The following is a 53,973-nucleotide window of genomic DNA, read 5'->3' on the forward strand; positions in this document are numbered from 1 at the left end:
AGATCCTGCGCGATCTTCGTCTTGGAGCTTTCGACGTGCTGGTCGGCATCAACCTGCTGCGCGAGGGCCTCGACATTCCCGAATGCGGCTTCGTCGCCATCCTCGACGCCGACAAGGAAGGATTTCTCCGCTCCGAAACCTCGCTGATCCAGACCATCGGCCGCGCCGCGCGCAACGTCGACGGCAAGGTCATCCTCTACGCCGACCAGATCACCGGCTCGATGGAACGTGCCATGGCGGAGACCAACCGTCGCCGCGAGAAGCAGCTCGAATACAACGAGGCCAACGGCATCACGCCGGAGAGCGTGAAGTCGCGCATCGCCGACATCCTCGACTCCGTCTACGAGAAGGACCACGTCCGCGCCGACATCTCGCAGTTCACCGACGATGCCGGCCAGATGATGGGCAACAACCTGAAAGTCCATCTGGAGCATTTGAACAAGAAGATGCGCGACGCCGCCGCCGACCTCAATTTCGAGGAAGCCGCAAGGCTGCGCGACGAGATCAAGCGGCTGACCGAGCTGGAGTTGCAGATCTCCGACGACCCGCTGGCGAAATACGCCGAGAGCGAAAGCCCGGTTTCCGGTCGCGAGAAAGGCAAGCACAACAAGGGCCGCGAGCGGCACCGGACGGTGGACGACAGCGCGACCGACGCCTCTCTTTTCCGCAAGCCGCAGCTAGACGAAATGGGCGCGGACGGCGCCAAGCCACTCGGCAAATCACTGTTCCAGAAGCCGCATATCGACCATATGGGACCTGGTACCGACATGCCGACGCCGGCCGGCGCCGTATCGCGCTCGCTGTTCAAGAAGCAGTCGGCACAGGAGGCGCATGGTTCGGACTACGGAGTGCCCGGCGAAAACAAACCCTCGCTGTTCCGCAAGAACTCGCTGGACGAAATGACCGTACGGCGCACCGAAAAGCCGGTCGAGGGCGTGAAGCCGGCCAAGCCGGAGGACGTCAAGCCGATCAAGCGCGAGCGCGCCGGCATCGGCTCCTACGAAGACGCCGGCGACCAGCGCCACCAGACGCGCCGGCCGAAGAAGAGCGGCCGGCCCGGCCATTAATCCGATACGCGGAAAGTCACCGTCCATGGCGCCTGTCAAGGTCGATCCATCCAGGATTCATGAATTTGCCGACGCTGCCGCGTTTTATGCCTGGCTCGGCAAGCACCATCACAGCGAGGGCGAAGTCTGGATCAAAATTCACAAGGTGAATTCGGGCCTCAAATCCATCACCCCTGTGGAAGCCATCGACGTCGTGCTGTGCTGGGGGTGGATCGACGCCATCCGCAAGGGGCATGACGAGAAAAGTTTCCTGCAGCGCTATACGCCGCGCGGCAAGAAGAGCACCTGGAGCAAGATCAACGTCGACAACGTCGCCCGTCTTATCGAAGAAGGCAGGATGACGGAGCACGGCTTGCGCCAGGTCGAAGCCGCCAAGGCTGACGGACGCTGGGATCGTGCCTACAGCAGCAAGACCATGACGATCCCTGACGATCTTCAGGCCGCGATCGACGCAGAGCCGGAAGCAAGCGCGATGCTCGCCACTTTGAGCGCACAGAACCGCTTCGCGCTTGCCTTCCGCATGCATCAGACAAAGACCGAAGCGGGCCGAAGCAAGAAGATTACCGCCTTCGTCGACATGCTGAAGCGCGGCGAGACGATCTATCCGCAGGGAAAGAAATAGCCGGATAGTCCTTGTGCAGTCGGATATTGCCTGCCGGATTCGGCTTTCGGCGGGGGCATCGACTCGAAAATTTTTCGGCCGCCTTGTCGGCATGCCGCTTCGTCGTTCGTCCTTTGCTCGCAACCGCGACAAGAGAGGAACAGACAATGACCGAACAGTCCCCCCAGGCCGCGCAGGTTCTCGGCGGCTTAACGCCCTATCTCGGCATCGACGGCGCGACGAAAGCAGCCGCCTTCTATGAAAAGGCTTTCGGCGCCAGGCAGGTCTTCGCCTATCCGCCGGATGAGCAGGGCCGCACCATGCACATCCACCTGCATGTCAACGGCTCCAGCCTGATGCTCGGCGATTTCTACCCCGAGCATGGCCATCCGGTGAAGGCCGTTCAGGCCTGCACCATGCAGCTTCACCTGACCGAGGAAAACATCGACGAATGGTGGCAGCGCGCCGTCGACGCCGGTTGCGAAGTCACCACACCGCTCCAGGTAATGTTCTGGGGCGACCGCTGGGGCGCGCTGCGCGATCCCTTCGGCGTCGAATGGGCCATGAACGCGCCCGTCAAGGCCAAGTGAGGAGAGGACAGATGTCCTATGTCGATGGATTCCTGATCGCGCTGCCCAAGGCGAATATTGAGGCTTACAGGAAGATGGCCGAGCTCGGTCGCGAGGTCTGGATGAGCCATGGCGCGCTCGCCTATGCCGAATGCCTTGCCGACGACGTCCCCTATGGGGAATTGACCTCGTTCCCGCGCGCCGTTCAGGCGAAAGAGGACGAGACCGTCGTGTTCTCGTGGATCGTCTATCGCGACCGCGCGCACCGGGGCGAAGTCAACAGCAAGGTGATGAACGACCCTCGTATGGCCGGGGCTATGAATGATGCGCCCTTCGACGGCAAGCGCATGATCTTTGGCGGTTTCGAGATGGTCGTGGAATCATAGGCCTTCGTCCTTTCCTGTGGGGAGGGAACCGAACCTACTTCAGCCGCCCGATCAGCGGCTGAAGGCTGTCGCCGTACTGCTTCCACAGGTCGACCGAGCCCTTGTACATCGGCTGGCGCACCTGCGCGGCGGAAGCCGTGCGCACCTGGCGGTCAGCCTTGTGGAAGGCAAGCACGGCATCGTCCCACGGCAGGCCGAGCCAGTCGATCAGCGCCCGCGACTGGCCTTCCTGGTCGGCGACGAAATCCTCGTAGCGGACGTCATGGACGACGCCGGGCAGCACCGTGCGCCAGTGCTCCATCAGGTCCACGTAGAGGTTGTGGAAGTCGGCCAGTTCGGCGAGATCGTAGCCGTAGCGATGCCCGTCGCCGCGGAAGTTGGTCTTGAAGATCGACAGACAGGTCGCCACCGCATTGCGGGCGCAGTGCACGATCTTCGCTTTCGGCAACATCATGTGCAGGAACCCGACCAGCAGGAAGTTGCCCGGCATCTTGTCGGTGACGTGGCGATAGCCCGGATAGCGTTTGGTCAGCATGTCGAGATAGTCGTGGCCGGCATCGGCGAAAGCCTTGTCCGGCATCGTGGCGATACCGGCCGGAAAGCCGCCCTTCATGTCGAGCGGAAAGCCCTTGCCCACCGCCGATCGCAGAATTGTCAGCTCGCCCGCACCGAAAACCTGCGGATGGCTGGCAATGATCTGCTCGATCAGCGTCGTGCCGGACCGCGGCATGCCAACGACGAAGATCGGCGTGTCGTCGGAAATGGCACTCGGCTTGCGCCGGTCGAAGAAATCCTTCGTGAAGGTCGCCTTCATGGCCGCGAATTCGGCCCGTGTCCGGTCACCGTCGTAAGCCATCTCCTTGCGGCGGATCGCATTGCCCTCGAGGAAGAACCCGAAAGCCCGGCCGTAATCCTTCAGGTCGTCATGCGCCTTGCCGAGGCCGAAGGAAAGCTGCATGCGCGCCTGGCTGTCGGCCGGCGCCTTGTCGTGCGCGGCCGTCATCGCGCTCAGCTCGCCGTCGCCTTCGCGCTGCGGCTTGACCTGCGCCAGCAATTGCCAGGACACCGCACGCGTGGCGTCGACGGCAAGCGCGGCGCGGAAATGCTCGGCGGCGCCGGCAAGGTCGCCCTTCTCCATCAGCGCGACGCCCATGCCGTGCAGCACTTCCGCATCCTTCGGCCGGATCGACAGCGCTTCGCGGAAAACCGCCAGCGCCTCGTCGATATGACCGGTTTCCTGCAACGTGTCGGCGAGACCGATCCGCGCCCGGATATGGAAAGGGTGGCGGCCGATCGTCGCCCGCAACACCTCCTTGGCGGCATCGAAGCGGCCAAGCTGTCTTTCGACCGAAGCGAGATTGTCGCGCGCCGCCAGGTTGTCCGGTTTGAGGGCGACCGCCTTGCGGAACTGGTCGGCGGCGGCCTTCGTATGGCCGAGGTCGCGTAGGACCGTGCCCAGATTGTTGAGGAAGTCGGCGTTGCCCGGCTGCACGCGCACCGAGCGCTGTATGAGCGCCAATCCATCGGCGCTGCGCCCGCTCTGATGCAGCAGCAAGCCGAGGAAATGCAGCGCCGGCGCATGGTCGGCGCGCGCATCGAGCACCTTACGGTACAGCGCCTCGGCTTCCGTCAGGCGGCCGGCCTGGTGCAGAGCCAGGGCCTGCCGCACGTGTTGGTCGAGATCGCCGCCGCGCGGCGGCTGCCCGCCCGCCCGCCCTGCTCCGCCCTGCCTTTGCGATATCCTGCTGATGGCACACCTGCCTGGACTTGTTTGCGCTGATGCGGCGTAAGACAAGGCGCGAGACGATGCAAGGCCGCAGACCGACCTCGCGCCCTTCGGCAAGGCCCACCGTGCGGGTAAAGCGCGCCCGGAAAGCAGGCCTGTACCTATCCTTGCCATGCCCGTGGCCGATGACCCGCGCCTCGGTCGGGCGTATCGCCCGGTATAGCGTTGGGCGGCGCTTGAATGCGCGTCTGCGAGTGTTGTCTTGCCACGCTCACATTTCCGTGCAATAAATTCAGTGTTCGGGCATTTGCGACCCGGAGACTGGAACGTTTGAACGCCCCTTTCCCCGATATGTGTGAATCTCTGACGGCCCCGTCTTTCGGCGGGGGGTTTGACCGTGCGCGAATGCATGACCGCCGAAGCCACCACCGGACCTGCCGCAAGCCAGGCGCCAGGACCACCAGACTGAACGGGTGAAGGAGTTCCCCCAGATGGCCCAGACCGGCACCGTAAAATTCTTCAACACCACCAAAGGCTTCGGCTTCATCACGCCGGACGATGGCGCGAAGGACGTGTTCGTCCACATCTCCGCCATCGAGGCTTCGGGCCTGCGCACCCTGATCGACGGCCAGAAGGTGACCTTCGACGTCGAGCCGGATCGCATGGGCAAGGGCCCCAAGGCGGTCAATCTGCGCGCGGCGTAATTCCGCCCAGGCCTGCATGAGTTTCGGAAAGGCGCGGCGGCTTCGTCGCGCCTTTTTGCTTGCGATGACCGGCAGCGTCGCCACCGCGCCGGATCGCCATGGGCGTCCGCCGTGTTCTGGCAACCCGCCCTGATCCGCGGTCGAGTTGGAGCGAATCGCAAAAGTTTTTCTTGCCGAGCCCGTCAAAATAAACGACAAATTTCCCCTTCGGGTTTTTCGGGACCCGGAAAGATGACTGATGGGATCAGAGGAGCTTCCCATGCCGCAGACCGGCACCGTCAAATTCTTCAATCATGCCAAGGGTTTCGGTTTCATCACGCCGGACGATGGAGCCAAGGACGTCTTCGTCCACATCTCGGCTGTACAGGCGTCAGGGCTTCCCGGTCTGGAAGATGGACAGAAGGTGACCTTCGACACCGAGCCGGACAAGCGCGGCAAAGGCCCCAAGGCGGTCAACCTGTCCGTCGGCTGACCGGCCGCTCCGAACAGCCGTCGAAAACGCCGCCGCCGGCGCAATCAACACCGGCGCCGGACACCGGCCCCCGTTTCGTTCAGCCACCGTTCAGCCACGGTCTCCTATTACATTCGCGTAGAAACCGGCCGCGACCTGCCTCCCCCATCAGGCATCGGCGAGCCGGCACGAAGGAGACTGTCATGAACGGATTTGCCAAAACCGCAGTGGTGTCCGTGGCCCTCGCGGCGACGGCCATGGCCACGCTTCCTGCACAAGCCGGCGACTGGCGCTGGCGTCATCATCACCACGGCGGCGGTGACGCGGTCGCTGCCGGCATCGTCGGCCTTGCCGCCGGCGCGCTGATCGGCGGCGCGCTCGCCTCGCAGCCGCCTCCGCCGCGCGACTATTACTATGACGACTATGGCGAACCGGCCTATGTGGTGCGCCGTCGGCCCGTCCTGCGCCCCGCCCCGGTCCGTAACTATCCGATCGTCACCTATCGTGGCGGCATCGAGCCGTGGACCCGCAGTTGGTACGAATACTGCTCGGATCGCTACCGCAGCTTCGACGCCCGCACCGGCACCTTCACCGGTTACGACGGCGAGCAGCATTTCTGCGTCGCCAACTGACGCGGCGCATCCACGCCGGAGGTTTCCTGCCTCAAGAAAAGCGCCGTCGCCGCGACGGCGCTTTTTCTTTTCGGCACCTGCGGTTTCGCCGAACCCTCACACCAGGAATGGATTGCCGCGCCGTTCCTCGCCGAAACGCCCGCCCGGCCCGTGCCCGCACAGGAAGCCGATATCGTCGCCGAGCGGCAGGAGCTTTTCCTTGATCGAGGCCATCAACGCCGCATGGTCGCCGCCCGGCAGGTCGGTGCGCCCGACCGATCCATGGAAAAGCACGTCGCCGACATGCGCGAAGCCGGCGGCGCGGTTGTAGAAGACGACATGGCCCGGCGCGTGACCAGGGCAGTGCAGCACCTCGAAGACATGGTCGCCGAAGGAAACCGTCTCGCCTTCCGAAAGGAACCGGTCGGGCACGCAATTGCGCACGCCCGCCATGCCGTAGCGGCTCGCCTGCGTCTCGAGGTTGTCGAGCAGGAACTTGTCGGCCTCGTGCGGGCCGACGATGTCGACGCCCAGCGCCTCCTTCAGCTCCATCGCCCCGCCCGCATGGTCGATATGACCATGGGTGATCCAGATCGCCTCGGCGGTGATGCCGTTGTCCTTGAGTGCGGCCAGGATGCGCTCGACATCCCCTCCCGGATCGACGACGACGCCGCGCTTGGTCTCGGCGTCGAACAGGATGGCGCAGTTCTGCTGGAATGGCGTGACCGGCACTATGCCGGCGTTGAGCTGACCCATGATGACCTTTCACCGTTTCCCCGGTGATGTAGCCGCGACTGCGGCCGGAAACCAGAGCCGAAACGAAAATGGGCGGCCGAAGCCGCCCATGCCGCATCGAGTTGCGATCGCTTACTTCTTCATGGAGTTCATGACCGCGCCGACGATGGCGGTCAGAATGGCACCGCCGCCGAGACCACCGACGATGTTCTCGACGTTGAACGAGCCGCCGCTGACCGCGCCGGCAACCGCAGCCGGGTCGATACCGGCGTTCATGAGCTTGCCGAGGATCGCGCCGCCGGCGACACCGCCGATCGCGCCGCTGAGAATCTTCGGAAGCTGGCTCATCGCCGCCTGCTTGATGGCCGCTCCGACGGCCTGGCCGCCGATGATGCCGGTGACGACCTGCACAATGATGGGAAGTAACGTTTCCATGATCGTAGTCCCTCCAAAGCCGCCAGCCTCCCTGGCGATGCGCACATGAGACGCCGAATTCGTCGAAAGTCAAATGTCGAAACGATGAAACAGGAAAGGCGGCCGAAGGGCCGCCTTATCCAACTGAAAAATCGAAGCTTTCTGCTATTCCGCGGCGATCGCGTGCTTCGGCTGCACCGCTGCCGTATAGTCGTTCATCAGCGTCTTGGCGATCTCACCGACCTCGAATCGATACGGCCCGATCTCCGACACCGGCGTGACCTCGGCCGCCGTGCCGGTCAGGAAGCACTGCTCGAAGCCTTCCAGTTCCTCCGGCATGATCGCCCGCTCGACCACGTCCAGGCCGCGCGCCTTCGCCAGGCCGATCACCGTGCGCCGCGTGATGCCGTCGAGGAAGCAGTCCGGCGTCGGCGTGTGCACCTTGCCGTCCTTGACGAAGAAGATGTTGGCGCCGGTCGCCTCGGCGACCTGGCCGCGCCAGTCCAGCATCATGGCATCCGCATAGCCCTTGGCCTCGGCGGCATGCTTGGAGATGGTGCAGATCATGTAGAGACCGGCGGCCTTCGACTTCGACGGCGCGGTGCGCGGGTCGGGCCGGCGGTACTCGGCGAGATCGAGCCGGATGCCCTTGAGCTTCTGCGCCGGGTCGAAATAGCTCGGCCACTGCCAGATGGCGATGGCGACGTTGATGCGGTTGTTCTGCGCCGAAACGCCCATCTGCTCGCTGCCGCGGAAGGCGATGGGGCGCACATAGGCGTCCTTGAAGCCCTGCTTCTTGAGCAATTCGCGGCAGGCGTCGTCGATTTCGGCGACCGAATAGGGAACGGTGAAACCGAGAATGCGCGCCGATTCATGCAAGCGTTCGGTGTGCTCGGTCAGCTTGAAGATCTCGCCGCCGTAAGCGCGCTCGCCCTCGAACACGGCGCTGGCATAGTGCAGGCCGTGCGTGAGCACATGAATCTTGGCGTCCGCCCATTTGACGAACGCGCCGTTCATCCAGATGAAACCTTCAAGCTGGTCGAAGGAAACTGCCATTTTAACCTCCCGCGGGAGCCGCCCGCTTGCCATGGTGTTACGTTCAGTCGCGTCGAGCGGCCGGAAAAGAGCGTAGGCCCGGATCGGCGGCGTGGCAAACTCAGGAAACGTCGAAAATCCCGCGCCGCCTTGCCTTTTCGTTCACAATCGGCCCTAAAGCTTGTCAAAAATTATCACCGTCGGCGAATTACGTCAATAGTGCTGACATAATTTGCCGTTCAAATGGAACGCCCATGACCGCCAGCATGTCAGAAGCCATAGAACCGATCCGGACCGCCGTCGTCGACGAGGACGGCATCGACTTCGCCCTGATCGAGCTTTTCTTCTTCGCCTATCGCGACTTCACCTCGGACCCCGACGAGATTCTGGCCGACTACGGCTTCGGCCGCGCCCATCACCGCGTGCTGCACTTCGTCAACCGGCGTCCCGGCCTGACGGTCGCCGAACTGCTGGACGTCCTCAAGATCACCAAGCAGTCGCTGGCGCGCGTGCTGAAGCAGCTCATCGACACCGGCCACATCGTCCAGGTGCAGGGGCCGCGCGACCGCCGCCAGCGCGAGCTCTACCCCACCGCCAAGGGCCGTTCGCTTGCCCTCGACCTCGCGCGGCCACAGTCGCGCCGCATCGCTCAGGCATTGCAGGATTCCGGACAGGGCTTCGACGTCTCCGAAAGGGCTTGCGTGGAGCGTTTCCTGAAAGCGATGGTCAATCCGGAACTAAGAGCGCAGATTGACATTCTGCCCCATGAATCACGATGAACGGCCGGGATACTGCCATGGAAAGCAATGAAAGCGCCGAGCGCTCGACCGCACCGGATGACGACGCCCCGCACCTTCTCGTGGTCGACGACGACACCCGCATCCGCAACCTCTTGAAGCAATACCTGACCGAGAACGGCTTCCGCGTCACCGTCGCCGGCAATTCCGACGAGGCGCGTCGCAAGCTTGTCGGACTGGATTTCGACATGCTGATCCTCGATGTCATGATGCCGGGCGAGAGCGGCGTCGAGTTGACGAAGGCGCTGCGGGCGCAGAAGGACGTGCCGATCCTCATGCTGACGGCCCTGTCGGAAACGGACAGTCGCGTCACCGGGCTGGAAGCGGGAGCCGACGACTACCTGCCCAAGCCTTTCGATCCGCGCGAACTGATCCTGCGCATCAACAACATCCTGCGCCGCGGCGGCCCGGCGGCGACGCCCAAGGTCGAGCAGCTCGTTTTCGGCCCCTATACCTTCCAGATCGCCAAGCGCGAACTGAAGCGCGGCGGCGAAGCGCTGAAGCTGACCGACCGCGAGCAGGAGATTCTTGCCATCTTTGCCGCCCGCGCCGGGGAGACCATCCCGCGCCACGAACTGGTGGGCGACGATTCGGAAGTCGGCGAACGCACTATCGACGTGCAGATCAACCGGCTGCGCCGCAAGATCGAGCGCGATCCGTCCAATCCGGTCTGGCTGCAGACCGTGCGCGGTATTGGGTATCGGCTGAGCGTGGAATAGAATGGGCGCCGGCGGCGGGACCGTTCCCGTCCGCATGAACGACACATTGATGGCAGCCACCGATTTGCAGCAGCCGAAATCGCCAAGCGTCGAGACACCGGGCGCGGTCGATACCATGCGGCACGCCTGGCGCCGCTTCTGGCGGCGGGTATCGCTTTACATGCCGAAGCGGCTCTACGCCCGCTCGCTGATCATCGTCATTGCGCCGATGTTCCTGCTGCAATCCGTCGTCGCCTTCGTTTTCATGGAGAGAAACTGGCAAACGGTCACGCTGCTCCTGTCGCAGTCGGTGGTGCGCGACATCGCCGCCATCATCGATGTGATGGAGACGTACCCGCACGACGCCGACTATGCCAACATCATCCGGATCGCGCAGGATCGCATGCAGCTGAAGGTCGACCTGCTGCCGCCCGATCCATTGCCGCCGCCCGGCCCGAAACCCTTCTTCTCGACGCTCGACGAACCGCTGTCGTCCGAGATCACCCGGCAGATCAACCGGCCGTTCTGGATCGATACGGTCGGCAACTCGAAGATCATCGAGGTCCGCATCCAGTTGGAAAACAAGGTCCTGCGCGTCTTCGTGCGCCGCAGCCAGGCCTATGCCTCGAACATGCAGGTGTTCCTGCTGTGGATGATCGGCACCTCCGTGGTGCTTCTGATGATCGCCATCCCGTTCCTGCGCAACCAGATCAAGCCGATCCTGACCTTGGCCGAGGCGGCGGAGAGCTTCGGCAAGGGGCGGCCGATGCCGCAGGATTTCCGCCCGCGCGGCGCCGAGGAAGTGCGGCGGGCCGGCTTCGCCTTCATCCAGATGCGCGAGCGCATCGAGCGTCAGATCGAGCAGCGCACGGCCATGCTGACCGGCGTCAGCCACGACCTCAGGACCATCCTCACCCGTTTCAAGCTGCAACTGGCGCTGACCGGCAAGAAGGGTGACATCGAAGCGATGAACCAGGACATCGACGACATGCAGTCGATGCTGGAAGGCTACATCGCCTTTGCCCGCGGCGAGGCCGCCGAGGACACCGGAAGGTTCGACCTGAACGCGTGCCTGAACAAGCTCACCGAAGAAGCGGCGCTGCGCAAACGCACCATCACCACCTCGCTGACCGGCGACAGCAACGTTCTGGTGCGGCCCAAGGCCTTCGCCCGCCTGCTGTCCAACATCGTCGGCAACGCCTTCCGCTACGCCAGGACGGTCGAGGTGAAAGCCGTCCATGGCAAAGGCTCGCTGGTCGTCACGGTGGATGACGACGGGCCGGGCATTGCGCCGGCCAAGCGCGAGGAGGTGTTCAAGCCGTTCGTCCGGCTCGACCAGGCGCGCAACCTCGATTCCAGCGGCACCGGCCTCGGCCTGGCCATCGCCCGCGACATCGCCCGCAGCCACGGCGGCGACATAACGCTGGAAGACAGCCCGCTGGGCGGCCTGCGCGCGGTGATCAGGATACCGGCCTGAACAGAGTTGGAAGCGCCTAGAGCATTTTGCAGCCAGACGGAATCGTCTGGCGTCGCACAAATGCGGCTAAAACAAAGAGGTAGATCGTTGCGCCGTTTCCGTGAAACGGTGAAACGCTCTAGAACAGCCTGCCGCCGTCCGGCACCTTGCGCTCGATGGCGCCGAGCACCACGTCGCCCTCTTCGTCCGGGAAGCCGAGCGTCAGCACTTCGGACATGAACGGGCCGATCTGGCGCGGCGGGAAATTCACCACCGCGAAGACCTGCCGGCCGACCAGCGTATCGGGCGCATAGTATTTGGTGATCTGCGCCGACGACTTCTTGACACCGATCTCCGGGCCGAAATCGATCCTGAGCTTGATCGCCGGCTTGCGCGCCTCCGGAAACGGTTCGGCGGCTACGATGGTGCCGGCCCTAATGTCGACCTTGTCGAAATCGGCGAAGCCGATCTCCGCTTTGCGCGCGCTGCCTGCACTCATGACCCGACCGCTCAGGCGTTGCCGTGGGTTTCGAACAGGACGCTGGACAGCGCGTCCTTGGCCGAAGTGCCGGACCAGACGACGAACTGGAACGCCTGGAAATAGCATTCGCAGGCTTCCAGCGCCGACGACAGCAGGACCTCGACCTGCTGGCTGGAAGGCTCGACGCCGCCGGCAAGCAGCAGCGACTGCCTGAACATGATGGCGCCTTCCTGCTCCCACAGGTCGAAATGGCCGAACAGCATCTGCTCGTTGATGAGCGACAGCAGCCGCATCACCTCCAGCGCGCGCGATTCCGGCACCTTGATGTCGAAAGCGCAGGCCAGGTGCAGCGCCTCGAAGTCCTCCATCCATGAGAAGGAGACGTGATAGTCCGTCCAGGTGCCAGCCACCGAGATCGAGATTTCATCGTCGCCGGCGCGCTCGAAGGACCAGTCGTTGTTGTGGGCCACCTGCTCGATGACATCCACGGGATGAATTTCGCGGGAAATGTCGAGTTCCAGAAGTTCCATGATGCTTCCTGTCGTTCGAAGGAGCGCCGCCACGCTCCGTGGGAGGCACGCAACGAACACGTTTTAAGAACCCGGACGGTCATGACTGCGCGACGCAACAACCCATGACCGGAACCACACCGCCCGGCTGCAGGACCCGCTCCGAATCATGCAGCAAATTCAGTCTATTGATCGGGAGTCGCGTGACCAGCCCAATTTTTCGCGCTGCGTCATACGGGTGTGGAAAGCGCTGTCGCGCAGATTCATGCAATGCCGTTAAGCGATTCACGGCAAAGCGCTTTTCCCGAATCTGGCGTTGTGGAAAAGTTTAGCGATTATTTCCGCGCGCGGGGCTTGGCGCCGGCGTCGGCGGGGGTTCCGGCATCGCCGGCGAGCTTCGCTTCCAGCGCTTCGATGCGTGCCGTCAGCCGCGCGTTTTCCTCGCGCGCCTTCGTCGCCATCTCGCGCACCGCCTCGAATTCCTCGCGCTGCACGATGTCCATCGTGCCGAGGATGCGTTCGGCCTGCGCCCGGAAGGCCGTCTCGACCTCGCGGCGCACGCCCTGCGCGGCGCCGGCCGCATCGGTCATCAGCTTGGCGAATTCGTCGAGAATGCGGTTCGGTCCGGTCGACATGGCAAAACCTCGCGTGGTCGATCTGACCTAGTGAGCATTGCTGCGGAATGCAAGCAGGCAAGCTGCTTTCAGGGCAGCGGCCGCCGCCTGCGGTCACATAAACCCGGGATTCCGGGGAAGGTATTGCGACCAGTTGCCGAAGGCTCGCGTCGACATCAGAACCATCGGAAAGGTGATGCGCATCCCATGCTCCATGGCCGTCGTCAGCGCCGGCTCGGCCACGCCCGGAACAAACGCCGAGACCTGGGGCGAACCGCCCTCTACGGCCAGCCGCAACGCGGTCCTGAAGGCGGCATCGAGATGATCGGGCCGCGTGACCGCCAGCGGCCCGATATGGCCGGTTTCGCTGATATAGGCGTAGCCGACGCAATCCTGCGCGGCGTAGAGGCCGAAGCCTCGGGTCGCGCTGTCGCCGATCAGATAGCGGTGATGCTTTAGTCGCGACACGCCCAGCGCCTCGATGTCGATCCGGGCAAGGTCGGGAAGATGCGTTTCCTCCAAAGGACGATAATCCAGTTGCGGGCCGCGCGGCCGGCTCGACACCTCTTCTCCGGCCGCGCTGACGATGTAGATCGGGAATCGCGGAAACATGCCGTGCCGCAGGTAAAGGCCTTGCGACACCGTGTTGAAGGTAAACGTGATCAAGGCCTTGCTGGCGGCACCCGACAGTCGTGCATGGTCCAGCGTCCTTTTCAGCAATTCGTTGCCGATGCCGCTGCCTTGCCGGCCCGGCGACACGAACAACTGCGCCAGAAACCACAGGTCGCCGCTGACCCAGCTCCAAGCGAAGCCGACGATATCGCCGGTTTCCTCCGCTACCCACAGCCCACCGGCATCGTCGTTCAGGGAAAAAAGCTGGAAACTGGGCGGCCGGGGCACCGCCATCGGACCGAAGCCATGGCGGCCCGTAAGATCGTTGATGCTGGCGACGACAAGAGCGTCGGCGCGCTCCAGATCTTGCGCACGGGCAGGTCGATAGAGGACTGGCATGGTGCCCTCCGCACAACGCCTCAAGGAGAGGATATGCCTGCGACAGGTGAAGTCAAATGATGTCGTCCGAGGCTGACGCCTCGCCTTGACCCTGCCAAAACCCTGCCGCATGGTCCGCCGCACGCTCCGGCCGCAATGCCGGACCTACCCCGTTCGAGAGACCGACCTTGCCGCTTGCAATCCTGCCCTTCCCGAACATCGACCCGATCATCGTGCAGATCGGGCCGCTGGCGATCCACTGGTACGGCGTCGGCTACATCGTCGGCATCCTGTTCGCCTGGTGGTACGCCAAGCGTCTCGCCTCGAACCCCCGCCTATGGCCTGATGGCACCCTGCCGATGAAACCGCAGGATCTCGACGACTTCATCGTCTGGGCGGCGGTTGGCGTGGTCCTCGGCGGCCGTACCGGCTATGTGCTGTTCTACGACCTGCCGCGCTACCTCGCGCATCCGCTCGACATCTTCGCCGTCTGGCAGGGCGGCATGTCCTTCCATGGCGGCTTCCTCGGCGTCGTCGTCGCCATGATCCTGTTCGCGCGCTCGCGCGGCATCCGCGCCTGGACCCTGTTCGATGTCGTCGCCGCCGGCGTCCCGGTGGGGCTCGGCCTCGTGCGCGTCGCCAACTTCATCAATTCGGAGCTGTGGGGCCGGCTCACCGACGTGCCATGGGCGATCGAATTTCCCAATGGCGGCCCCTTTCCGCGCCATCCGAGCCAGCTTTACGAGGCCCTGCTGGAAGGGCTGGTGCTGTTCCTTGTGCTCCGCTTCCTCACCCATTCGCGGCTGAAGCTGGCGCGCCCCGGCTTCATCGCCGGCGCCTTCGTCTGCGGCTACGGCCTGTCGCGCATCTTCGTCGAGTTCTTCCGCGAACCGGACCAGCAGCTCGGCTATCTGCTCGGCACCGGCTGGCTGACCATGGGCATGGTGCTGTCCACGCCGATGGTGCTGGCCGGCATCTGGGCGATGGCGAGGGCGAAACGGACTGCTGCGCCCCAGCCAGCGGACGCGCCGCCCGCATGACACCGCTCGGCAAACGCATCGCCGAGCTGATCGAGGCGCTCGGGCCGATTTCCGTCAGCGAATACATGGCGCTGTGCCTGTCCGATCCCGACTACGGTTATTACACGACGCGCCAGCCCTTCGGACGCGACGGCGATTTCACCACAGCGCCGGAAATCAGCCAGATGTTCGGCGAACTGGTAGGTGTCTGGCTGGCATCCGCCTGGCAGGCGCTCGACAGTCCGGCAGGCGCCATGGTGGTCGAGATCGGCCCCGGCCGCGGCACGCTGATGAAGGACATCGCCCGCACGCTTGCCCGCGCGGCACCCGCCCTGCGTGACGGCGCGACTTTCCACCTGATCGAAACCAGCCCTGGCCTGCGCGATGTGCAGGCGGCGACGCTGGCCGACAGCGGCAGCTTCACCTGGCATGCCGATATCGCGGAACTGCCCGACCGCCCCCTCTTCATCGTCGGCAACGAACTGTTCGATGCCCTGCCCGTCCACCAGTATGTGCGCGCCGCCAACGGCTGGCGCGAACGGGTCGTCGGCCTGGACGACGACGATGCGCTGCGCTTCTACGCCGGCGCAGGCTCCGTCGATCCATCGCTCCTGCCCCGCGATGCCGATGCCGCCCCGGAAGGCGCCATCATCGAAATTTCCCCTGCCCGCGCCGCCCTCATGCACAAAATCGCCGGGCGCATCGCCGCCCGCTCCGGCGCAGGCCTGTTCATCGACTACGGCTATGCCGTGCCGGCCGTCGGCGACACGCTGCAAGCCATGCTGAAGCACGCCTACGACGATCCGCTCGTTCACCCTGGCGAAGCGGACCTCACCGCGCATGTCGATTTCTCCGCACTGGCGCAAACCGCCCGGCAAACCGGCCTCGATGCCCATCTCCTGACGCAGGGCGAATTCCTGCTCGGCATGGGGCTTCTGGAACGTGCCGGCCAGCTCGGCGCCCGTGCCGACGCAGCGACGCGCGAGCGCATTTCCGGCGAGGTCGAACGTCTCGCCGGCCCCGAGGCGATGGGGACCCTCTTCAAGGCGCTGGCCGTGCTGCCGCCGGGCGTCGCTGTGGAATCGTTCCGCCGCTGATCCGGAAAGCCGGCAAAGCACGGCAGCTATCCGCGCTTGACGAAACCGCCTCCGGGAGAGGACAAAGCGGCAATGCTGAATCAAGTCACTTTGGACCCCATCCGGTCCCCCGAGCTCGACGCGGCGCGCGCCAGGGGCGTCCGCCACGGCTATTTCACCCGCGTCGGCGGCGTCTCGACGGGCATCTATGAAGGCCTCAACACCGGCCCGGGCTCGGCCGACGACCCGGCGCATATCGGCGAGAACCGCCGCCGCGTCGCCGCCTGGATGGGCGTGGCGCCGAGTCATCTGCTCAATGTCCACCAGATTCATTCGCCGGACGTCATCGTCGCCCGCGAGCCGTTCGCCGGCTCGCGTCCCAAGGCGGACGCCATCGTCACCGACAGGCCCGGCATCGCCGTCGCCGCCTCGAGCGCCGATTGCGGCCCCGTCCTGTTCGCCGATGTGGAGGCGCGCGTCATCGGTGCCGCGCACGCCGGCTGGAAGGGCGCCTTCACCGGCATTCTGGAAAACACCGTCGCCACCATGGAGACGCTCGGCGCCCGCCGCGACCGCATTGTCGCCGTGCTCGGCCCCTCCATCGGCCCGAAGAATTATGAGGTCGGCCCGGAATTCGTCGCCCGCTTCGTCGAGGCCGACGCCGGCAACGCCGCCTATTTCGCGCCGTCCACCAAGGAAGGCCACGCCATGTTCGACCTGAACCGCTACACGGTGGACCGCCTGGCAAGGGCCGGCGTCGAGGCGCACTGCCTCGGCCGCTGCACCTACGCGGAGGGCGACCTGTTCTTTTCCTACCGCCGCTCAACCCATCGCAACGAGCCCGACTATGGCCGGCAGGTGTCGGCGATCGTGCTGGAGGACAACTGATGGCCCTGCATTTCGAGCGCTCCGAGTTCGATGCCCGCCGCGACCGGCTGATGATCGAGATGGCCGAGAAGAAGCTGGACGCTGTCCTCCTGTTCGCGCAGGAGAGCATGTACTGGCTGACCGGCTACGACACGTTCGGCTTCTGCTTCTTCCAGTGCCTTATCGTGAAGGCCGACGGCTCGATGGTGCTGCTCACCCGCTCGGCCGACCTGCGCCAGGCCCGCCAGACCTCGACCATCGAGAACATCGTCGTGTGGACCGACCGCGCCGACGCCAATCCGGCGATCGATCTGCGCAATCTCCTGAACGACCTGGACCTTCTCGGCGCCCGCATCGGCGTCGAATACGACACGCATGGACTGACCGCCTATAACGGCCGCCGGCTGGACGAGCAGTTGCAGACCTTCGGCCAGATCGCCGACGCGTCGGGCATCGTCGGGCGGCTGCGCCTGTTCAAGAGCCCGGCCGAGATCGCCAAGGCCGAGAAGGCGGCAAGCCTGTCGGACGACGCACTGGACGCCGCCCTTCCGCTCATCAAGCAGGGCGGCGACGAGGCCGCCATCCTCGCCGCCATGCAGGGCACGATCTTCGCCGGCGGCGGCGACTATCCGGCCAACGAGTTCATCATCGGCTCCGGCGCCGACGCGCTCCTGTGCCGCTATCACGCCGGCCGCCGCAAACTGACCAAGAACGACCAGCTGACGCTGGAATGGGCGGGCGTGTTCCATCACTACCACGCGCCGATGATGCGCACGATCCTCACCGGCAAGGCCTCCAAGCGCCATCAGGAACTGTTCGAGGCCTCGCGCGACGCGCTGCTCGCCGTCGAGAAGGCGATGACCCCCGGCAACACCTTCGGCGACGTCTTCGATGCGCATGCCCGCACCATGGAAGCACACGGCCTGACTCGCCACCGCCTCAACGCCTGCGGCTATTCCGTCGGTGCCCGCTTCACGCCGTCCTGGATGGACATGCCGATGTTCTATCAGGCCAATCCCGAGCCGATCGCGCCTAATATGACGCTGTTCGCGCACATGATCATCATGGATTCCGAGACGGAAACCGCCATGACGCTCGGCCGCACCTATCTCACCACCGAAACCGCGCCCAAGGCGCTCTCGCGCCATGATCTCGACTTGATCGTGCGGTGATTTCGATGCGAGGGGGCGTTCGCCGACGAAGAGTTTCCGGACCGATGAAGCGCCTCCATGCCACGGCCGTATCGCTGCTCGCCGCAGCCGCCCTGTCGGCCTGCAACACCAGCGACGTGCTCCAGCCGACCGCACCCCCGCAGCCTGCCGCCTCGGCCGCTGCCGGCCCGGCGACCGCGACCCAGCCGGCGCTGGCTCCCGCGCAGCTCTCGGCGGAGGCCAAGGCGGCGATCGCCAGGATGCGCCTCCAGATCGCGCCGATGGTCGGCACCACGGTGGAAGCGGCCGGCCCCCTGACCGAGCAGCTCAATCTGCGCGCCCGCGAGCGCGGCATCCAGCTCGCCGGCAGCACCGACAGCAACGCAACCCATGTGCTGAAAGGTTATTTCTCGCTGCTGAGCGAAGGCAAGGACACCACAGTCATCTATGTCTGGGACGTCTACGATCCCGCCGGGAACCGGCTGCACCGGATCAACGGCCAGCAGAAGGTGGAGCAGCCCGGCAGCGGCGAGGGCTGGGCGGCGGTGCCGCCGCAAACCATGCAGGCGATCGCTGACGCTACAATGAACCAGCTCGTCGCCTGGCTGGCCGGCACTCCCGGCTAAACGACGCCTTTGTTGGGATTATCCGGCCAAATCGCGTTTGCAGCGCTTGCAATACGGGAAATGACCGTTAAAAGCCCGGGTGACTTCTCCTTCAGGTACAGCGCATGAAACTCTTCGCGGGCAATTCCAATCGGGTGCTGGCTGAAGCGGTCGCCCGCTATCTCAACATTCCGCTCGGCAAGGCCAGCGTCCGGCGCTTCGCCGACCAGGAAATCTTCGTCGAAATCCAGGAAAACGTGCGCGGCGAGGACGTCTTCGTTCTCCAGTCCACTTCCTTCCCGACCAACGATCACCTGATGGAACTGCTCATCATGATCGACGCCTTCATGCGCTCCTCGGCGCGGCGCATCACGGCGGTCATTCCCTATTTCGGCTATGCGAGGCAGGATCGCCGCGCGTCCGGCCGCACGCCGATCTCGGCCAAGCTGGTCGCCAACATGATCGCCCGCGCCGGCGCCAGCCGCGTCCTGACGCTCGACCTGCACGCTGGCCAGATCCAGGGCTTTTTCGACATTCCGACCGACAACCTGTTCTCCGTGCCGGTCATGGCGCGCGACGTGAAGGCCAAGTACAAGCAGATCGGCAACGTCATGGTGGTGTCGCCCGACACCGGCGGCGTGGTGCGCGCCCGCGCGCTCGCCAAGCGCATCGACGGCCAGCTTGCCATCGTCGACAAGCGCCGCGAGCGGCCCGGCGAATCCGAAGTCATGAACGTCATCGGCGACGTCGCCGGCAAGGACTGCCTGCTGTTCGACGACATCGTCGATTCCGGCGGCACGCTGTGCAACGCCGCCGACGCGCTGCTGGCCAAGGGCGCCACCAGCGTCACCGCCTACATCACCCACGGCGTGCTGTCGGGCGGGGCGATTGCCCGCATCACTGGCTCCCAGCTTCAGGAACTGGTCATCACCGATTCCATCCAGCCGACCCAGGCCGTCATCGACGCGCCGAACATTCGTGTCGTCTCCATCGGCGACCTGATCGGCGAGGCGATCTCGCGCACCGCGACGGAAGAATCCGTTTCCAGCCTGTTCGACTAACCTTAAGCTGAAATCTTTTCGGATTCGCGCGCGCCGCGCAGGTAACCGCGCGGCGCGGTTCCCAGCATGCGCTTGAACATGGTGGTGAAGGCCGGCACGCTGTCGTAGCCAAGATCGAGCGCCACGCGCGTGATCGGCTCGCCGTCCGTCAGCCGTGGCAGGGCGGCGAACAGCAACGCCTGCTGGCGCCATGTCGACAGCGACAGTCCCGTCTGCCGCTGGAAGGTGCGCGTGAAGGTGCGGCGGCTCATGCCGGCCAGCGCCGCCCATTCGTCGATCGTGGCGCGCGGTGAGGGCTGCGCGAGAAAGCGGCGGCAAACCGCTGCGATCTTCGCGTCCGTGGGAAAGGGCAGGCCCAGCGGCCGCTCCGGCATCGCCGGTATCTCGTGCAGGAGCAGCGCGAGCACGAGCCTGGCGCGCGGCGAAGGCTCCGCCTCGTCCGGCAGCGACACCGCCTCGACGATCAGGCTGCGCATCAGGTCGCTGACGCCGACGACCCGCAGCCTTGCCGGCAGGCCGGCGATGGCGTCGGGCACTACATAGAGCGAGCGCATCGAGACGTTGCCCAGCATGTCGACCGAGTGCTCGATGCCGGCCGGGATCCACATGGCGTGGTCCGGCGGCACCATCCAGCGGCCGGATTGCGTGCTGACCAGCACGACCCCGGTCAGCGCATGGAGAAGCTGGCTGCGGCTGTGGCGGTGGCCGGGCACATGATAACTGTCGGGATATTCCGACGGCAGCGCCACGATCGACCCGGCGGCTTTTTCCAGCCAGTCCAGCCGCTCGCGATGCAACCGGAACAGCTCGGTGGCCGGCGCATGCAGATAGGAAACCGAATTCGGCACGAAACTTGGCCCACTTGCGAAGATAATGGATCAAACCACGAAAGAAGTCGTTGCACAACCGGACTATAAGCGCTGCCGCGATCCGGGACCGACTCGCAATGACGATTGGCCCGGGACGGCAAGCATGAAGACGGAGCAGATCGTGACCGACACCACCACAACAGCCCCCTCCCCGCACGCGCCGGTCAGCGCCACGGCGACGGCGTTTACGGTCATCCTGGCGGTAAGCCTCTGCCACGGCATCAACGACATCATGCAGTCGCTTCTGGCCGCCATCTATCCGCTGTTGAAGGACAACTACCATCTCGATTTCTGGCAGATCGGCCTGCTGACCTTCACCTTCCAGCTCACCGCCTCGCTGCTCCAGCCGGTCGTCGGCCTTGTCACCGACAAGCGACCGATGCCCTATTCCCTGCCCTGGGGCATGGCCTCCTCGCTGGTCGGCCTGATCGTGCTCGCCTATGCTGGGCACTACTGGATCCTGCTTGCCGGCGCCTCGCTGATCGGCATCGGCTCGGCCGTGTTCCACCCCGAATCCTCGCGCATCGCCCGTCTGGCGTCCGGCGGCAGGCACGGGCTCGCCCAGTCCCTGTTCCAGGTCGGCGGCAACGCCGGCCAGGCCGTCGGCCCGCTGCTGGCGGCGTTCATCGTCGTGCCGTTCGGCCAGTCCAGCATCGCCTGGTTCGCGGTCGCTTCGCTGATCGGCATCGTCGTTCTGTGGAAGGTGGGCAACTGGTACAACAGCGTCCGCGCCAACACGGCACGCAAGACGACAGCATTCGTCTCGCCGTTCACGCAGCGCCGCGTGTTCTGGGCGCTGGTCGTACTGGCGCTGCTGACCTTCTCCAAGAACGCCTATATGGCGAGCCTCTCCAGCTACTACACCTTCTACACCATCGAGAAGTTCGGCGTTTCGGTGTCGGTCTCGCAGGTGCTGCTGTTCGTCTTCCTCGGCGCCAACGCGCTCGGCATCCTGCTCGGCGGCCCCTTCGGCGACCGCTACGGCCAGAAGGCGATGATCTGGTTCTCCATCGTCGGCGTGCTGCCCTTCACGCTCGCTTTGCCCTACGCCAACCTCGAATGGACGATCGTCTTGACCATCGTGATCGGCCTGATCCTGTCTTCCGCCTTCTCCAACATCGTCGTTCTGGCGCAGGAACTGGTGCCCGGCCGTGTCGGCATGGTCGCCGGCATCTTCTTCGGCTTCGCCTTCGGCATGGGCGGCATCGCCGCGGCGGCTTTGGGCGTCGTCGCCGACGCCAAGGGCATCGACTATGTCTACAAGCTCTGCTCGTACCTGCCGCTGGTCGGATTGCTGACCGTCTTCCTGCCCAACATGCGCAAGGGCAGGCAGGCGATCGCCCACTGAACCGGCGCCTTGCGCCGGGCGACGGCATCGGTTATAGCACCGCCACCCGCGTAGACACCCTTGGAGGCAACGCGGGCGAGGGCCGCCAGGCTCGCATGACCCCAAAAAGTGGATTCCGGTTTTTGGGCAAGGTCATGCGCAAAAGATGGCGGCTTTCGACGTTTCCGGACCCGGCTCCGCCGGTCCGCAGACGCTCCACAACACGAAAGGAAAAGCCATGAGCCAAGCTTCTTACGAGCTCAAGGCCGAAGCGCGCGAACAGGTCGGTAAGGGGTCCGCCCGTGCAGTCCGCCGCAACGGTAAAGTACCCGCCGTCATCTACGGCGAAAAGCAGCCTCCCCTGGCGATCGCCCTGTCCTACAAGGAAATCTTCTACAAGATCCACGGCGGCGGTTTCCTGACCACCGTGGCGACGATCGACGTCGACGGCAAGAAGATCCAGGTCCTGCCGAAGGATTACCAACTCGACCCGGTCAAGGACTTCCCCCTCCATGTCGACTTCCTGCGCGTCGGCAAGGACACCGTCGTCAACGTCAACGTGCCGGTCCACTTCATCAACGAAGAGAAGTCGCCCGGCATCAAGCGTGGCGGCGTGCTGAACGTCGTGCGCCATGAGGTGGAATTCCACTGCCCGGCCAATGCCATTCCGGACTCCATCACCGTTGACCTGTCGGGCGCCGAGATCGGCGATTCCATCCACATCTCGGCGGTGACGCTGCCGGCCGGCGTCAAGCCGGTCATTTCGGACCGCGACTTCACCATCGCCACCATCGCCGGCACCGCTGCCGCCAAGCCCGAGACGGACGAAGCCGCCGCGCCGGCCGCCGCTGCCGAGGACGAAGCGGAAGAGAAGTAATTTTGTCGCCCGGAGGACAGGAGCCATGCAGATTCTTGCAGGTCTTGGCAATCCGGGCGCGAAATACGCCAACAACCGGCACAATGTCGGCTTCATGGCGGCGGACGCTATCGCCCGCCGCCATTCCTTTTCGCCCTGGTCGAAAAAATTCCAGGCCGAGATCGCCGAAGGCAGACTCGGCGGCGACAAGGTGCTGCTCATAAAACCGCAGACCTTCATGAACCTGTCCGGCCAGGCGGTCGGCGAGGCGCTGCGTTTCTACAAGCTCGATCCTTCCACCGTCACCGTCCTCTACGACGAGATCGACCTCGCCCCCGGCAAGATCAGGGTCAAGGTCGGCGGCGGCTCGGGCGGCCACAACGGCATCCGCTCGCTCGACCAGCATATCGGCCAGAACTATCGCCGCGTGCGCATCGGCGTCGGCCACCCCGGCGCCAGGGAGATGGTGCACGGCCATGTGCTGGGCGATTTCTCCAAGGCCGACCGCGAATGGCTCGACGTGCTCCTGGACTCCATCGCCGGCGCCGCCGACATGCTCGCCAGGGGCGACGACAGCGGCTTCATGAACCGCGTGACGCTGGACCTGCGCGAAAAGCTCCAGCCGACCGGCGAGGACGACGCGCCGCCACCTAAAAAAAAAGCGCCTAAGGCCCAGAGCCACATCCGCCAGGCGCGTCCGCAGCAACCGATGGCCAAGCTGCCGGAAACCGGCCCCATGGCCGCCATGCTGAAGAAGCTGCTCGGTAAGGATTGAGCCTATCCGACGGCACCTTGATGCCGGAAGCATTGGGTATTAAATTACACGAACTTCGTGTTTTCGTGAGATTGCAACCATGAAAAACGTGACGATTTCAATGGACGACGACTTGGCGCATTTGACCCGCATTGCGGCGGCAAAGGCGGGCAAGAGCGTTTCCAGATATCTGGCGGAAGCGGCCCGCGAAAAGCTCATGGCGGACGATGCCGGTATCGCACCGCCACGCAATCGACAGAAAGAGGCGCTGGAGCGCATTCTGGCCGGGCCGAAATGGGACGTAATGGAAAACGGCCGGATGCCGACATCGGAAGAGCGTAATGCGCGTCGGTGAGGTTTTCATCGACACCAATATCCTGCTTTACATCCATGATCGCGACGGCGCTGCAAAAGGCGAGCAGGCTCTCGCATGGCTGAGCCTCCTGACCGACAGGCAGCTTGCACGCACGAACCTCCAAGTGCTGAACGAAGTTGCCCATGTCTTTCTGCGAAAGAAGTGGTTCACCTCGGCAGAGGAGGCTTTCTCGATCTTGGACCGGCTTTCCGTGTTCGGAGACCGCCCCCTCACGCGAGCTGAAATCGACCGGGCACGTCGCCTCCATCTCCGCTACGGCTACTCCTGGTGGGACTGCCTGTTGCTCGCCTCCGGGCTCGAACTCGGCTGCACGCATTTTCTGTCCGAGGACCTGCAGGACGGCCAGATCATAGACGATCGCGACGGCAAGAGCTTGACGATCCTCTCCCCTTTCGCCCATAGCCCTGAGCAATTCTTCTCTTCCTTGTAGGACCGTATCATCATGGGTTTCAAATGCGGCATCGTCGGCCTGCCGAATGTCGGCAAGTCGACGCTCTTCAATGCCTTGACGCGCACCGCCGCCGCACAGGCCGCCAACTATCCCTTCTGCACCATCGAGCCGAACACCGGCGAGGTCGCCGTGCCCGACCCGCGCCTGCGCAAGATCGCGGCGGTCGCCAAGTCCAAGGAGATCATCCCCACCCGCATCTCCTTCGTCGACATCGCCGGCCTGGTGCGCGGCGCCTCGAAAGGCGAGGGCCTCGGCAACCAGTTCCTCGCCAACATCCGCGAGGTCGACGCCATCGTGCATGTGCTGCGCTGTTTCGAGGACGACGACATCACCCATGTCGAGGGCCGCATCGATCCCGTCGCCGATGCCGAGACGGTCGAGACCGAACTGATGCTGGCCGACCTCGAAAGCCTCGACCGCCGCATCGTCCAGATCCGTAAGCGCGCGCAGGGCAAGGACAAGGAAGCGACGGCCGCCCTGCCGATGATGGAGAAGGCCCTGGCGCTGCTGCAGGAAGGCAAGCCGACCCGCGTGCTCCTGAACGGCATCGATCCCGAGGACCTGAAGGCGCTGCAAGGGCTGAACCTGCTCACCTCGCATCCCGTCCTTTATGTCTGCAACGTCGCCGAGGCGGACGCCGCCACCGGCAACGCCCACACCGAGGCGGTGGAGAAGATGGCGGCAGCGCAGGGCGCCCGCACGGTCGTCATCTCGGCCGCCATCGAGGCGGAAGTCGCCCAGCTTCCCGACGATGAGGAACACGAATTCCTCGCCGCCATGGGGCTGGAGGAACCGGGCCTGGACAGGCTGATCCGTGCCGGCTACGAGCTGCTGCACCTCATCACCTATTTCACCGCCGGGCCGAAGGAGACGCGCGCCTGGACGATCGAGAAGGGCACCAAGGCGCCGCAGGCGGCCGGCGTCATCCATTCCGATTTCGAGCGCGGCTTCATCCGCGCCCAGACCATCGCCTATGACGACTTCGTCACGCTGGGCGGCGAAGTGGCGGCCAAGGAAGCCGGCAAGGCGCGCGACGAAGGCAAGGAATATGTCGTGCAGGACGGCGACGTGCTGCTATTCAAGTTCAACACCTGATTTCGACGCACGCCTGCTCGCGGCAAGGACGGCGATCGAATTTACCGCTGCTCAACGATTGCCGGCGATCTTGCCGCGTATGGCAAAAGTGATTCCTTTCCCGATCCGCGCACGGCAAGACCTGATCCGATCAATGGTCGACGGACTGGAGTGCATCCATGGCGCAGCCGCCAACGCGTTCTGGCGGCAGCGGATCGGTGAAATCGTCTCTGACATGAAGGCCAAGGGGGTCGAGGTGGACGCCATCGGCCGGGCGATCCACGAGTTGCAGCATGGCATCCACGCGGAACTGCAAAAACGCGCCCTCGCCCAAGGCGCGACGGGATAGTGCCAACCGGTCGATAGCCGGACGCTGGCCCGCTGCGGCCTGTCCGGCGACGGCGCTGCCGCCCCGGCGTTTTCAGCCGCGCCCATCTTCCGCCGTAATGGCGCTGCAATTGACCGCTCAAGGGACATCAAAGGAGAGGATCCGAGATATGAAAGCCAATCGATTGATCGTCGCGGCCCTCGCCGCCCTGACGCTGGCGGGCTGCCAGACGGAATCGCAGCAGCGGGCCGGCACCGGCGCGCTGATCGGTGGCGCCGGCGGCGCGCTGGTCGGCCAGGCCATCGGCGGCAACACCGAAAGCACGCTGATCGGCGCCGCCGGCGGCGCGCTGCTGGGTGCCGTGGTCGGCTCGTCCACCGCCCCGAAGCGGCGCGGCGAGGAAATGTGCCGCTACCGCGACCGCCGCGGCCGCGAATACGTCGCGCCCTGCGACGATCGCTACTACAACGGCGACTACTGACCTGAACGCGCCGGAGGCACCCCGCCTCCGGCGCTCCTCGTCTCGGCCACCAAACTTTTGGACCAGCCCCGGCATCGTCTTGTTCCGGGCGCCGCCAGGGTTCATGGTGATCGTACAGTCTTGAACAGGATTGCACGGCATGCCGAAGACATGGAGCTATGACGATTTCGTCGAGGGCGCCTGCCTCGACCTCGGCTCGAAGCGCGTGACGGCCGAGGAGATCGTCGCCTTCGCCTCCGAATTCGATCCGCAGCCGATGCATCTGGACGAGGAGGCCGGGCGCGCCAGCATTCTCGGCGGCCTTTCGGCGTCCGGCTGGCACACCTGCGCCATGTTCATGCGCATGCTGTGCGACGCTTTCCTGCTGGATTCGACCTCGCAGGGATCGCCGGGCATCGATTCCGTCAAATGGAAAAATCCCGTGCTGGCCGGCGATACGCTGAGCGGCCGGGTCACCATACGCGCCAAGCGCATGTCGAAATCCCGGCCCGGCCTCGGCTTCGTCAGCATGCGCAGCGAACTGACCAACCAGCGCGGCGAAACCGTGTTCGAACTGGAGAACAGCGGCATGTTCCTGACACGGGAGGCGGCGGGTCGATGAGCCTGGACGACTTCTTCCGCATCGGCGTCACCGTGCCGATCGGCTCCCACAGGTTCGAACCTGAAGCGATCGTCGCCTTTGCCGGCAAATACGACCCGCAGCCGTTCCACCTCAGCGAGGAAACGGCAAAGGGCAGCGTGTTCGGCAGGCTTTGCGCCTCCGGCTGGCATACGGCCGCCGCCTGGATGAAATGCAATCTTGCCGCCCGCATCGGGATGGGGCCGTGGGACGGCACCGGACCGGCGCCGGAATTCGGCCCCTCGCCCGGTTTCAGCAACCTGAAATGGCTGAAGCCGGTCTATGCCGGCGAAACGGTCTCCTACACCCGCACCGCCATCGGTCACCGAGCCCTCGCCTCGCGCCCCGGCTGGCGCATACTGACGCTGCACGGCGAAGGTTTCGATTCCACCGGCGACAAGGTGATCGAGTTCGACAGCGCCGTGCTGGTGAAAACCGGATAGCCGCTCCGGCACGCTTCATCGCTGCCACGCTGCCTTTCGGCCCTGGCCATTGTCAAAGAACGGACCTCGTTGGGTCGAGGTCGGGAAGCGGGCGCGGGTGCCTGCTAAGTTAAATAGTGGCGCGGCATCCCGCGCCCGCCGGTGTCTTGCCTCCTCGAGGGGTGAGGAGCAGTCCGCAAGGCGGACGAAAAGCCCCCGAATGGGCTTTTCGAGCGACGAACACCCCGAGCCGTAGCGAGGGGCCGCCACAGCCAGGGACCCGTTGCCTGCGGCAACTCCCTGGCGTTCGAAACCTTTGAAAGGCCCACCGGACCTTTCAATTTGCTGCGCAAACCGGCTTCTCACCCCGGTTCGCGACCCGCGTTCCCGCACAGGAGATGGCGGCAAGTATGGAGCGGGTGGAAAGGACGGGATAGATTTTCTTCGCAAAAAAGCGATGGCGCCCCCGCGCCGCTGCATAAGGGTCATTGTCCTGACGCCATGATGTCAGTAGCGATGGGATATCGGGTGGCGCGGAACTGCGGTGCAAGGCATTCCGCCACCAGGAACCATCCGACAGGATTATCGATGTACGCCGCAGCCCTCTGGCTCTATTTCGTCCTGCTGGTCGGCATCATCGTCGTGCCGGGCATGGACATGTTCTTCGTGCTGGCCAATGCGCTGACGGGCGGCCGCCAGGCGGGACTGGCCGCAACCGCCGGCATCATGCTCGGCGGCGTCTGCCACACGCTGTTCGGCACAGTCTTCGTCGTCGGCCTGTCCAATGTCGTGCCTGTCCTTTCTAAGGCTATGCTGGTCGTCGGCTCGCTCTATATGGCCTGGATCGGCGTTTCGCTGCTGCGCTCCACCATCGAGGTTCACTCGGTCGGAACCGCGGCGCGTCGCCCGCCGGCTACGGTTTTCCTGCAAGGCCTGCTGACCTGCATCCTCAACCCGAAGGCTTGGCTGTTCGTGCTTGCCGTCTTCCCTCAGTTCATGAAGCCGGAATACGGCCCCATCGGACTCCAGGCCCTTGTCATGGGAACCATGACCGTCACGGTGCAGTTGGCGGTCTATGGCGGATTGGCGCTGGCGGCGGGACAAAGCCGTGAGGCACTGACCGGCCATCCGGCGGCGACGGTCCTGCTCGGCCGCGGCGCCGGCGCCCTTCTGGTCGCGGCCGCAGGCTTCGCCCTTTGGGAGGCGTTGCGGGCGGCCTGATACGCTGGGCCGGTTTCAGTGTCCCTCGAAGCCGATCAGCACGTGCACCGGCACGCCGAGCGCTTCCAGCTTGGCACGGCCGCCGAGATCCGGCAGGTCGATGACGAAGCAGGCGGCGATGATGTCGGCGCCGATCTGCCTGAGCAGCTTCACCGCCGCCTCCGCCGTGCCGCCGGTGGCGATCAGGTCGTCGATGAGGATCACCTTCTCGCCCGGAGCCACGCCGTCCTTGTGCATCTCCATCTCGTCCAACCCGTATTCCAGGCTGTAGGCGACGCGCACGGTCTCGTGCGGCAGCTTGCCCTTCTTGCGGATCGGCACGAAGCCGGCGGACAGCTGATGCGCCACCGCGCCGCCGAGGATGAAGCCGCGCGCCTCGATACCGGCGATCTTGTCCACCTTCTGCCCGGCATAGGGATGCACCAGCTCGTCGACGGCGCGGCGGAAGGCACGCGCATTGCCGAGCAGCGTGGTGATGTCGCGAAACAGGATGCCGGGCTTCGGATAGTCCGGGATCGTGCGGATCGCGGCAAGCAGCGTGTCTTCGAGCGTGGATTTCATCAGCGGCGTCTCGTTGCCCGACAGTTTTGCCGGCTCCATCGGTAAAAGAAAAGGGCGAAGTTCGGGTTCATCAAGGTGAATTGAAGGGCACGGCCGATCGTTCAGGTGGGTAGGGCATCCGAGGCCGTAGCCGAGAGCCGAACATCAAAAAGGGCGCCGGAGGCGCCCTTTGTCGAAGCGATCCGCGCCGCTCAGTGTGCGACGTCGGCCCAGACCTTGCGCTTGGTCAGGTACATCAGCCCGCCGAACAGCAGCATGAAGATGACCACGCGGAAGCCGGTCTTCTTGCGGTCTTCCATGTGCGGCTCGGCCGCCCACATCAGGAAGGCCGAAACGTCGCGCGAATACTGCTCGACCGTCTGCGGCGAGCCGTCGCTGTAGGTCACCTGATCGTCCGACAGGGGCTTGGGCATCTTCAAGGATACGCCCGCATTGAAATACGGGTTGTAGTGCGTGCCCTCGGGGATGACCATGCCGGCCGGCGGCTGCTCATCGTAACCGGTGAGCAGCGAATGGATGTAGTCCGGGCCGCTCTCGGCATACTGGGTGAAGATGTCGAAGATGAACTGCGGGAAGCCGCGCTCGATGCCGCGCGCCTTGGCCAGCAGCGACATGTCCGGCGGCGCCGCGCCCCCGTTGCCGGCCGCCGCGGCCTGCTCGTTCGGGAACGGTGAAGGGAAGTAATCGGACGGCTTGCCCGGCCGGTCGAACATGTCGCCGTCGTCGTTGGGGCCGTCATGGATGGTGTATTCGGCGGCCAGCGACTTGATCTGCGCCTCGTTGTAGCCGAGGTCTTCAAGGGTGCGGAAGGCCACCATGTGCATCGAATGGCAGGCCGAGCACACTTCCTTGTAGACCTGGAAGCCGCGCTGCAGCTGCGCCTTGTCGTAGGTGCCGAACGGCCCGGCGAAGGACCACGACATCTCCTTCGGTTCCTTGATCGGGAAGTGCGTCGGGTTGGCCTCGCTGTGACCTTCGGTCTTGGCGGGCTCCTGCTCCTGCGCGATCACGGCTGCGGCGCCGGCCAGGACAAGGCCGGCCGCGGCGAGCGAGACGAGTATCTTTTTCATGCGAAGTCCCCTGCTCTCTCGCTCAGCCCTTGGTTTCCGGCGCCGCCGTGGCGCCCGCCGGATGCCCGCTGCCCGAGCCCTTGTTCTTCTCCAGCACCGCCTCGGTGATCGAATTGGGCAGGCGCCGCGGCGTCTCGATGAGACCCAGCACCGGCATGACGATCAGGAAGAAGGCGAAGTAGAACAGCGTGGCAAGCTGCGCCATCAGCACGTAGGAGCCTTCCGCCGGACGGGAGCCCAGCCAGCCGAGCAGGATGGCGTCGGCCGCGAACAGCCAGAAGAACAGCTTGTACCAGGGCCGGTAGACGGCCGAGCGCACCTTGGACGTGTCGAGCCACGGCACCACGAACAGCACCGCGATGGCACCGAACATGGCCAGCACGCCGCCGAGCTTGGAGTTGATCGGCCCGATGTTGAAGGTGATGGCACGCAGGATGGCGTAGAACGGCAGGAAGTACCATTCCGGCACGATGTGCGCGGGCGTCTTCAGCGGGTTGGCGATCGTGTAGTTGTCCGGGTGGCCGAGATAGTTCGGCAGGTAGAAGACGAAATAGGCGTAGACCAGCAGGAACACCACCATGCCCATCGCGTCCTTGATGGTCGCATAGGGCGTGAAGGGAACGGTGTCGGTCTTCGACTTCACCTCGATGCCGGTCGGGTTGTTCTGGCCGGTGACGTGCAGCGCCCAGACGTGCAGCACCACGACGCCGGCGATCATGAACGGCAGCAGGTAGTGCAGCGCGAAGAAACGGTTCAGCGTCGGGTTATCGACGGCGAAGCCGCCGAGCAGGAGCTGCTGGATCCAGTCGCCGACCAGCGGAATGGCGGTGAAGAAGCCGGTGATGACGGTGGCGCCCCAGAAGGACATCTGGCCCCACGGCAGCACGTAGCCCATGAAGCCGGTCGCCATCATCAACAGGTAGATGATGCAGCCGAGGATCCACAGAAGCTCGCGCGGCGCCTTGTAGGAGCCGTAATAGAGGCCGCGGAAGATATGGATATAGACGGCAACGAAGAAGAACGACGCGCCGTTGGAGTGCAGGTAGCGCAGCAACCAGCCGTGGTTGACGTCGCGCATGATCTTCTCGACCGAATCGAAGGCGAGCCCCGTATCGTCGGTATAGTGCATGGCGAGCACGATACCCGTGAGGATCTGCGCCACCAGCATGACCGACAGGATGCCGCCGAACGCCCAGAAGTAGTTCAGGTTACGCGGCACCGGATAGGCGATGAAGCTGTTGTAGACGAGCCTCGGCAGCGGCATGCGGGCGTCGACCCAGCGGCCGATGCCGGTCTTCGGCGTGTAGGTGGAGTGTCCCTCGTGCATCATGTCCCCCTGCCTCAGCCGATGCGGATCTTGGTATCGGAGATGAATGAAAAGACCGGCACGGCCATATTCTCCGGCGCAGGCCCGTGGCGGATGCGCCCGGCGGTATCGTAGACCGAACCGTGGCACGGGCAGAACCAGCCGCCGTACTCGCCTTGCTGGCCGAGTGGGATGCAGCCGAGATGCGTGCACACGCCCACCATCACCAGCCAGTTTTCCTTGTCCTTGCCCGCCGAGCGGTCGATGTCGGCGGCGGTGGCGTCGGCGGGAAGGTTGGCGTTGCGGGCCAGCGGGTCCTTCAGCTCTTCCAGCTTGACGTCCTGTGCCGCCTTGACCTCTTCGGGCGTGCGGTTGCGCACGAAAACGGGCTTGCCGCGCCACTTCACCGTCAGCGACATGCCCGGCGTCAGCGACGAGACGTCGACCTCGACGGTCGACAGCGCCAGCGTCGAGGCGTCCGGGCGCATCTGGTCGATGAACGGCCAGGCGACGCTGGCCGCGCCCACCACGCCGGCCATGCCGGTGGCGATGTAAAGAAAATCACGGCGATTGGGATCGTGTGTGTCGTCGGTTGCGCTCACGGGTGCCTGGTCCTTTCGCCTCTTCCGTGCCGCAGGGCGAGTCCTTGTCCCCACTCGCATGCCAGCCCGACAGCGCATGGCAACAGGCTAGCGAATTCCTCCGGCATTTGGATTTCGGTTTATGCGTGACGACTGTTTTTGTCCAGACGGGTGAAGCAACCATGGCAGATTGTCGCAAGGCTTTTGCGCCCTGGCCCATTCTGCCGGGCATGGCAACGCCTTTTCCACGGTTTTGACGGGTGCAAAGGCAGCCGCGGCGCTATTTCGCGCCGAGCCTCACCAGCACCTCGCGCGGAATGCCGAGTTCGCGGATCACTGCATCGTGGCGGCGCAGGCCGCACAGTTCGCGCTGGATGAAGAAGGCGTAGACGGCTTCGGCCGCATCCTTGAGCAGTTCCCTGCGCCGCGAATCGGTTGCGGGCGTTTGCCCGTCCGCACCGTCATGCTCACGCAGGCGAGCCAGGCATGTCGCGGCTCGCTCGCCCGCGCGACCGAGCGCCGACGCCTTCTCCGCCAGGATCTCGTGGCCGAGCGCGTCGAACAGGACTTCCGAGACGGAAGCGTTGCCGAAGTTGGAGGGCGGCCTGACCGACATCGCACCTATTCCGCCGGACGCGTCTCTTCCAGCGCGCTTTCCTCGTTGAACAGGAAGCCGCCCGACTGGCGCTTCCACAGCCTTGCATAGAGCCCGTCCAGCGCCACCAGTTCCTCGTGCGTGCCTTCTTCCACGATGCGCCCCTCGTCCAGCACCACCAGCCTATCGAGCATGGCGATGGTGGAAAGCCTGTGCGCGATGGCGATGACGGTCTTGTCCTGCATCAGCGCGTGCAGGTTTTCCTGGATCGCCGCCTCGACGTCGGAATCGAGTGCCGAAGTCGCCTCGTCGAGCACCAGGATCGGCGCGTCCTTCAAGAAGACGCGGGCGATCGCCACGCGCTGTCGCTGGCCGCCGGAAAGCTTGACGCCGCGCTCGCCGACATAGGCGTCGTAGCCGGCACGGTCCTTGTTGTCGCGCAGGCCGAGGATGAACTCGTGCGCTTCGGCCCGGCGCGCCGCCGCCATCACTTCGCGGTCGGTGGCGTCGGGCTTGCCCAACCGGATATTGTCGCGCAGCGAGCGGTGGAAAAGGGCGGTGTCCTGGCTGACCACTCCGATGGCGCCGCGCAGCGACGTCTGCGTGACCTTGGCCACGTCCTGCCCGTCGATGCGGATTTCACCGCCCTCGAGGTCGTAGAGGCGAAGGATCAGGTTCACCAGCGTCGTCTTGCCGGCGCCGGAGGGACCGACCAGCCCGACCTTTTCGCCCGGCCGGATGGTCAGGTCGATGCCGTCCAGCACGCCGCCGCCCTTGCCGTAGTGGAAGACGACGCCGTCCATGTCGATCCGCCCGCCACTTACGGCCAGGTCCTTCGCATCCGGCGCGTCGGTCAGGCCGAGCGGCTGCGAGATCAGCGCCTTGGAGTTTTCCAGCACGCCGAGATTGCGCAGGATGCCGTTCAACTGCATCATCAGCCGGCCGAGCAGCATGTTGAGGCGCAGCACCAGCGACAGCGTGAAGGCCACCGCGCCGACGGTGATCGCGCCTTCCACCCACAGGTCCACGGCAAAGCAGGCGATGACGGTGATCATGACGCCCGACAGTGCCGTCAGCGCGATCCGCACGCCGGTCAGCCGCCGGGTGAAGGGCCTGAGCGCGCCGAGATAGATGTCGAAGCCCGAGCGGATGTAGCGGTCGTCGCCGTCGGCCGAGAACAGCTTCAGCGTCTGGATGTTGGAATAGGAATCGACGATGCGGCCGTTGATCATCGAGCCCGCCTCGGCGGTCGCCTCCGCGTGCTTGCGGATCGACGGCAGGTAGAATTTCGCCAGCCAGCCGAAGGCCGCGATCCAGATCACCACCAGCGCCGCCAGCCGCCAGTCCAGCCCAGCCACCAGCGCCAGCGTGGTGACGGTGTAGACGATCATGAACCAGACGACCTCGATGAAGCTTTCCATCAGGTCGCCGGTCGCCTGCCCTGCCTGCCACACCTTGGTGGCGATGCGGCCGGCGAAATCGTTCTGGAAGAAGGCGTAGGACTGCCGCGACACATGCCGGTGCGCCTGCCAGCGCACAAGGTTGAAGAAGCCCGGCACGATGGTCTGCTCGTCCACCAGCGCCGACAGGCCGACGATAATCGTGCGGACGACGAGCACGACCACGATCATGAAGACCAGTTCCCGGCCGGCCGCGTTCCACAGCGCCTCCCAGTTCCGCTCGCCGGCGGGCAACTGGTCGAGGATATCGACCAGCCGGCCGACGAAATAGAACAGCCCCGCCTCCACCAGCGGCGCGATGCCGCCGATGACCAGCATGGCGAAGAAAGCGAGCCGCGCCTGCCCGACATAATGCCAGATGAAGCCGGCGACGCTGGACGGCGGACGCAGGTTCGCCGGTTCGCGGAACGGCGAAACCCAGTCCTCGAAGCGGCGATAGAGGGGATCGAGCAGGCTCACGGGCTCAGCGCTTGCGCACGAACTCGGTGCGCAGGACCAGTCCCTTGATCGCTTCGTGCCGGCAATCGATCTCATCGGGATCGTCGGTCAGGCGGATGGACTTGATGACGGTGCCCTGCTTGAGCGTCTGCGTGGTCCCCTTCACCTTGAGATCCTTGATGAGCGTGACGGAATCGCCGTCGGCCAGCACGTTGCCGGCCGAATCCCGCACGGTCGCCGGAGCGGCATCTTGCGCTCCCGCAAGATCCGATGCGGGAAGCCATTCGCCGCTGGCCTCGTCATACACGTACTCGTCGCCGGTCATACGAACTCCTGAATCTTGCGGTTCTGCCGTCTTCTTCGGTAGCACAAATGCGGCCGGAACAAGGACATAGCGGTCCGGTTGCGCCGAACAAGGGCCGATCCCTCACTCCGCCGCTTCCTCCGCCACCTCCAGCTTCATTCGCGCCGCCGGCTCGTGCGGGTCGTCGTGCAGCAGGAAGCCGCCGGACTGGCGTTGCCAGAGCTGTGCGTAGAGGCCGCCCAGCGCGATCAGCTCATCGTGCGTGCCCTCCTCGATGATGCGGCCTCGGTCCATGACGATCAGCCGGTCCATCGCCGCAATCGTTGAGAGCCGGTGGGCGATGGCGATGACGGTCTTGCCCTGCATCAGCCTGTAGAGGTTCTCCTGGATCGCCGCCTCGACCTCCGAATCGAGCGCCGAGGTCGCTTCGTCGAGGATGAGGATCGGCGCGTCCTTCAGCATGACGCGGGCGATGGCGATGCGCTGCCGCTGGCCGCCCGACAGCTTGACGCCGCGTTCGCCGACATGCGCGTCGAAGCCCGTTCGGCCCTTGGCGTCGGCCAGCCCGTCGATGAAGCCGGAAGCTTCCGCCCGCCGCACCGCCTCGACCATGGCATCCTCGCCGGCGTCGGGGCGGCCGTAGAGCACGTTGTCGCGCACCGAGCGGTGCAGCAGCGAGGTGTCCTGCGTGACCATGCCGATCGCCGCGCGCAGCGAATCCTGCGTGACGCCGGCGATGTCCTGCCCGTCGATCAGGATGCGCCCGCCCTCCACGTCGTAGAAGCGGAGCAGAAGGTTGACCAGCGTCGACTTGCCGGCTCCCGAGCGGCCGACGATGCCGACCTTCTCGCCCGGACGAATGGTCAACGCCAGGTCGTCCAGCACGCCCTTGCCCTTGCCGTAGTGGAAGCGCACGGCGTCGAAGCGGATCTCGCCCTTGTCGACGGCGATGGGACGCGCGTCGGGCCGGTCCTCGACCAGACGCGGCAGCGAGATCGAGGCAATGCCATCCTGCACCGTGCCGATGTTCTCGAACAGGGCCGACACCTCCCACATGATCCATTGCGACATGCCGTAGAGGCGCAGCACAAGGCCGACGGCCACCGCCACCGCCCCGACCGTCACCGCTTCCTCCAGCCACAGGCCGATCGCCAGCGCGCCGACGCCGAGAAGAAGAGCCGAATTCAGCGCATAGACGACGATGTAGAACTGGCTGATCAGCCGCCCCTGCGCATAGGCCGTCCGCATGAAGTCGGCCATGCCCTCGCGGGCATAGTGGGATTCGCGCCGGCCATGCGAGAACAGCTTGACGGTCTGGATGTTGGTGTAGCTGTCGACGATGCGTCCCGTCATCACCGAGCGCGCGTCGGCCTGCGCCTGCGAAACCGAGCCCAGCCGCGGGACGAAGTAGCGCAAGGCCACCAGATAGCCGACGAGCCACAGCGCCATCGGCGCCGCCAGCCGCCAGTCGGACGAGCCGACGATGACGAGGATGCCGATGAAATAGACGATGACGTAGTTCAGCACCTCGGCGAACTTGATCACCGTCTCGCGCACGGCGAGCGCGGTCTGCATCAGCTTCGTGGCGATGCGGCCGGCGAACTCGTCCTGGTAGAAGGCCATCGACTGCTTGATCAGGTAGCGGTGCACCTGCCAGCGGATGCGCATCGGATAGTTGCCGAACAGCGTCTGATAGGTGTTGAGCGACGACAGCAGCACCGCGCCCGGCAGGAAGACGGCGACCACCAGCACCATGCCGGCCAGCTTCCACCATTCCGTTTGCAGGAACGTCTCGCGGTTCTGCGCCGACAGCCAGTCGACGATGTGGCCGAGGAAGCCGAACATCCACACTTCCATGATGGCGATCAGCGCCATCAGCACGGCTGCCAGAAGCACGAACGGCCAGGCCGGCCTGGTGAAATGCCAGCAGAAGGCCAGAAGCGTGCGCGGCGGCTCGACCGGCTCCGCGGCCGGAAACGGGTCGAGTCGCTTTTCAAACCAAGAAAACATCGTCCTGCTCATTGTGTCCGCGCCGGCGCCCGCTCAGGCCGCCCGCGCATGAATTACGTCACGACCAGCCGCCCCGGACGAATCGTCCGGGGCGGCTGGTCTGTCCCGGCCAATATAGGAGACCGGCGGCGTTTCGCCGACCTCTGGCCCAAGCGCTTCGGCGCCGTTGCCGCCGCGCCGGATCAGCCGCACGAGCCGCCTGACCAGCGAGGGCCGGCTGTAGTCCGGCACGGCGCGGGAAAAATCGACGTCCGGCAGCATGCCGCGATGCGGCCGGCGGCGGGCTTCGGCATGCGCGGCGGACGAGTGCGTTTCGCCGATCAGCAGCGCCCAGGTCGCCAGTTTGCGTTCGTGCAGGCTCCGCGAGCCTGGTATTTTACAGGGATCGAACATCGGTCCGTCCTCCAGTGAAAAAGATGAATGAAACGGTGGCTGCGCATGCCCGGCGCCAGGGAAAGCGCAGGACGATGGCCGCAACGGAAACGCTTTGGACGGGGCACGGCGCCCCTTGGACAGATAGAAAAACATGGCAGGAATCCTTCGAAACCGGGATCAGGTCTCGGCGGAATCCGCGTCGCGCGTGCTCAGGAACTCAAAAAGAAAGCGTCGAACCGGTTTCCGCCGTCTAGGCGGCGAGCCCAAATCTTGGACGGAGCCAAGCGGAAGGGCGGTGGATATCTACGGTCATCATGTGTTCCATGCCGTCCTCCTTCGGTTCGAGTTGACAATGGGCGCCTCATACACGCATTCGCGGGTGATGACCATACGGAAGCCCGCCACTCCTGACAGCCACCGACGCCCTGTGGCCGATCTGCCACGCCAGAGCACGCGGACATGAAGCGCGATATCCGCATCGCCCTCTACCAGCCCGATATCGCCGGCAACACCGGCACCATCCTGCGTTTCGCCGCCTGCATGGGACTGGCCGTCGATATCGTCGAGCCCGCCGGCTTCGACCTCTCTGACCGCAACCTGAGGCGCGCCGGCATGGACTATCTCGAAATGGCGGCCCTGACCCGGCACGTCGACTGGGACGGCTTCGAGCAATGGCGGCTCGACGCGGGTCACAGGCTGGTGCTTCTTACCACCGCGGCCACCCTGCCCTATACGGCCTTCGCCTTCGCCGAAGGCGACGCGCTGCTGTTCGGCCGCGAATCCGCAGGCGCGCCGGACAAGGTCCATGAAGCGGCGGATGCGCGATTGCTGATCCCGATGCCCGGCGGCGGGCGCAGCCTCAACGTCGCGCTGTCGGTCGCCATGGTCGCCGGCGAAGCGATGCGGCAGGTCGGCTAAAGCATTTTGCAGCCAGACGGAATCGTCTGGCGTCGCACAAATGCGACTAAAACAAAGAGATAGATCGTTGCGCCGTTTCCGTGAAACGGTGAAACGATCTAGCTCCGCCGCCTCACATACGAAGAAGCCAAACCCTTCCAGCCTCGCGAAGGCGGGTCCGTATTCTTGATGGCGGTCGTGTCGCGGCATGGCGCCCTCCCCGGTTGTCGAGTGAAGGCTTCTTCGATAAAACCTCAACTTACATTGAGGTCAAGCGGAAATCCGGAAGGCGAAAACCATTGGCAATCGCGAAGGAACTGACGGTCGGACAGGTGGCGATGCGCGCCGGCGTCGCGGTCTCGGCCCTGCACTTCTACGAGGCGCGCGGCCTGATCCGCTCGCATCGCACTGCCGGCAACCAGCGCCGCTACGGCCGCGATGTGCTGCGCCGCGTCGCCATCATCCGCATCGCGCAGGAGGTCGGCATCTCGCTGGCCGACATCGCTGCTGCCCTCGATTCGCTGCCTGAAGGCCGCACGCCGACGCGGGCCGATTGGAATCTGCTTTCAAGCGCCTGGCGCGACGACCTCGACCGTCGCATCAACCAGTTGAAGAAGCTGCGCGACGGGCTGACCGACTGCATCGGCTGCGGCTGCATGTCGATCGACCGCTGCCCGCTCAGGAACCGCGAGGACCGGCTGGCGAAACAGGGAGCCGGCGCAAGACGCCTGCTCGTCAAGCCGGCAAGCTGACCGGAGGCTTTGCCTGCCGCCTCGCCTGCTCGGAAAGGAACCGCAGCGCCACAGCCTGTTGCATTCGCGCCACAGCGCCGAACTTTGGCCGCTTCCGGCGCCGGTTGAACACACGCCGGCCCGGATTGAGGCTATGAGCGGCCTGACCGGCGGCTTGCCGCTTCAACTCTCGCTTTCACAGTATCCGTTCTCAAAAATGACGTTCCAGTTTTCCCGCCGCTCGATCCTGATCGGCACATCCCTCGTCGGGGCCTCCGCATTGGCGGGCTGCACCAGCGTTCCGGCCCCCTCCCTGCAAGCCGAGGCAGCGCCGCGCTTCCCGCCGCCGCCCGCCCTGCCCGAACCTCCTCCGCCGAGCGACCACGCAGCGATGTACGCGGCGGTGGAAGACGGCGGCTACGCGCTGCCGGCGATCCCTTACACCAAGGTGGACGCCCGTTTCCTGCGCCAGACGGTGCCGAACCCGACCGGCGAGCCGGCAGGCACACTGGTCGTCAACACCACCGAAAAATTCCTCTATTTCGTGCAGAAGGACGGGACGGCGCGGCGCTACGGCGTCGGCCTCGGCCGCCAGGGCTATTCCTGGAAGGGCCGCGCCGTGGTGCAGTGGAAGCGCAAATGGCCGACATGGACCCCGCCGGACGCCATGATCAAGCGCGACCCCAAGCTTGAGAAATGGCGACAGGGCATGCCGCCCGGACTGGACAACCCGCTCGGTTCGCGCGCGCTCTATATCTTCAAGGACGGGCAGGACACGCTCTACCGCATCCATGGATCGCCCCAATGGCGCACCATCGGCAAGTCGGCATCGTCCGGCTGCGTGCGCATGTTCAACCAGGATGTGATGGATCTCTACGAGCGCGTGCCAAGCAAGACGCCCTTGCTCGTCATCTGAGCGCGGCGGCCTTCGCCGCGCTCAATCCGCCGCCGGCAGCCGCCGTATGGTGAACTCGATGACGTCGCCCGGCCGTTCGAACCAGCTCTCGATCTCGGTCCAGTAGGCCTGCTTCGGCCAGCGCTCGAACCATTCCCTGGCTTTCCGCCGCGCGTCGGTGCGCGGCAGCACGAAGGTCTCGCGCAGGAAGCCGTCGCGCGGCATGCGCGCCTTCTCGGCGCGGCTGCGATCGAGCCGCTTCTTCAGGTCGTTCAGCGGTGGACGTGCCGGAGTACGCACGAAAGAACTCCTTGACCTGTCTCAAAGACAGACTAGGGATCGCGCCCGCAAAAGACGAGTCATTTGTCGGGCATGGGGTCCGAGCGCGGAGAACCTGTTTTGGAACGACCGGACATTGAGGCGGGCTTGCCCGCCGACATCGAAAGCAAGAAGGCGACGGCGAAAGCCTGGTTCGAGGCCCTGCGCGACCGCATATGCGCGGCGTTCGAAGAGACCGAGGACGCATTGTCCGGGCCGCAGGCTTCGTGGGAACCCGGCCGCTTCGACAAAACCCCCTGGCTGCGCGACGAGGGCACCGGCGGTGGCGGCACCATGTCGGTCATGCACGGCCGCGTGTTCGAAAAGGTCGGCGTGCATACGTCCACCGTCCATGGCGAGTTCTCGCCCGAATTCCGCAAGCAGATCCCCGGCGCCGAGGAAGACCCGCGTTTCTGGGCCAGCGGCATCTCGCTGATCGCTCATCCGTGGAATCCGAACGTGCCGGCCGTGCACATGAACACCCGCATGGTGGCCACCACGCGCCACTGGTTCGGCGGCGGCGCCGATCTGACGCCGGTGCTCGACCGGCGCCGCACGCAGGACGATCCCGACAGCCTCGCCTTCCATCGCGCCATGCGCTTCGCTTGCGAGAAGAACGCGGCCGTCGCCGACTACGACCGCTTCAAGACCTGGTGCGACGAGTATTTCTTCCTGCCCCACCGCAACGAGCCGCGCGGCATCGGCGGCATCTTCTTCGACTGGCAGCATTCGCCCGACGACAGGGGCGGCTGGGATGCCGACTTCGCCTTCGTGCAGGATGTCGGCCGCGCCTTCCTGGTCGTCTACCAGCATCTTCTGCGCGCCAACCTCGACACCAACTGGACCGACGCCGACCGCGAGGAGCAGTTGGTGCGGCGCGGCCGCTACGCCGAGTTCAACCTGCTCTACGACCGAGGCACAATTTTCGGCCTGAAGACCGGCGGCAACGTCGCCTCCATCCTGTCGTCGCTGCCCCCGGCGGCGAAATGGCCGTGACGATCACGATTCGCCCTTCGGCGATTTCCGATGCAACCTCGTCCGCCCTTTCGTGTTAAGCTGGGCCAGAACGAGGAAAGGAGGAAAGCCATGAAGGAATTTTACTGTGGCTCGCTCGTCCCCGGCTGCGAGTGGCATACGCGCGCGGAGGACGAGGCCGAGGTCATGCGCCGTGCCGTGGAGCACATGCGCGAGACCCATGGCGAAACCATCATCCGCGAGACGATGATCGAAGCGATCCGCTCGCGCATCGAGAAAGCGCGCGACGCGGCGTAAGCGTCACAAACCCTTTCCTTCTCCCCGTTAACGGGGAGAAGGCGGCGCACGCCCCACAAATAAATAGAAAATTACTTCAATGATTTAGGCGAAAAACCGGAATCAGTTTCCGATCTCGCTTCGTGCGCGTTCCAGCAACACTTCCCGGCCGAGCGCAAAACCCGATTCGATCCACACAGTCTCCAGCGCCTTGAGCATTTCGCCGAGTTTCGGCCCCGACGCCATGCCGAGCGCGGCAAGGTCCGCGCCCTTCAGCGGAAACACCGGCCGCTGCCATTTTCCAGCGAAGGCGAGCAGCCGCGACAGCCCGCCGGCCTCCATCATCGCGGCGTCGTCTCCGGCGGCGCGTGCCCGCGCGGCGGCGAGCGACAGGCGCAGGCGGTCCTCGATGCCGCGCGGATCGCCGCGATAGAGCGCCTTGGCCAGCACCGTTTCCGTCGTCGTGGCGGCGACGGGCTCGGTCAACGCCCAGCGCTGCAGGCGGTTCGATTCGGCCGTGGACAATTTCAGGCGCTCGGCCAGCGCCTTCATGCGTGCCGCGTCCGGCGGCACCGTCGCTTCGAGCCTGAGCAACGCGTCCGGCATCCAGCCGAGATCATGCTCCGTCCTGATCAGGCCGTGAATGGCGTCAATGCCCCACTTCTCGCTTTCCGGCAGGATGCGCGAGAGCACGCCGGCCTGCCGCGCCCACAACAGCGCGCGCGACGGGTCGGGCGCTGACAGCAGTTTCTTCAATTCCATCCAGACGCGTTCGGCCGACAGCCGGTCGAGCCCGTCCTTCAGCCGCGCGCAGGCCTTCAGGCCCTCGGCGTCGGGCCGGCCGTCGCCGTACCAGGCGAAGAAGCGGAAGAAACGCAGGATGCGCAGGAAATCTTCGCGAATGCGTGCCTCCGCATCGCCGATGAAGCGCAGTCGCCTTGCTTCCAGGTCTGCCACGCCACCGACGAGGTCGATCACCGTGCCGTCGGCCTCGGCATAGAGCGCGTTGATGGTGAAGTCGCGGCGCTCGGCATCCGCCGTCCAGTCGCGCCCGAAGGACACTTTCGCGTGCCGCCCGTCCGTTTCGACATCGGCGCGCAGCGTCGTTATCTCGAACGGGTGCCCTCCGGCCACCACCGTCACCGTGCCGTGCTCGATGCCGGTCGGCACCACCTTGAACCCCGCCGCCTCCGCGCGCCGCACGGTTTCCTCGGGCAAGGTCGTGGTGGCGATGTCGACATCCGCCACCTTCTGGCCGAGCAGCGCGTTGCGCACCGCGCCGCCGGCGATGCGCGCCTGTTCGCCGCCTTCGCACAGCACCGCCAGCAGGTGTTGCAGGTGCCTGTCCCGCAGCCAGTCGGCCTTGCCGGCGATCGAGATCGGCGCGCTCACGCGTAAAGCCTTTCATACAGCGTGCGGATGATGCCGGCCGTCACGCCCCAGATGCGGTTGCCGCCATAGGGCATCTCGTAGAAGAACCATTCGAGATCGTTCCAGAACCGGCTGTCGCGGCGATGGTTGGCAGGGTCCATGAGAAAGGAAAGCGGCACCTCGAAGGCGGTGTCCACCTCGTCGGGATTGAGATGAAGATGGAAGCCGGGCCTGACCACCGACAGCACCGGGGCGATGCGGTAGCCGGTGCCCGAAACGTAATCCGGCATACGGCCGATCACGTCGACGAATCCCGATTCCAGCCCGACCTCCTCGTCGGCCTCGCGCAAAGCCGCCGCTGCCGGCGAGACATCCGTGGCGTCGATCCGCCCGCCCGGAAAAGCCACCTGGCCGGTATGGCTGCGCAGCGTCTCGGCGCGTTTCGTCAACAGAAGCGTCGCCTCGGCGCCGCGATCGACCACCGGGATCAGCACGGCCGCATCGACCAGCGGCCCGTCGCGCAGGTAAAGCCGCGGATGGCCGGGGTTGAAACGATGGTCACCGTAGAGCTCGGACATGTCGAACGCCTGCTCGCGCGCCGCGCGGGCGCGGAAATCCTCAGCCGAGAACGGCGTGGCGGCCTTCTGGTCCATCACGCGCTCAGCCTCGCCAGCCGCTCGGCCGGCATGATCGGAAAGACCGCGCCGCGCGAGCGCACGGCAAACATCGCCGTTCCGTCCACGTCGATCTCCTCGCCGTGGCCGACCAGCTCGTACATCACCGGCCGCGCCACCAGCGCCTCCAGCCGGCCGCGCACCAGGACATACGGCTTCAGGCCGCCCGTCTCGGCCTCGTCGACGAAGCGCAGCGGATGGTCCGGCCCCGCCTCGACCACGTCGCCGACATTGGTGCGGAAGGTGACGACCTGCTCGTCGCCCTGGCCGGAGACGTTGACTTCCACCGCGACGAACGGCGCGTCGACGACGCGGATGCCGACCCGCTCCACCGGCGTCACCAGATAGGTGTTGCCGTCCTCGTCCTTGCGCAGCACGGTGGAGAAAAGCTGCACCAGCGGCGCCCGGCCGATCGGCGTGCCCATGTAGAACCAGGTGCCGTCCGGCCTGATTTCCATGTCGATGTCGCCGCAGAACGGCGGATTCCAGCGCTCCACCGGCGGCAGGCCCTTGCCGGCGCGCGCCGCGCGCGAAATCAGCGCTTCCAGCCCGCGCGCATCGGCGGCGGCGGTCAGGCTGTCATTGTCCTGTCGATCGGCCATCGTCACGAAATAGTCACTGTTGACGCGCTTGTCAGCCGGGGTCCGTGATTTAAGTTCTGCGGTAAACTAAGGTCCATTGTGGAGCCGAGCGGAGCCGATTCGCAGACAGGCGCAAACCAAAACGAGGTTGATGCTGGATGAGCGTTATCGTCAAGGAAAGCCCGATCAGCGAAAAAGACATGGTGGCCGAGGCCGAGCGGGCGTTGGCCGACATTTCGCGCATCCGCGACGGCGTCGGCCGCGTCATCTTCGGCCAGGAAAGCGTGGTGGAACGCACGCTGGTGGCGCTGCTGGCCGGCGGCCACGCGCTGCTGGTCGGCGTGCCTGGACTGGCCAAGACCAAGCTGGTGGAGACGCTGGGCATCGTGCTGGGGCTCGACGCCCGCCGCATCCAGTTCACGCCGGACCTGATGCCGTCCGACATCCTCGGCTCCGAGGTGATGGAGCAGGACGAAACAGGCAAGCGGTCCTTCCGCTTCATCCGCGGGCCGATCTTCGCGCAGCTCCTGATGGCCGACGAGATCAACCGCGCCTCGCCGCGCACGCAGTCGGCGCTGCTGCAATCCATGCAGGAATACCACGTCACCGTCGCCGGCGCCCGTCACGACCTTCCTTCGCCCTTCCATGTGCTCGCCACCCAGAACCCGCTGGAGCAGGAAGGCACCTATCCGCTGCCCGAAGCGCAACTCGACCGTTTCCTGATGCAGGTCGACATCCTTTATCCCGACATCGAGGCCGAGCGGCGCATCCTGCTCGAAACCACCGGTGTCGACGAAGCCAAGGCGCTCAACGTCGTGCAGCCCGAGCGGCTGAAGGAAATCCAGACGCTGATCCGGCGTATGCCGATGCCCGAAAGCGTCGTCGAGGCGATCCTTGCGCTGGTCCGCTCGGCGCGCCCCGGCCAGGGGCATGAGGAGACCGACAAGCACGTCGCCTGGGGCCCCGGCCCGCGCGCCAGCCAGGCGCTGACGCTGTGCGCCCGCGCCCGCGCCCTCTACGACGGACGCCTCGCCCCTTCCATCGACGACGTGCGCGCGCTGGCCGAACCGGTGTTGCAGCACCGCATGGCGCTGACGTTTGCCGCGCGCGCCGAAGGCATGAGCGTGCGCGACGTCGTGGCGAAACTTGTGAAAGGCCTTGGATGACCCGTATCGGCGAGGCGCAGGCACCGGTCGCTGTCCGCGACGCGCTCGCCCGTGGCCGGCAGCGGGCCGCCTATGTGCCGGACCTGCTGGTCGAGGCGCGCCGCATCGTCAACACCGTGATTTCCGGCTGGCACGGCCGTCGCAAGCAGGGCATCGGCGAGAATTTCTGGCAGTTCCGGCCCTATTCCGAGGGTGAATCGGTCAGTCGCATCGACTGGCGCCGCTCCGCCCGCGACGACCATACCTATGTGCGCGACCGCGAATGGGAGGCCGCCCACACGGTCTGGCTGTGGGCTGACCCCTCGCCCTCGATGCTCTACAAATCCGCCGGCGCCGGCGTTTCCAAGGAATCGCGCGCGCTGGTGCTCGCGCTGGCCCTGGCCGAGCTTCTGTCGCGTTCAGGCGAACGCATCGCCTGGCCGGGTCTCACCGATCCCTTCACCAGCCGCAACGGCGCCGAGCGCATCGCAGCCCACCTGATGCATGCCGCCGCATTGCCTGCGCGGCCCGACCTTTCCGCCATCCGCCGTTTCTCCGACGTGGTGCTGGTCTCGGATTTCCTCGACCCGGCCGAGGAAACCATCGCCTGGCTGGACGTGCTCGCCCGTCACGGCGCCCGCGCCCACCTGATCGAGATCGCCGACCCGGCCGAGGAGAATTTCCCCTATGCCGGCCGGACCGAATTCACCGATCCCGAGACCGGCGAAAAGCTGACCGCCGGCCGTGCCGAACGGCTGGCCGACGACTATCGCGCCCTCTATCGCGCCCGCCGCGCCGAACTGGCCGGCTGGTGCAAGCGGTTGGGCTGGAGTTTCACCACCAACCACACCGACCGGCTGGCCTCGGACGCGCTGGTGCGCGTGCACATGGCGATGGGCGACGACGGCGGCTACGGCGGGAAGGTCGTGGCATGAGCTGGCTGCCGCTCTCCTTCGGGGCACCGATGGTGCTGTGGGGGTTGATCGCCCTGCCGGTGATCTGGTGGCTGCTCAGGCTCACGCCGCCGCGCCCGCAGACGGAAGTATTCCCGCCGCTGAAGATCCTCGCGCGCGTGCTGCGCCGCGAGGAAACGCCGCAGCAGAGCCCCTGGTGGCTCACGCTGCTGCGCCTGTTGCTGGCCGCGCTGGTCATCGCCGCCCTGGCGGAGCCCGTCTGGAATCCGCGCGAAAAACTGCCGACCGGCGGGGCGGCCCTTGCGCTGGTCATCGACAACGACTGGGCTGCTGCCCCCGACTGGGACAAGCGCGTCGCCACCGCCGAACGGCTCGTCAACGACGCCGATCAGACCGGCGTGCCTGTGGTGATCGCCTTCACGGCCGAGAAGCCGAATGCCGAGATCGGTCCTTTCGACGCCGCCGGCGCCCTCGACAAATTGCGCGCTACCAAGCCGCGCCCGATCCCGACCGACCGGCCGGCCGTCTTCGCCCGCGTCGCCGAAGCGCTGAAAAGCCTGCCTGGCGCCAGCGTCGCGGTGCTGGCCGACGGGCTGGCGGCGAAAGACGACGAGGCGGCCTTCCGCGCGCTGCTGGGCGAGAACGTCGGCCATGTCCTGTGGGCGGTGCCGGACCGCATCGCGGCCATCGGCCTCACCGCCACCGAAAACGACGTGGACGGCTTCCGCCTGACCGCCATCCGCGCGCCGGGCGATCCGGCGCCCGCGCAGGCAACGGCCGGCGCCTTCGACGACAAGGGCCGCCGCATCGCCGACGCGACGCTGACCTTCGGCCCCGGCGAGACGGTGGCCACCGGCGACATGAAGGTGCCGTTCGAACTGCGCAACGACTTCTCCTCCGTCGCGCTCGACGGCGAGCGGCAGGCGGCGGCCGTGCGCGTGCTGGACGAGAACTCGAAGCGCCGCCGCGTCGGCCTCCTGTCGCAGACCGAGGCCGACCAGGCGCAACCGCTGCTCTCGCCGCTCTATTACATCCGCCGTGCGCTCTCGCCTTTCGCCGATCTGGTCGAGCCGTCGAATGCCGATCTGGCCGACGCCATCCCGCAGATCCTCGACCAGAAGCCGGCGATGATCGTCATGGCCGACATCGGCACCATTCCAGAGCAGGTGCGGCCACGGTTGACAGAATGGGTGGAGAACGGCGGCACGCTGCTGCGCTTCGCCGGGGCGCGGATGGCCGCCGCCAGCGGCGACGACGACCTTTTGCCGGTGCGCCTGCGTACCGGCGAGCGCAACCTCGGCGGCGCCTTGTCGTGGACGACGCCGCAGCCGGTGGCGGAATTCCCCAAGACCGGCCCCTTCGGCGACCTGACGCCGCCCAACGAGGTGACCGTCTCACGTCAGGTGCTGGCCGAGCCGGCGCCCGACATCGTCGACCGCACCTGGGCCAACCTCGCCGACGGCACGCCGCTGGTCACGGGCCTGAAGAAGGGCAAGGGCACGCTGGTGCTGTTCCACATCACGCCCGAAGCGACCTGGTCGAACCTGCCGATCTCCGGCTCCTTCGTCGAGATGCTGCGCCGCATCGTGCAGCTGTCGCACAACCAGGGCAGCATCGCCGCCCCCGCCGGGCAGGCGGCGGCAGCAGCCCTTGCCCCCTACCGCATGATCGATGCCGGCGGCACGCTGGTGCCGCCGATGCCGGACGCGCGCCCGCTGACGCCCGCCGCGAACGCGCCCGTCACGCTGGAGAATCCGCCCGGCCTCTACGGTTCCGAGGCCGGCGTCGTCGCCCACAACCTGCTTGCAGCCGATGCGACGTTCGCCCCGCTGGCGCGGCCCGCCTTTTCCGTGCCGGTGACCGACGTCCGCTACGCCTTCGACGAGCAGCAGCATCTGAAGGGTCCGCTGGTGGCCGCCGCTCTGGCACTGCTGCTCTTCGACACGCTGGCGGTGTTCTGGATGGGCGGCGTCTTTGCCCGCCGCCGTCGCGCCGCAGCAGTGACGACGGCAGCGCTTGCCCTCGTCGGCCTCTGCCTGTTCGGCGCCGTCGATCCCGTCCGCGCCGACGATTCGAAGCCGGGCGACGACGCGGCCATCGCGGCGGTGGAAAAAACCCGGCTCGCCTACGTTCTGACCGGCGTGCCGGGCGACGATTCCATCAGCCGCGCCGGGCTCGAAGGCCTGACCCGCTTCCTCGTCGAGAAGACCGCGCTGGAGCCGGGCGAACCGGCCGGAGTCGACATCGACAAGGATGAACTTGCCTTCTACCCGCTGATCTACTGGCCGATCGACCCGGCAGCGCCCATGCCCGACCAGACGGCCATCGCCCGCATCGACGCCTACATGAAGCAGGGCGGCACGGTGCTGTTCGACACCCGCGACCAGTATTCCACCGGTCTCGATGCCGGCTCCTCAAGCCCGGCCACGGAGCGGCTGCGCGATATCCTTGCCAACCTCAACGTGCCGCCGCTGGAACCGGTGCCGGCCGACCATGTGCTGACCAAATCCTTCTACATCCTCCCCGAGTTCCCCGGCCGCTTCAACGGCAGCCCGCTGTGGGTGGAAGCCTCCCTCGACGCTTCCAACGCCGACAACCGGCCGGTGCGCACCGGCGACGGCGTGACGCCGATCATGATCACCGCCAACGACTTCGCCGGCGCCTGGGCCGTCGACGCCAACGGCGACCCGCTGCTGCCGACCGTGCCCCCGGACCCTGAGCAACGCGTCTACGCGCTGCGTGCCGGCGTCAACATCGTCATGTACATGCTGACCGGCAACTACAAGTCCGACCAGGTGCATGTGCCCATCCTGCTGGAAAGGCTGGGGCAGTAGGATGAACTGGTCCGTCTCCTTCGAACCGCTGTTCTCCTGGCCGCTGGTGGTCGCCGGGCTGGTGCCGCTGGCCCTGCTGGCGCTGGTCGGCCTTTGGCTGCGCCAGCGCGGCGCCTGGTTCCGGCTAGCGGCCCTTGCAGCGCTGGCGCTGGCGTTGATAAATCCCGTCTTCCTCGACGAGCAGCGCGAGCCGCTGAAAAGTGTCGTCGCCGTGGTGGTGGATCACAGCCAGAGCCAGGACATCGGTGACCGTGCCAAACAGACCGACGAGGCGCTTGCCGGCCTGAAGCAACGGCTGGCGCGCTTCCCGCAATTCGACGTGCGCGTGGTGGAAGCCGGCAAGGCCGAAGCCGCCGAGGACCGCACGGAAACGCGCCTGTTCTCAGCCCTCAATGGCGCCTTCCGTGACGTGCCGCCGTCGCGTATCGGCGGCGCGGTGATGATCACCGACGGCCAGGTGCACGATGCCCCCGCCGGTACGCCGGAGTTCGCCGCCCCGCTGCACGCACTGATAACCGGCCACCAGCAGGAAAAGGACCGCCGCATCCGCTTCGAGAAGGCGCCGCGCTTCGGCCTCGTCGGCAAGCCGCTCGACATAACCTACCGCGTCATCGCCTCGGACGGCGAGAGCGGACCGGTCGAGGTGCGCGTCTCAGTCAACGGCGAGCAGGTGGCGGTCGAGCGCGCCTTCATCGGCCAGGAAATGCCCCTGCAGGTGACGGTACCGAATGCCGGCCGCAACATCATTGAACTCGCCATCCCGAAAGAGCAAGGCGAACTCACAGAGGCCAACAACCGGGCGATCGCCCTGGTCGATGGCATCCGCGAGAACCTGCGCGTGCTGCTGGTTTCCGGCGAGCCGCATGCCGGCGAGCGCACCTGGCGCAACCTGTTGAAATCCGACGCCTCGGTCGACCTCGTCCACTTCACCATTCTCAGGCCGCCGGAAAAGCAGGACGGCACGCCGATCAACGAGCTGTCGCTGATCGCCTTTCCGACGCGCGAGCTGTTCGTGGAGAAGATCGACCAGTTCGATCTTATCATCTTCGACCGCTACCAGCACCGCGACGTGCTGCCGATCCTCTACTACGACTACATCGCCGAATATGTCGAAAAGGGCGGCGCATTGCTGATCGCGGCCGGGCCGGAATATGCCGGCCAGCAGACGATTGCCCGTACACCGCTGATGTCGGCGCTGCCGGCGCTTCCCGACGGCAACGTCATCGACAAGGCCTTCTATCCACGCCTGACCGACCTCGGCAAACGCCATCCGGTGACGCGCGGCCTCGACGGCTCGGCCAGCGAACCGCCGCACTGGAGCCGCTGGTTCCGCACCATCGGCGTCGAGAACCCGGAAGGCGAAGTGGTCATGAAGGGCGCCGACGACCGGCCGCTGCTTCTTCTCGACCGCAAGGGCGAGGGCCGCGTCGGCATGCTGCTCTCCGACCAAGGCTGGCTGTGGGCGCGCGGCTACGAGGGCGGCGGCCCGCATGTGCAGCTCTACCGCCGCATCGCCCATTGGCTGATGAAGGAACCGGAACTGGAGGAGGAGCGGCTGACCGCCGACGGCCGCGGCATGGTGCTGGAAGTGCGCCGCCAGACGATGAGCGACGATCCGGGTGCCGCGCAAGTCATCACGCCGTCCGGCAAGGCGCTGACGGTGAAGCTTGCGCAATCCGAGCCCGGCGTCTTCACCGGCTCGGTGGAGGTGCCCGAAATCGGCCTCTATCAGGTTGCCAACGGCGATCTCACCGCACTTGCCCATGTCGGCCCGGTCAATGCGCCGGAATTCGCCGACGTCGTCTCGACCGGCAATAGGCTGAGACCTGCCGCCAATGCGACAGGCGGCAGCGTGCGCCGTCTGGCGCGCGAGGGCCTGACCGGCAGTTCCGTCGCGCTGCCCGCCATCGTGCCCGTGCGCGCGGCGGCGCAAGCCTCCGGCGACGACTGGATTGGGCTGAGGACCACCGACGACAGCGTGCTGAAAGCGGTCAGCCGCGTGCCCCTGTTCGGCGGCTTCCTCGGCCTCGGCCTCCTGCTGCTGGCGCTCGGCTCGATGTGGTACAGGGAAGGCAGGTAGGGGAATAGGTGAGTAAGGCAGTAGGGGAATAGGGCTGCGAACTGATCGTATGTCGCTATTCAAGAGCGAAAATCACTTCCGCATTGATTCCCTTATTCCCCTACTCACTTACTGCCCTATTCACCTACTGCCCTACTCCTCCGGCTCCACCGTAAACATCAGCGGATAGCCGGCCGCCTTGCCAGCGTCGGTAGCGCGGGTGGCCTTTGTTTCGGCGACATCCCTGGTGAAGACAGCGACCACGCACACGCCGCGCCGGTGCGCGGTGATCATGACGCGATGCGCCTGGTCCTCGCTCATGCGGAATTCGGCCTTGAGCACCCGCACGACGAATTGGCGCGGCGTGAAGTCGTCGTTGAGCAGGATGACCTTGTAGAGTTTCGGCCGCTCGACCTTCGGCTTGCTGCGCACGCGCGGCTTGACGACGGTGTCGCCGCCCTCGCCTGCCATGCGTGCAAAATCACTGCTCACGATCCGATCCGGTTTCCGCCGGCAAAAAGTCGCCCTGCCCCGGCTGGATCATAGCATAATTCGACGACGGCTTTGGGGTTCCCCCGCCAGGCCGATCGCATCCGGGCAAAGCAAAAGACCAGCCCGACGACGGACCGGCCTTTGCCTCGCAGCGAGGTGACGCGATCAGTACTTGGGAGCGCTGGCGTGCTTCTTGTGATGCACGATCTTCTTGTGATGCACGACGTGATGGGTCTTGTGGTGCACGACATGATGGACCTTGTGGTGATGCACGATGGGATGCTTGTGGTGCATCATGGCGGCATCCGCGCTGGCAATCGGCGAAAGCGCGAAAACGACGGCGAGGCCCAAAGCGGGCAGAATGATCTTCTTCATGGCTCGGTTCCTGTCTGTCTTGGTCGACAATGAGGGCGGAGGGGCGCGGGTCGGGGAGGCAAGGCGCGGCGGGTCGGCCGCCGCGCCTGGTTGTGCCGCGGAGCGTCGATGCTCCGCGATGCAGGCGGCTGCCTACATCGTCTTCTTGGCGTCGGTCTTCTTCGGAGCGGCCTTCTTGATGATCTTCTTGTGCGCCGGGGCGCGCTTGTGGACCTTCTTCTTCACGACCTTCTTGACCGGCGTCGCAGCCGCCGCGGTGTTGGCCGCCGTCGTGCTGGAGGAGGTGGCGGCGCTGGTAGCGGCCGCGTTTGCGGTGCTCACCATCGGCACCGAGAAAGCCATGGCGACGGCGAGGCCGAGGGCGGAAAGCAGGGTCTTGTTCATGGGTTCGTTCCTTTCGCGCAGGCTGAAGGGGATCACCGGTCGGGATCGACCGGCGTCACCCCAAGGAGCTTCAGCGCATTGGCGAACATCCTGATTCCCTGTGCCTGCTTTCTTTCGGCACAGTAACGGACCGCCTTCTTCTGAAGCGCCTTCGCCTCGGCGGCCTGCACCGCCTTGGCATGGGTTTCGATGGCTTCGTCGACCTGTCGACTGAGCCGGCTGCAGAGCTCGTTCCGGGTGAGACTGACCTTGGTGTGCGATTGCACGGGCGCGGCGATGGCGAACGACGTGGCGACAAGCATTCCCATCAGGGCGACCGAAATTGCACGCATGGCCGGTTTCCAAAGTCCGGAACGATTTGCCGCGACCGCTCGTCTGATCGCGACGGCACCGTTATGCCGTTGATTCTTTTCGCTGGTTTTTCCGGTTTGTTGAATTTTGTTTCTGGATTGTTTCCAGAGCATCGGACCGCAAAGTGGAATCCGATTTTCGGATAATTCCGATGCTCCATCAAAGTGCCAATGGCGCGCAGGCGGCCTAAAATATGCCCGAAATGCGGCCGCAATGACGGTCACGCAATGGATTCGGGTGCATGACCGCCTCGGGCAAGACAGAACCGCACATCCTGGTCGTCGACGACGACAAGGGCATCCGCGACCTCTTGCAGGAATTCTTCCGCAAGCGCGGGCTCACCGCCTCCGTTGCCGGCGACGGCGCCGAGATGGAGGCCGTCATGCGCCGGGCCACGATCGATCTCGTCGTGCTCGACGTCATGCTGCCCGGCAGGAGCGGACTGGACCTGTGCCGGGAGCTGAGGGCGCGCAACGCCTCGATCCCCATCATCATGCTGACGGCGGTCAACGAAACCACCGACCGGGTCGTCGGGCTGGAAATGGGCGCCGACGACTACGTGCCGAAACCCTTCGATCCGCGCGAACTGCTCGCCCGCATCCGCGCCGTGTTGAGGCGCAATGGCGGCGGCGAAACAAAGCGCCTGCCGCAACGCCAGATCTGGCGTTTCGCCGGCTGGACGATGGACTGCTCGCGCCGCCGGCTGGTTGCGCCCGGCGACGTGCGCGTGGACCTGACGGCAGCGGAATTCAACCTGCTCGCCACCTTCGTGCGCAGCGCCCAGCGCGTTCTGACCCGCGACCAGCTGATCGAATTGTCGGGCGGCGACGGCGCCATCAGCTACGACCGCTCGATCGACATCCTCGTCAGCCGCCTGCGGCGCAAGATGGAGGACGATCCGAAATCGCCGAAACTGATCCAGACCGTGCGCAGCGGCGGTTACCAGTTCATCCCCGAAGCGGTCGCCGAATGAGACGCTTCCTGCCGCAGACCCTGCCCGCCTGGGTGCTGCTCATCGTCATCGCCGGCCTGCTCGCCGGGCAGGTCGCCACGCTCTACATCGTGGCACAGGACCGCGCCGCCTCCAGCGACGTGGTCAATTATTACCGGCTGAACGAGCGCGCCTTCTCAATCGTACAGCTCATGCAGCAACTGCCGCCGGACGAACGCCGGCAGATGGCTTTCGGCATGTCCAACCCCGACTATGCTCTGGCCGTCGCCGATCAGCCGGCCGTGACCTCGCCGATCGCCCAGGACGACCAGTTGGCCGAACTGGAGGACATATTGGTGGGGCGGCTGTCCAAATTCGGCGTCACCCAGGCGAGGGTTCGGCGCGATCCCGCCACGCTGGACGACAAGGTGCCGCATCACCGCCCCGAAGACTCCGAGATCGGCGAAGTCGAGGGCGAATTGCTGGCGCTCGCCGCCGGCTTCGCCCGCAGCGACAAGCTGACCGCCTCCATCCAGTTCGCCGACGGGCAATGGCTGAACTTCACCGAGCCGATCATTCCGCCCGGACCGGTGCTATCGCTCGCCAGCCTGCCGCTCTATGCGGTGGTGGCGGCACTCGTCGCCGCGATGGCCGTATGGGCGATCAGGA

General features: G+C 65.5%; 64 protein-coding genes (2 of these 64 running past the window's edge). 38 read left to right on the forward strand and 26 right to left on the reverse strand.

What is annotated here, in order from left to right:
* From uvrB to FGU64_RS07185, 4 genes are all read left to right on the forward strand, one after another.
* Nucleotides 1-1,067, forward strand: partial view of an excinuclease ABC subunit UvrB gene (gene uvrB / locus FGU64_RS07170; RefSeq protein WP_139951770.1) — the end only. The gene continues 2,056 nt to the left of window position 1, outside the view; 1,067 of the gene's 3,123 nt are visible here — the last part of the coding sequence; its start codon lies beyond the left edge, outside the window; its stop codon occupies nt 1,065-1,067.
* Between the two features lie 25 nt (nt 1,068-1,092).
* Entirely contained in the window at nt 1,093-1,689 is a 597-nt protein-coding gene (locus FGU64_RS07175; RefSeq protein WP_139951773.1) for a YdeI/OmpD-associated family protein, read from the forward strand.
* 146 nt (nt 1,690-1,835) lie between these two features.
* Entirely contained in the window at nt 1,836-2,258 is a 423-nt protein-coding gene (locus FGU64_RS07180) for a glyoxalase/bleomycin resistance/extradiol dioxygenase family protein (protein WP_139951776.1), read from the forward strand.
* Nucleotides 2,259-2,269: 11 nt separating this feature from the next.
* The gene (locus FGU64_RS07185) at nt 2,270-2,623 is read left to right on the forward strand and encodes a DUF1428 family protein (RefSeq protein ID WP_139951779.1); all 354 of its coding nucleotides are present in this window, start codon (nt 2,270-2,272) and stop codon (nt 2,621-2,623) included.
* Nucleotides 2,624-2,657: 34 nt separating this feature from the next.
* On the opposite strand, the gene FGU64_RS07190 is transcribed toward FGU64_RS07185, so the two are convergent.
* Nucleotides 2,658-4,292, reverse strand: a complete 1,635-nt coding sequence (locus tag FGU64_RS07190; protein ID WP_139951782.1) for a tetratricopeptide repeat-containing sulfotransferase family protein — start codon at nt 4,290-4,292, stop codon at nt 2,658-2,660.
* A 548-nt stretch (nt 4,293-4,840) separates the two neighbouring features.
* Here FGU64_RS07190 and FGU64_RS07195 point away from each other — a divergent pair.
* From FGU64_RS07195 to FGU64_RS07205, 3 genes are all read left to right on the forward strand, one after another.
* Nucleotides 4,841-5,053 carry a cold-shock protein gene (locus FGU64_RS07195; RefSeq protein WP_136358903.1) on the forward strand — a complete coding sequence of 71 codons (213 nt, stop codon included), beginning with the start codon at nt 4,841-4,843 and terminating at the stop codon, nt 5,051-5,053.
* A 259-nt stretch (nt 5,054-5,312) separates the two neighbouring features.
* Entirely contained in the window at nt 5,313-5,525 is a 213-nt protein-coding gene (locus FGU64_RS07200; RefSeq protein ID WP_008877668.1) for a cold-shock protein, read from the forward strand.
* Nucleotides 5,526-5,707: 182 nt separating this feature from the next.
* On the forward strand, nt 5,708-6,136 hold the full coding sequence (locus FGU64_RS07205) for a BA14K family protein (RefSeq protein ID WP_136358905.1): 429 nt from the start codon (nt 5,708-5,710) through the stop codon (nt 6,134-6,136).
* 96 nt (nt 6,137-6,232) lie between these two features.
* Here FGU64_RS07205 and FGU64_RS07210 read toward each other — a convergent pair whose 3' ends face one another.
* The 3 genes from FGU64_RS07210 to FGU64_RS07220 form a co-directional block, all read right to left on the reverse strand.
* Entirely contained in the window at nt 6,233-6,871 is a 639-nt protein-coding gene (locus FGU64_RS07210) for an MBL fold metallo-hydrolase (protein ID WP_139951785.1), read from the reverse strand.
* A gap of 111 nt (nt 6,872-6,982) precedes the next feature.
* Entirely contained in the window at nt 6,983-7,285 is a 303-nt protein-coding gene (locus tag FGU64_RS07215; RefSeq protein WP_136358909.1) for a hypothetical protein, read from the reverse strand.
* 144 nt (nt 7,286-7,429) lie between these two features.
* Nucleotides 7,430-8,320: a branched-chain amino acid aminotransferase gene (locus FGU64_RS07220; RefSeq protein WP_139951788.1), complete on the reverse strand. Its 891-nt coding sequence runs from the start codon at nt 8,318-8,320 to the stop codon at nt 7,430-7,432.
* 233 nt (nt 8,321-8,553) lie between these two features.
* On the opposite strand from FGU64_RS07220, the gene FGU64_RS07225 reads away from it, so the two are divergent.
* From FGU64_RS07225 to FGU64_RS07235, 3 genes are read left to right on the forward strand one after another with little or no spacing between them, the layout of a single operon-like run.
* Nucleotides 8,554-9,078 (forward strand): MarR family transcriptional regulator, encoded by a 525-nt coding sequence (locus FGU64_RS07225; protein ID WP_139951791.1) that lies wholly within the window; start codon nt 8,554-8,556, stop codon nt 9,076-9,078.
* Nucleotides 9,079-9,095: 17 nt separating this feature from the next.
* Entirely contained in the window at nt 9,096-9,815 is a 720-nt protein-coding gene (locus FGU64_RS07230; protein WP_136358915.1) for a response regulator transcription factor, read from the forward strand.
* Between the two features lie 49 nt (nt 9,816-9,864).
* On the forward strand, nt 9,865-11,271 hold the full coding sequence (locus tag FGU64_RS07235) for an ATP-binding protein (RefSeq protein WP_136358918.1): 1,407 nt from the start codon (nt 9,865-9,867) through the stop codon (nt 11,269-11,271).
* A 118-nt stretch (nt 11,272-11,389) separates the two neighbouring features.
* On the opposite strand, the gene FGU64_RS07240 is transcribed toward FGU64_RS07235, so the two are convergent.
* The 4 genes from FGU64_RS07240 to FGU64_RS07255 all read right to left on the reverse strand — a co-directional run bounded on the left by FGU64_RS07240 (nt 11,390) and on the right by FGU64_RS07255 (nt 13,976).
* Nucleotides 11,390-11,749 (reverse strand): tRNA-binding protein, encoded by a 360-nt coding sequence (locus FGU64_RS07240; RefSeq protein WP_136358920.1) that lies wholly within the window; start codon nt 11,747-11,749, stop codon nt 11,390-11,392.
* 11 nt (nt 11,750-11,760) lie between these two features.
* A complete protein-coding gene (locus FGU64_RS07245) occupies nt 11,761-12,261 on the reverse strand; it encodes a YbjN domain-containing protein (protein ID WP_136358922.1) in 501 nt (166 codons plus the stop codon).
* Between the two features lie 314 nt (nt 12,262-12,575).
* Nucleotides 12,576-12,875, reverse strand: coding sequence for an accessory factor UbiK family protein (locus FGU64_RS07250; protein WP_139951794.1), 300 nt, complete (start codon nt 12,873-12,875; stop codon nt 12,576-12,578).
* Nucleotides 12,876-12,968: 93 nt separating this feature from the next.
* A complete protein-coding gene (locus FGU64_RS07255) occupies nt 12,969-13,976 on the reverse strand; it encodes a GNAT family N-acetyltransferase (protein ID WP_348639785.1) in 1,008 nt (335 codons plus the stop codon).
* A 56-nt stretch (nt 13,977-14,032) separates the two neighbouring features.
* On the opposite strand from FGU64_RS07255, the gene lgt reads away from it, so the two are divergent.
* The 6 genes from lgt (at nt 14,033) to FGU64_RS07285 (ending at nt 19,623) form a co-directional block, all read left to right on the forward strand.
* Complete coding sequence (lgt, locus tag FGU64_RS07260) at nt 14,033-14,884, forward strand: prolipoprotein diacylglyceryl transferase (RefSeq protein ID WP_139951797.1); 852 nt, start codon at nt 14,033-14,035, stop codon at nt 14,882-14,884.
* Complete coding sequence (locus FGU64_RS07265) at nt 14,881-15,960, forward strand: class I SAM-dependent methyltransferase (RefSeq protein ID WP_139951800.1); 1,080 nt, start codon at nt 14,881-14,883, stop codon at nt 15,958-15,960. The genes lgt and FGU64_RS07265 overlap by 4 nt, the downstream gene beginning before the upstream one ends.
* 72 nt (nt 15,961-16,032) lie before the next feature.
* On the forward strand, nt 16,033-16,827 hold the full coding sequence (gene pgeF / locus FGU64_RS07270) for a peptidoglycan editing factor PgeF (RefSeq protein WP_139951803.1): 795 nt from the start codon (nt 16,033-16,035) through the stop codon (nt 16,825-16,827).
* A complete protein-coding gene (locus tag FGU64_RS07275) occupies nt 16,827-17,978 on the forward strand; it encodes a Xaa-Pro peptidase family protein (RefSeq protein ID WP_139951806.1) in 1,152 nt (383 codons plus the stop codon). The genes pgeF and FGU64_RS07275 overlap by 1 nt, the downstream gene beginning before the upstream one ends.
* Nucleotides 17,979-18,022: 44 nt before the next feature.
* Complete coding sequence (locus FGU64_RS07280) at nt 18,023-18,583, forward strand: hypothetical protein (protein ID WP_139951808.1); 561 nt, start codon at nt 18,023-18,025, stop codon at nt 18,581-18,583.
* Nucleotides 18,584-18,687: 104 nt separating this feature from the next.
* Nucleotides 18,688-19,623, forward strand: coding sequence for a ribose-phosphate pyrophosphokinase (locus FGU64_RS07285; RefSeq protein WP_136358938.1), 936 nt, complete (start codon nt 18,688-18,690; stop codon nt 19,621-19,623).
* 2 nt (nt 19,624-19,625) lie between these two features.
* Here the strand turns inward: FGU64_RS07285 and FGU64_RS07290 are convergent, their stop codons facing one another.
* On the reverse strand, nt 19,626-20,471 hold the full coding sequence (locus tag FGU64_RS07290; RefSeq protein WP_139951811.1) for a helix-turn-helix transcriptional regulator: 846 nt from the start codon (nt 20,469-20,471) through the stop codon (nt 19,626-19,628).
* Between the two features lie 124 nt (nt 20,472-20,595).
* On the opposite strand from FGU64_RS07290, the gene FGU64_RS07295 reads away from it, so the two are divergent.
* The 11 genes from FGU64_RS07295 to FGU64_RS07345 all read left to right on the forward strand — a co-directional run bounded on the left by FGU64_RS07295 (nt 20,596) and on the right by FGU64_RS07345 (nt 28,401).
* Nucleotides 20,596-21,840: an MFS transporter gene (locus tag FGU64_RS07295; protein ID WP_139951814.1), complete on the forward strand. Its 1,245-nt coding sequence runs from the start codon at nt 20,596-20,598 to the stop codon at nt 21,838-21,840.
* A 217-nt stretch (nt 21,841-22,057) separates the two neighbouring features.
* Entirely contained in the window at nt 22,058-22,696 is a 639-nt protein-coding gene (locus FGU64_RS07300; RefSeq protein WP_136358944.1) for a 50S ribosomal protein L25/general stress protein Ctc, read from the forward strand.
* Between the two features lie 25 nt (nt 22,697-22,721).
* Nucleotides 22,722-23,450, forward strand: coding sequence for an aminoacyl-tRNA hydrolase (gene pth, locus FGU64_RS07305; protein ID WP_139951817.1), 729 nt, complete (start codon nt 22,722-22,724; stop codon nt 23,448-23,450).
* A gap of 79 nt (nt 23,451-23,529) precedes the next feature.
* Nucleotides 23,530-23,784, forward strand: coding sequence for a hypothetical protein (locus FGU64_RS07310; RefSeq protein WP_136358948.1), 255 nt, complete (start codon nt 23,530-23,532; stop codon nt 23,782-23,784).
* A complete protein-coding gene (locus FGU64_RS07315; RefSeq protein WP_139951821.1) occupies nt 23,771-24,235 on the forward strand; it encodes a PIN domain-containing protein in 465 nt (154 codons plus the stop codon). Before FGU64_RS07310 ends, FGU64_RS07315 begins: the two co-directional genes overlap by 14 nt.
* 12 nt (nt 24,236-24,247) lie before the next feature.
* Complete coding sequence (gene ychF / locus FGU64_RS07320) at nt 24,248-25,351, forward strand: redox-regulated ATPase YchF (RefSeq protein ID WP_139951825.1); 1,104 nt, start codon at nt 24,248-24,250, stop codon at nt 25,349-25,351.
* 79 nt (nt 25,352-25,430) lie between these two features.
* Nucleotides 25,431-25,679, forward strand: coding sequence for a DUF6074 family protein (locus FGU64_RS07325; RefSeq protein WP_139951828.1), 249 nt, complete (start codon nt 25,431-25,433; stop codon nt 25,677-25,679).
* A gap of 148 nt (nt 25,680-25,827) precedes the next feature.
* Nucleotides 25,828-26,139, forward strand: a complete 312-nt coding sequence (locus tag FGU64_RS07330) for a YMGG-like glycine zipper-containing protein (RefSeq protein WP_136358955.1) — start codon at nt 25,828-25,830, stop codon at nt 26,137-26,139.
* A gap of 139 nt (nt 26,140-26,278) precedes the next feature.
* Nucleotides 26,279-26,740, forward strand: a complete 462-nt coding sequence (locus FGU64_RS07335; protein ID WP_139951831.1) for a MaoC family dehydratase — start codon at nt 26,279-26,281, stop codon at nt 26,738-26,740.
* Entirely contained in the window at nt 26,737-27,201 is a 465-nt protein-coding gene (locus FGU64_RS07340) for a MaoC family dehydratase (RefSeq protein ID WP_139951834.1), read from the forward strand. Before FGU64_RS07335 ends, FGU64_RS07340 begins: the two co-directional genes overlap by 4 nt.
* A 567-nt stretch (nt 27,202-27,768) precedes the next feature.
* Complete coding sequence (locus tag FGU64_RS07345) at nt 27,769-28,401, forward strand: LysE family translocator (RefSeq protein ID WP_139951837.1); 633 nt, start codon at nt 27,769-27,771, stop codon at nt 28,399-28,401.
* Nucleotides 28,402-28,416: 15 nt separating this feature from the next.
* Here FGU64_RS07345 and FGU64_RS07350 read toward each other — a convergent pair whose 3' ends face one another.
* The 9 genes from FGU64_RS07350 to FGU64_RS07390 all read right to left on the reverse strand — a co-directional run bounded on the left by FGU64_RS07350 (nt 28,417) and on the right by FGU64_RS07390 (nt 37,119).
* Complete coding sequence (locus FGU64_RS07350; RefSeq protein WP_139951840.1) at nt 28,417-28,962, reverse strand: adenine phosphoribosyltransferase; 546 nt, start codon at nt 28,960-28,962, stop codon at nt 28,417-28,419.
* A 191-nt stretch (nt 28,963-29,153) separates the two neighbouring features.
* On the reverse strand, nt 29,154-30,032 hold the full coding sequence (locus FGU64_RS07355; protein WP_139951843.1) for a cytochrome c1: 879 nt from the start codon (nt 30,030-30,032) through the stop codon (nt 29,154-29,156).
* A gap of 22 nt (nt 30,033-30,054) precedes the next feature.
* Nucleotides 30,055-31,359 (reverse strand): cytochrome b N-terminal domain-containing protein, encoded by a 1,305-nt coding sequence (locus FGU64_RS07360; protein ID WP_136359119.1) that lies wholly within the window; start codon nt 31,357-31,359, stop codon nt 30,055-30,057.
* 14 nt (nt 31,360-31,373) lie between these two features.
* Nucleotides 31,374-31,877: a ubiquinol-cytochrome c reductase iron-sulfur subunit gene (gene petA / locus FGU64_RS07365; protein ID WP_246671330.1), complete on the reverse strand. Its 504-nt coding sequence runs from the start codon at nt 31,875-31,877 to the stop codon at nt 31,374-31,376.
* Nucleotides 31,878-32,199: 322 nt separating this feature from the next.
* Complete coding sequence (locus FGU64_RS07370) at nt 32,200-32,535, reverse strand: DUF6665 family protein (RefSeq protein WP_139951849.1); 336 nt, start codon at nt 32,533-32,535, stop codon at nt 32,200-32,202.
* 5 nt (nt 32,536-32,540) lie between these two features.
* A complete protein-coding gene (locus FGU64_RS07375; RefSeq protein WP_139955290.1) occupies nt 32,541-34,427 on the reverse strand; it encodes an ABC transporter ATP-binding protein in 1,887 nt (628 codons plus the stop codon).
* Nucleotides 34,428-34,437: 10 nt separating this feature from the next.
* Nucleotides 34,438-34,737 carry an alkylphosphonate utilization protein gene (locus FGU64_RS07380; protein WP_139951852.1) on the reverse strand — a complete coding sequence of 100 codons (300 nt, stop codon included), beginning with the start codon at nt 34,735-34,737 and terminating at the stop codon, nt 34,438-34,440.
* 102 nt (nt 34,738-34,839) lie between these two features.
* On the reverse strand, nt 34,840-36,726 hold the full coding sequence (locus tag FGU64_RS07385; protein WP_139951855.1) for an ABC transporter ATP-binding protein: 1,887 nt from the start codon (nt 36,724-36,726) through the stop codon (nt 34,840-34,842).
* Between the two features lie 33 nt (nt 36,727-36,759).
* The gene (locus FGU64_RS07390; RefSeq protein WP_139951858.1) at nt 36,760-37,119 is read right to left on the reverse strand and encodes a hypothetical protein; all 360 of its coding nucleotides are present in this window, start codon (nt 37,117-37,119) and stop codon (nt 36,760-36,762) included.
* Nucleotides 37,120-37,560: 441 nt separating this feature from the next.
* Between FGU64_RS07390 and FGU64_RS07395 the strand changes: the two genes are divergently transcribed.
* The 3 genes from FGU64_RS07395 to FGU64_RS07405 all read left to right on the forward strand — a co-directional run bounded on the left by FGU64_RS07395 (nt 37,561) and on the right by FGU64_RS07405 (nt 39,645).
* A complete protein-coding gene (locus FGU64_RS07395) occupies nt 37,561-38,019 on the forward strand; it encodes a tRNA (cytidine(34)-2'-O)-methyltransferase (protein WP_139951861.1) in 459 nt (152 codons plus the stop codon).
* A 278-nt stretch (nt 38,020-38,297) separates the two neighbouring features.
* Nucleotides 38,298-38,750: a redox-sensitive transcriptional activator SoxR gene (soxR, locus tag FGU64_RS07400; RefSeq protein ID WP_139951864.1), complete on the forward strand. Its 453-nt coding sequence runs from the start codon at nt 38,298-38,300 to the stop codon at nt 38,748-38,750.
* Nucleotides 38,751-38,883: 133 nt separating this feature from the next.
* Nucleotides 38,884-39,645, forward strand: a complete 762-nt coding sequence (locus FGU64_RS07405; RefSeq protein ID WP_348639786.1) for a L,D-transpeptidase — start codon at nt 38,884-38,886, stop codon at nt 39,643-39,645.
* A gap of 21 nt (nt 39,646-39,666) precedes the next feature.
* On the opposite strand, the gene FGU64_RS07410 is transcribed toward FGU64_RS07405, so the two are convergent.
* Nucleotides 39,667-39,924 carry a hypothetical protein gene (locus FGU64_RS07410; protein WP_136358979.1) on the reverse strand — a complete coding sequence of 86 codons (258 nt, stop codon included), beginning with the start codon at nt 39,922-39,924 and terminating at the stop codon, nt 39,667-39,669.
* A 99-nt stretch (nt 39,925-40,023) separates the two neighbouring features.
* Between FGU64_RS07410 and hemF the strand changes: the two genes are divergently transcribed.
* Both hemF and FGU64_RS07420 read left to right on the forward strand, forming a co-directional pair.
* Complete coding sequence (hemF, locus tag FGU64_RS07415) at nt 40,024-40,938, forward strand: oxygen-dependent coproporphyrinogen oxidase (RefSeq protein WP_139951867.1); 915 nt, start codon at nt 40,024-40,026, stop codon at nt 40,936-40,938.
* Between the two features lie 90 nt (nt 40,939-41,028).
* A complete protein-coding gene (locus tag FGU64_RS07420; protein ID WP_136358983.1) occupies nt 41,029-41,214 on the forward strand; it encodes a DUF1059 domain-containing protein in 186 nt (61 codons plus the stop codon).
* Between the two features lie 102 nt (nt 41,215-41,316).
* Here the strand turns inward: FGU64_RS07420 and FGU64_RS07425 are convergent, their stop codons facing one another.
* From FGU64_RS07425 to FGU64_RS07435, 3 genes are read right to left on the reverse strand one after another with little or no spacing between them, the layout of a single operon-like run.
* Nucleotides 41,317-42,585: a CCA tRNA nucleotidyltransferase gene (locus FGU64_RS07425; RefSeq protein ID WP_139951870.1), complete on the reverse strand. Its 1,269-nt coding sequence runs from the start codon at nt 42,583-42,585 to the stop codon at nt 41,317-41,319.
* The gene (locus tag FGU64_RS07430) at nt 42,582-43,217 is read right to left on the reverse strand and encodes a CoA pyrophosphatase (protein WP_139955292.1); all 636 of its coding nucleotides are present in this window, start codon (nt 43,215-43,217) and stop codon (nt 42,582-42,584) included. Before FGU64_RS07430 ends, FGU64_RS07425 begins: the two co-directional genes overlap by 4 nt.
* Nucleotides 43,217-43,840: a DUF1285 domain-containing protein gene (locus tag FGU64_RS07435; protein ID WP_136358987.1), complete on the reverse strand. Its 624-nt coding sequence runs from the start codon at nt 43,838-43,840 to the stop codon at nt 43,217-43,219. Before FGU64_RS07435 ends, FGU64_RS07430 begins: the two co-directional genes overlap by 1 nt.
* A 137-nt stretch (nt 43,841-43,977) precedes the next feature.
* On the opposite strand from FGU64_RS07435, the gene FGU64_RS07440 reads away from it, so the two are divergent.
* From FGU64_RS07440 to FGU64_RS07455, 4 genes are read left to right on the forward strand one after another with little or no spacing between them, the layout of a single operon-like run.
* Nucleotides 43,978-44,985, forward strand: a complete 1,008-nt coding sequence (locus tag FGU64_RS07440) for a MoxR family ATPase (RefSeq protein ID WP_139951873.1) — start codon at nt 43,978-43,980, stop codon at nt 44,983-44,985.
* The gene (locus tag FGU64_RS07445) at nt 44,982-45,899 is read left to right on the forward strand and encodes a DUF58 domain-containing protein (protein ID WP_139951876.1); all 918 of its coding nucleotides are present in this window, start codon (nt 44,982-44,984) and stop codon (nt 45,897-45,899) included. Before FGU64_RS07440 ends, FGU64_RS07445 begins: the two co-directional genes overlap by 4 nt.
* Nucleotides 45,896-48,712 (forward strand): DUF4159 domain-containing protein, encoded by a 2,817-nt coding sequence (locus FGU64_RS07450; RefSeq protein ID WP_139951878.1) that lies wholly within the window; start codon nt 45,896-45,898, stop codon nt 48,710-48,712. The genes FGU64_RS07445 and FGU64_RS07450 overlap by 4 nt, the downstream gene beginning before the upstream one ends.
* Before the next feature lies 1 nt (nt 48,713).
* Complete coding sequence (locus tag FGU64_RS07455; RefSeq protein WP_139951881.1) at nt 48,714-50,792, forward strand: hypothetical protein; 2,079 nt, start codon at nt 48,714-48,716, stop codon at nt 50,790-50,792.
* 132 nt (nt 50,793-50,924) lie between these two features.
* Here FGU64_RS07455 and clpS read toward each other — a convergent pair whose 3' ends face one another.
* From clpS to FGU64_RS23835, 4 genes are all read right to left on the reverse strand, one after another.
* Nucleotides 50,925-51,242: an ATP-dependent Clp protease adapter ClpS gene (clpS, locus tag FGU64_RS07460; protein WP_139955293.1), complete on the reverse strand. Its 318-nt coding sequence runs from the start codon at nt 51,240-51,242 to the stop codon at nt 50,925-50,927.
* 186 nt (nt 51,243-51,428) lie between these two features.
* Nucleotides 51,429-51,638, reverse strand: a complete 210-nt coding sequence (locus FGU64_RS07465) for a hypothetical protein (protein ID WP_139951884.1) — start codon at nt 51,636-51,638, stop codon at nt 51,429-51,431.
* A 132-nt stretch (nt 51,639-51,770) separates the two neighbouring features.
* Nucleotides 51,771-52,022: a hypothetical protein gene (locus FGU64_RS07470; protein WP_139951887.1), complete on the reverse strand. Its 252-nt coding sequence runs from the start codon at nt 52,020-52,022 to the stop codon at nt 51,771-51,773.
* Between the two features lie 32 nt (nt 52,023-52,054).
* Complete coding sequence (locus FGU64_RS23835; RefSeq protein ID WP_348639787.1) at nt 52,055-52,597, reverse strand: hypothetical protein; 543 nt, start codon at nt 52,595-52,597, stop codon at nt 52,055-52,057.
* Nucleotides 52,598-52,614: 17 nt separating this feature from the next.
* Between FGU64_RS23835 and FGU64_RS07480 the strand changes: the two genes are divergently transcribed.
* Together FGU64_RS07480 and FGU64_RS07485 are read left to right on the forward strand one after the other, a co-directional pair.
* Nucleotides 52,615-53,346, forward strand: coding sequence for a response regulator transcription factor (locus FGU64_RS07480; RefSeq protein ID WP_139951890.1), 732 nt, complete (start codon nt 52,615-52,617; stop codon nt 53,344-53,346).
* Nucleotides 53,343-53,973, forward strand: partial view of an ATP-binding protein gene (locus FGU64_RS07485; RefSeq protein ID WP_139951893.1) — the 5' end (the start) only. It continues 779 nt past the right edge of the window; 631 of the gene's 1,410 nt are visible here — the first part of the coding sequence; its start codon is at nt 53,343-53,345; its stop codon lies off the right edge, out of view. The genes FGU64_RS07480 and FGU64_RS07485 overlap by 4 nt, the downstream gene beginning before the upstream one ends.

The organism is Mesorhizobium sp. 8 (genome assembly GCF_006351905.1).
Lineage (GTDB): Bacteria > Pseudomonadota > Alphaproteobacteria > Rhizobiales > Rhizobiaceae > Mesorhizobium > Mesorhizobium composti.

Excerpts from the sequence above, each read along its gene's own strand:
- FGU64_RS07220 (WP_139951788.1), bottom strand. The coding sequence starts at position 8,320 with ATGGCAGTTTCCTTCGACCAGCTTGAAGGTTTCATCTGGATGAACGGC.
- FGU64_RS07300 (WP_136358944.1), top strand. The coding sequence starts at position 22,058 with ATGAGCCAAGCTTCTTACGAGCTCAAGGCCGAAGCGCGCGAACAGGTC.
- FGU64_RS07195 (WP_136358903.1), top strand. The coding sequence starts at position 4,841 with ATGGCCCAGACCGGCACCGTAAAATTCTTCAACACCACCAAAGGCTTC.
- FGU64_RS07280 (WP_139951808.1), top strand. The coding sequence starts at position 18,023 with ATGAAGCGCCTCCATGCCACGGCCGTATCGCTGCTCGCCGCAGCCGCC.
- FGU64_RS07230 (WP_136358915.1), top strand. The coding sequence starts at position 9,096 with ATGGAAAGCAATGAAAGCGCCGAGCGCTCGACCGCACCGGATGACGAC.
- pth (WP_139951817.1), top strand. The coding sequence starts at position 22,722 with ATGCAGATTCTTGCAGGTCTTGGCAATCCGGGCGCGAAATACGCCAAC.
- FGU64_RS07350 (WP_139951840.1), bottom strand. The coding sequence starts at position 28,962 with ATGAAATCCACGCTCGAAGACACGCTGCTTGCCGCGATCCGCACGATC.
- FGU64_RS07465 (WP_139951884.1), bottom strand. The coding sequence starts at position 51,638 with ATGAAGAAGATCATTCTGCCCGCTTTGGGCCTCGCCGTCGTTTTCGCG.
- FGU64_RS07285 (WP_136358938.1), top strand. The coding sequence starts at position 18,688 with ATGAAACTCTTCGCGGGCAATTCCAATCGGGTGCTGGCTGAAGCGGTC.
- FGU64_RS07450 (WP_139951878.1), top strand. The coding sequence starts at position 45,896 with ATGAGCTGGCTGCCGCTCTCCTTCGGGGCACCGATGGTGCTGTGGGGG.
- FGU64_RS07200 (WP_008877668.1), top strand. The coding sequence starts at position 5,313 with ATGCCGCAGACCGGCACCGTCAAATTCTTCAATCATGCCAAGGGTTTC.
- FGU64_RS07370 (WP_139951849.1), bottom strand. The coding sequence starts at position 32,535 with ATGTCGGTCAGGCCGCCCTCCAACTTCGGCAACGCTTCCGTCTCGGAA.
- FGU64_RS07455 (WP_139951881.1), top strand. The coding sequence starts at position 48,714 with ATGAACTGGTCCGTCTCCTTCGAACCGCTGTTCTCCTGGCCGCTGGTG.
- FGU64_RS07180 (WP_139951776.1), top strand. The coding sequence starts at position 1,836 with ATGACCGAACAGTCCCCCCAGGCCGCGCAGGTTCTCGGCGGCTTAACG.
- FGU64_RS07395 (WP_139951861.1), top strand. The coding sequence starts at position 37,561 with ATGAAGCGCGATATCCGCATCGCCCTCTACCAGCCCGATATCGCCGGC.
- FGU64_RS07265 (WP_139951800.1), top strand. The coding sequence starts at position 14,881 with ATGACACCGCTCGGCAAACGCATCGCCGAGCTGATCGAGGCGCTCGGG.
- ychF (WP_139951825.1), top strand. The coding sequence starts at position 24,248 with ATGGGTTTCAAATGCGGCATCGTCGGCCTGCCGAATGTCGGCAAGTCG.
- FGU64_RS07355 (WP_139951843.1), bottom strand. The coding sequence starts at position 30,032 with ATGAAAAAGATACTCGTCTCGCTCGCCGCGGCCGGCCTTGTCCTGGCC.
- clpS (WP_139955293.1), bottom strand. The coding sequence starts at position 51,242 with ATGGCAGGCGAGGGCGGCGACACCGTCGTCAAGCCGCGCGTGCGCAGC.
- FGU64_RS07435 (WP_136358987.1), bottom strand. The coding sequence starts at position 43,840 with ATGGCCGATCGACAGGACAATGACAGCCTGACCGCCGCCGCCGATGCG.
- FGU64_RS07420 (WP_136358983.1), top strand. The coding sequence starts at position 41,029 with ATGAAGGAATTTTACTGTGGCTCGCTCGTCCCCGGCTGCGAGTGGCAT.
- FGU64_RS07340 (WP_139951834.1), top strand. The coding sequence starts at position 26,737 with ATGAGCCTGGACGACTTCTTCCGCATCGGCGTCACCGTGCCGATCGGC.
- FGU64_RS07175 (WP_139951773.1), top strand. The coding sequence starts at position 1,093 with ATGGCGCCTGTCAAGGTCGATCCATCCAGGATTCATGAATTTGCCGAC.
- FGU64_RS07225 (WP_139951791.1), top strand. The coding sequence starts at position 8,554 with ATGACCGCCAGCATGTCAGAAGCCATAGAACCGATCCGGACCGCCGTC.
- FGU64_RS07380 (WP_139951852.1), bottom strand. The coding sequence starts at position 34,737 with ATGACCGGCGACGAGTACGTGTATGACGAGGCCAGCGGCGAATGGCTT.
- FGU64_RS07240 (WP_136358920.1), bottom strand. The coding sequence starts at position 11,749 with ATGAGTGCAGGCAGCGCGCGCAAAGCGGAGATCGGCTTCGCCGATTTC.
- FGU64_RS07185 (WP_139951779.1), top strand. The coding sequence starts at position 2,270 with ATGTCCTATGTCGATGGATTCCTGATCGCGCTGCCCAAGGCGAATATT.
- FGU64_RS07440 (WP_139951873.1), top strand. The coding sequence starts at position 43,978 with ATGAGCGTTATCGTCAAGGAAAGCCCGATCAGCGAAAAAGACATGGTG.
- FGU64_RS07470 (WP_139951887.1), bottom strand. The coding sequence starts at position 52,022 with ATGAACAAGACCCTGCTTTCCGCCCTCGGCCTCGCCGTCGCCATGGCT.
- pgeF (WP_139951803.1), top strand. The coding sequence starts at position 16,033 with ATGCTGAATCAAGTCACTTTGGACCCCATCCGGTCCCCCGAGCTCGAC.
- FGU64_RS07250 (WP_139951794.1), bottom strand. The coding sequence starts at position 12,875 with ATGTCGACCGGACCGAACCGCATTCTCGACGAATTCGCCAAGCTGATG.
- FGU64_RS07275 (WP_139951806.1), top strand. The coding sequence starts at position 16,827 with ATGGCCCTGCATTTCGAGCGCTCCGAGTTCGATGCCCGCCGCGACCGG.
- FGU64_RS07215 (WP_136358909.1), bottom strand. The coding sequence starts at position 7,285 with ATGGAAACGTTACTTCCCATCATTGTGCAGGTCGTCACCGGCATCATC.
- FGU64_RS07245 (WP_136358922.1), bottom strand. The coding sequence starts at position 12,261 with ATGGAACTTCTGGAACTCGACATTTCCCGCGAAATTCATCCCGTGGAT.
- FGU64_RS07445 (WP_139951876.1), top strand. The coding sequence starts at position 44,982 with ATGACCCGTATCGGCGAGGCGCAGGCACCGGTCGCTGTCCGCGACGCG.
- FGU64_RS07325 (WP_139951828.1), top strand. The coding sequence starts at position 25,431 with ATGGCAAAAGTGATTCCTTTCCCGATCCGCGCACGGCAAGACCTGATC.
- FGU64_RS07360 (WP_136359119.1), bottom strand. The coding sequence starts at position 31,359 with ATGCACGAGGGACACTCCACCTACACGCCGAAGACCGGCATCGGCCGC.
- FGU64_RS07385 (WP_139951855.1), bottom strand. The coding sequence starts at position 36,726 with ATGTTTTCTTGGTTTGAAAAGCGACTCGACCCGTTTCCGGCCGCGGAG.
- FGU64_RS07345 (WP_139951837.1), top strand. The coding sequence starts at position 27,769 with ATGTACGCCGCAGCCCTCTGGCTCTATTTCGTCCTGCTGGTCGGCATC.
- FGU64_RS07390 (WP_139951858.1), bottom strand. The coding sequence starts at position 37,119 with ATGTTCGATCCCTGTAAAATACCAGGCTCGCGGAGCCTGCACGAACGC.
- FGU64_RS07315 (WP_139951821.1), top strand. The coding sequence starts at position 23,771 with ATGCGCGTCGGTGAGGTTTTCATCGACACCAATATCCTGCTTTACATC.
- petA (WP_246671330.1), bottom strand. The coding sequence starts at position 31,877 with ATGGCCGGCGTGGTGGGCGCGGCCAGCGTCGCCTGGCCGTTCATCGAC.
- FGU64_RS07335 (WP_139951831.1), top strand. The coding sequence starts at position 26,279 with ATGCCGAAGACATGGAGCTATGACGATTTCGTCGAGGGCGCCTGCCTC.
- FGU64_RS07235 (WP_136358918.1), top strand. The coding sequence starts at position 9,865 with ATGGCAGCCACCGATTTGCAGCAGCCGAAATCGCCAAGCGTCGAGACA.
- FGU64_RS07310 (WP_136358948.1), top strand. The coding sequence starts at position 23,530 with ATGAAAAACGTGACGATTTCAATGGACGACGACTTGGCGCATTTGACC.
- FGU64_RS07295 (WP_139951814.1), top strand. The coding sequence starts at position 20,596 with ATGAAGACGGAGCAGATCGTGACCGACACCACCACAACAGCCCCCTCC.
- FGU64_RS07210 (WP_139951785.1), bottom strand. The coding sequence starts at position 6,871 with ATGGGTCAGCTCAACGCCGGCATAGTGCCGGTCACGCCATTCCAGCAG.
- FGU64_RS07205 (WP_136358905.1), top strand. The coding sequence starts at position 5,708 with ATGAACGGATTTGCCAAAACCGCAGTGGTGTCCGTGGCCCTCGCGGCG.
- FGU64_RS07330 (WP_136358955.1), top strand. The coding sequence starts at position 25,828 with ATGAAAGCCAATCGATTGATCGTCGCGGCCCTCGCCGCCCTGACGCTG.
- FGU64_RS07430 (WP_139955292.1), bottom strand. The coding sequence starts at position 43,217 with ATGGACCAGAAGGCCGCCACGCCGTTCTCGGCTGAGGATTTCCGCGCC.
- FGU64_RS07255 (WP_348639785.1), bottom strand. The coding sequence starts at position 13,976 with ATGCGGCAGGGTTTTGGCAGGGTCAAGGCGAGGCGTCAGCCTCGGACG.
- FGU64_RS07405 (WP_348639786.1), top strand. The coding sequence starts at position 38,884 with ATGAGCGGCCTGACCGGCGGCTTGCCGCTTCAACTCTCGCTTTCACAG.
- FGU64_RS07480 (WP_139951890.1), top strand. The coding sequence starts at position 52,615 with ATGACCGCCTCGGGCAAGACAGAACCGCACATCCTGGTCGTCGACGAC.